We start from the raw sequence: 57,180 nt of genomic DNA on the forward strand, positions 1-57,180 counted from the left end.
GTTACGGCGGTCATGGCGGAGGGGAAACGCCCGGTTACATTCCGAACCCGGAAGCTAAGCCCTCCAGCGCCGATGGTACTGCACTCGGGAGGGTGTGGGAGAGTAGGACACCGCCGGACAATCTTTCGGTTCAGGGCCACCCCTTGCGGGGTGGCCCTGAACTGCGTCCCGGACCTTTCTGGTGGGCCCATCGACGAAGCCGAGCAGGTTCGCTCGGACGTATGCGGCCGAGGGCTGGGCGGCGAACTGACCACGCGCTGCGGTTCATGGCCGGGCAGCACACCTGGCCGCACGTCGCCGCCCGGGGTACGGCCCCCGACTGATCGGCACGCCGATCACCGGCCCCGTGGCGCGACTGGACCGGCACCGCGCGACGGGAGGACAGCCAGATCACCGGCACGGTGGCGACCGGCGCGGCGGTGGGAGCAGTGGCGGGAGCAGTGGCGATGGAGCGACCAGGTGTGCTGCCCGGCCATCAACCCCGGCCGTGGCGGAGTCGCAGCGGCGGGCCGGCACACGGGTCCGGCCGACGACGTCGACGGTCGCCGTGGCGGGCGGTGCGCGTACGACAGGAGGAAGCCCCGCCGGCGACGGGCCGGCGGGGCTTCCTCCAGGGTGATTCGCGCGGTGGTCAGGACGGCTCGGGGCCGCAGATGAAGCGCGGCTCCGCGGCGTAGCGCCAGGTGAACTTCTCCCGCTTCACGACCTTGCCGTCCTTCTTGAACACCCGGTAGGCATCCTGGGTGAACCCCTGGCTGCCGCCCGCCGGGATGCAGGTCGGGCCGGGCTCCAGGTAGACCGTCTTCGGCTGGGTGATGTTGCGGCGCGGGGTGTACTCGGTCTTCACGCTGTCCCAGATCTTGGTGCTCCAGATCGAGACGGTGATCGAATTCGACGTGTAGGAGGTGTCGATCAGCACGCCGTGCTCGGTGTCGTTGCGGAACTTGAAGTCCAGGTTCGGCCAGAAGATGGTCGACTCGATGACCGCCGGGTAGCGGCTGAACCAGTACGAGTGCGGCTTGTGCTCGACGTCCTCCAGCCCGGCGTAGTACGTGGCGTTGAACAGCGTGGTGGTGAACTGCGAGGTGCCGCCGCCCACCCCGGGGACCAGTTTGCCGTCGAGAATGACCGGGGCGTCCCGGTAGCCCTGGGCGTAGCCGCGCTCGCCGGTGTGCCCGTTGAGGGAGAACGTCTCGCCGGGCAGCACCACCGTGCCGTCCACGTCCTTCGCGATCGTGACGATGTTCTGGCTGCGCGGCGAGGAGAGCCCGCCGGTGAACCGCGTGGTGAAGGTGGAGACCCGCTCCTTGATGCCCAGCCCGGCCAGCTTCGCCGCGGTCAGCTCCGGCTCCGCCGGCCTCAGCTCGCCGGTGACCTTCCGGTCGTCCGCCTTCGGCAGGACGGCGAGCAGGTCGCGGCCGAGGGCCGCGCTGTCGAGCTGCTGCCCGGGCTTGCCCTCGACGACCTTCGGCTTGCCGCCGGAGATGGTCATCCGCGCGTCCTTCGGGGGCACCTCGATCGCGGCCAGGTCGTCGCCGAGCGCGGCGCGCAGCCGCTTCACGTCGACCTGCGGGGTCAACCTGCCGGTCTTGTCGGCGGTGAAGCGCAGGCTGCCCGCGATCGCCTTCGGCGGGATCTGCACCGAGCCCTTGCCGGTGGACAGGGTGACGGGGGCGGCCACTGCCGGCTTCGCCAGCTCGGCGACCAGCCGGTCCACCTCCTCGGCGGTGGTTGCCGGGTGCGTCTCGACCAGCGGCACGGTCACCGGCTGCCCGCTGAGCCAACCCTCCCGCACCACCTGCGCGGAGCGTTCCGGATCCACCGCGAGGCTCGGCTTCGGGTGCACCGCCTTGGGCGTGGTGCCCTTCCAGGTGATCGCCGGCATGGTCATCTTCCGGCCCTGGTCGCCGACGACCTTCTCGAGCTCGGCGTCGAGCCGGGCCGCGTCCACGGTCACCACGGGCTGCACCGCCCGGGACCCCACGAGCCGGTCGACCGCGTGCGCCTCCGCCTCGGCGGCCGCCGCCACCGTGGCGTCGACGTCGATCGCCAGCCCGATGGAGGCCGGGTCGATGGTGGCGCTCCGCTCGCCGACGCGTACCGACAGCGGAGCGTTGAGGGCGGCGGCGCGGCGTACGAGCTCGGCCCGCAACTCCCGGGCGGCGTCCGCGCGGCTCCGGCCGCCGAGCTCCGCGCCGAGCACCGTCGTCCCCCGCGGCACGTCACCGGCGTACGCGTAGGCGCCCGCCCCCGCCACGGAGCCCAGCACCGCCGTGGCGACCCCGGCGGCCAGCAGCAGGCGGACCCGGCGGGACCGTGACCCGCCCGGCCCGGCTGCCGGCGCGACCGGCTCCGGCTCGTCACCGGGCCAGGTCACGGCCTTGACCTGCACGGTCGGCCGGTCGTCGGCGGGTGGGGTCTTCTCGCCGTACAGCGTCACGGTCACCTCGATCGGACGTATTACAACGGGGGAGCACGCCTCCGCCCGGAAGACACCTACGGTAACCGGCGCTCCGGCGGGGCGGCAGCCTCCGTCCGAACCGTCGCGCCACGGCGTGTCGCTGGTGTGTCGGAGACCACAGCCGGTCGCCGGCCGGTCCGGCGGGCATGGCACGGTGGGGGCATGGAAGCGGACGAGGCGGCCCTGGCGTACGGGGGCGGCTGGCTGGACCGGGCGGGGGAGCTGCGTACCGACCCGGAACGGCTCGCCGCGCTGCTGGCGGACCCGGCGAGCACCCTGTTGCCGCTCTGGCGCGACCGCTGCCTCGTCGCGGAGGACGTGCCGGTGCGGCTGGCCGGGGAACGGGCGACCGGGGCGCTCGCCGTCGCTGACGAGACCGTCTTCCTCGGCACGGACGAGGGCTCGGCCGTCTTCGCCGTGGACCTCTCCGGGCTGCCCGAGGCCGCCGCCCTGCAGGTGGCGGGGGCGAGCGCCGCGATGGACGTCCGGGCGCTGGTCGGCCGGCTCGACCCGGCCGGGGCGGCCGTCCAGGCGTACGCGCGGGGACTGCTGCACTGGCACCGGCAGCAGCGCTACTGCGGCACGTGCGGGGCGTCGACCGTGGCCCGGGGCGGCGGACACGTCCGCTCGTGCGCGCGGGCGGACTGCGGCCGGCTCCTCTTCCCCCGGATCGAACCGGCGGTCATCGTGCTCGTCGAGGCGCCCGGTTCCCCCGACCGCTGCCTGCTGGCCCGGCACGCGGGCGCGCCCGAGGGGGCGTACTCGACGCTCGCCGGCTTCGTCGAGGTGGGCGAGAGCCTGGAGGACGCCGTCCGGCGGGAGATGGCCGAGGAGGCCGGCGTGACGGTGACCGACCTGGCGTACGTGGGGTCGCAGGCGTGGCCCTTCCCGGCCGGCCTGATGGTCGGCTTCCGGGCCACCGCCGCCTCCGAGCAGGTGCGGGTGGACGGCGAGGAACTGCTGGAGGCGCGCTGGTTCACCCGGGACGAGCTGCGCGAGCGGGCGGCAGCCGGACGGCCGTTGGGCCGCGCCGACTCGATCGACCACCACCTGCTGCGCTCCTGGCTCGCCGCCGGGGCCTGACCGGGCCAACTCCTCCAGCGCGACACGACCGCCGCCGGTTCCTCAGCGGACGAGCACGGCGACCGGCGCGGACGGCGTACCGGTGTCGACGCCGTCGGTGGCGGCGACCCGGAACTCGTAGCGGTGCCCGCGGACCAGCAGGACGGCGGTCAAATCCGTCCCGCCGACCGGCACCGGATCCGTCCGCCACTCCCCGCCGGAAGTGACGTCCCGCATCTGGACGCGGTAGGCGAGGCCCGGCCCCGCCGGACGCCAGGTCACCCGGGCCTCGCCGTTGCCGGCCGCCGTCGCCGTCAGCCCGGCCGGCGTGGGCAGCCGCAGGACGGCCCGGACGGGCCTGCTCTGCCGCCCGGCGCCGGCCTGGTTGGCGGCGGCGACCACGAACTCGTACTCGTGGCCGTTGCGCAGCTGGCGGATGGTGGCCTCGGTGCCCTGCACGGGCACCTCCTCCTCGGTGAACTCCCGTTCCCCGGCGGTGAGGTCCCGCCGGTAGACGCGGTGCCACCCGCCCGGATTGGTCGACCGCCAGGTCAGCTCCACCTCGCCCAGCCCGATCTTCGTCACCCGCAGACCGGTCGGCACCACCGTCGGCGCGGTGAAGCGCGCCTGCGCCCGCACCGGCGGGGAGAGCGGACCCTCACGGTCGCGGTCCACGGCGCTGACGGCGAACTCGTACTCGTGGCCGTGCTCCAGATGACGGGCGAGGTGGCTCGGCCGGGTCTCGAGTGCGGGGGTGCCGAAACTGCTCCGGCCGGCCGTCACGTCACGTCGGTAGACCCGGTAGGAGACGCCGGGCCCCAGGTCGGCCCAGCCGAGCCCGATGCCGCCGTCCGGCTGGGCCTGGGCGGTCAGCCGGGCCGGCGCGGCCGGCGGGTCGACCGAGGCGGTGGCCCGGACGGGCATCGAGGGCGGGCTGTCCCCGCCGCCGCCGACCGCGACGACGGTGAACTCGTACGTGCGGGCGTGCCACAGTGAGCCGACGGTGGCGCTGGTGCCGGTGAACGTGCCGACGAGGGCCGGTTCCCGCTGCCCCGCCGTGACGTCGCGCCGGTAGAGCCGGAACACCTGGACGAACGGCACCGGCTCCCAGTGCACCGCGACGTCCCCGGTGCGCCCGGCCACGGCCCGCAGCCCGCTGGGCGGTGGTGGCGGCGGCACCGTGGCGGTCATCCGCGCCACCGGCGACGGTGGGCCCTCGCCGCGCCGCCCGACGGCGGTCACCCGGAACTCGTATTCGTGCCCGTTGACCAGGAAGTCGGCCGAGGAGCGGGGCTCGGCGGCCGGCTCGCCGATCCGGACGAAGTGGGTCTGGCCCGCGGTCACGTCGCGGCGGTGCACCAGGTAGCGCAACTCGTCGTCGGTCGGCACGGGACGCCACCGCAGCTCGGCGTTGCCGGCGCCCCGCGCCTCGGCCGTGAGCGCGGCCGGCGCCGGCGGCACGTCAACCCGGTCCGGCCGGGGGCGGGGCCAGTCGACCTCGACGAAGCGTGGCCGGTACAGACCGGCGTCGGCGTACGTGACGGCGTCGTCGACGTTGTTGACGTTGTAGGAGACCAGCAGCTTGCCCGGACGGGCCAGGTCGGGGTGCAGGTCGGCGTCGTAGACGAGGTGCCCGGCGTCGGTCTCGGGCGCGCGGTGCAGGTAGTCCGGCCCGTCGAACGGACCCGTCGGCCCGCCGGCCGAGTAGGCCACCACGTCGGCGCTGAACACCAGGTTGTTCTCGTGGGTCACGAGCACGTAGCGGTCGCCGACCCGCTGCACCCCGTACGACGTGCCGACCCCGCTGAGGACGCGGGCGGACCGGTCCGCCGCGGGTGTCCAGTCGGTGCCCGTCCAGAACTCCCACGGGCCGTTCAGGTCGGTCCCGGCGACCCGGGCGACGTGCGCGAACTTCGTCTCGCCGCTCGCCTCGGTGCCGTAGATCAGCGTGTGCCCGCCGTCGCGCAGCAGGGTGGAGCCCCACGAGATGCGCTCCCCCAGCGGCAGCGGCCTGACCCCGGTGGGCGTCAGGCCGGGCAGCGCGAAGGTCGCCAGCGAGGTGCCCAGCAGGAGGTGGTCCAGCGGGCCGTCACCCGTCCGGCGGTAGCGGTTGACCAGCACCTGGAGGGTCTCGCCCACGACCTGGGCGTCGCCGATCCAGTGGAACTGGTCGGCGGCCGGCGGCGGCACCAGCGAGGCGGGGTCGTCGGCGGTGCCGCCGTGCACCGTCTCGCGCAGCTCGTCGCCCTGCTGCACCACGGCCGAGTTGTTGATGAACGACGCGGTGCGGGGGCGGGAGCCGTCCGGGCCCACGGGGCCGAGGAAGGTGTCGGAGAAGAGCCAGAGGAGCCGGCCGTCGGGGAGCCGGACCGAGGCCGTCCGGTCGGCGCCGTTCCACCGGCCGGAGGTGTCGCCGTAGCGCTCGAAGAGGGCGGTGAGCCGGTCGGCAGACATGCCGCCCTCGGCCCGCGCCCGGCCCGGTACGCCGGCCGTCAGGGTGAACACCAGCGCGGTGGCGTACAACACGAGCAACCAGCGTGCGTGGGCGCGGCCCTTCCCTGGCCCGGATCCGGTCGTGGCCGTGCTGACGCTCACCAGAAACCCCCGTCTCCTGGTTATCCGTCCCGCACTGTGACATGTCCTCCCGCTGGGGTGGTAGTGGCCGTACGGGTGCGTTTCGCCCTGCTGTCCCTTTCGTGGGCCAATGTCAGGAATCCGGTGACGACGGCGGTGACGGCCGCCGTCGCCAGGGCGGCTCCGGCGATCCCGACGACGGTCCGCGGCACGACGGTCGCGACGGCGGCCACGAAGACCGCCGTCGACGTCCACAGCGGAGCGGCAGGCCACCGGGCCGATGCCGCTACCCGGGCGTTGACCAGGATGAACACGATCGCGTACAGGGCGCCGGTGGCGGCGAACAGCGGGGCGTGACGGCCGGCGGCGGCGTAGTCGGGGCCGCCGGCCAGGCGGAAGGCCAGCCCGCCGGCGAGCGCCGAGCCGAGCACCAGCACCGCCCCGACCCCGGCGACCAGGGCCAGCGCGGCGACCAGGGCCCGCCGGTCCCCCTTGGCCAGGCGGGGCAGCGCGATCACCGTCACCACCTGCGGCGCCCACAGGGCCCCCTTCGTCAGCACGGTGCCGACGGCGTAGGTGCCGGAGACGTCCGGCGGCAGGAAGCGGCGGGCGAGCAGCAGATCCGCGTAGGAGACGACCAGCATCGCCAGCGTGGCGCCGCTGGCGGTGAGCACCGTCCGGGTGGCGAGGGAGGGCGCGGCCGGGTCGATGCCGGCGCCCCGGTTGAGGCGTACCAGCAGGGCGAGCACCAGGACCGAGGTGAACGCGCCGGCCAGCAGCGACCCGGTGAGCCCGCCGCCGAGCGCGAGCCCGGCCACCATGCCCCCGTAGCGGCCGGCACCGAGCAGCGCCATGCCGCCGGCGAGCCGCAGGAAACGCTGGTCGCCCTGCAACTCGCCCAGCCAGCGGCCGGCCGCCACGACCGCCACGGTGAGCACGCCGAGCAGCAGCACCGCCGGGGCGGTCAGCCGGAGCCCGACGGCGGCCACCGGCAGCGTCAGGGCGAGCAACGCGGCGGTGACGAGCACCGTCAGCAGGGTCGGTCGGGCGGTGGCGGCGCGACCGTGCCGGGCCCGGTGCACGGCGACCGCGATCTGGAGCCCGGTGCTGGCCACACCGCCGATCGCACCGAGCGCCAGGAGAGTGGCGAGCGCGCTCAGCTGCGCCGGATCGAGGTGCCGCGCGCCGAGGACGGGCACCACGTAGGCCAGCCCGTTGACGAACACGCCGGCCAGCGTCACCGCGATGCCGGCGGTGCCGAGACTCCTCGCCCGGCCGGGCCGCTCCGAACTCGTTGCCATCAACCGTCCCGTGTCGCCGGCACTCCCGGGTGTGCAACGGGCGCGCGTACAGTGGCGCCACGCCGGTGCCACGCCCGGTCAGCGTAGTGAGGAGGTCAACCCTGCGGGAGAGGTCGATGCTCGTCGGACTCGGGCTGGCCGTCACCCTGCTGGTGCTGGCTCCGCTGGCGGCACCCGGATACGTGCTCAGCTACGACATGGTCTTCGTGCCGCACCAGCCGTGGCGTGCCGAACTCGTCGCCCCGTCCGACTCGCTGCCGCGGGCGGTGCCGTTGGACGCCCTGGTGTCGCTGGCGACCCAGGTGGCGCCCGGCTGGCTGGTGCAGCGGCTGGCGCTGGTCGCGGTGCTGCTGCTCGCCACCGTCGGCGCCGGGTCGCTGGTGCCGGCCCGGCACCCGGTCACCCGGCTGGTGTCCGCCGTCGGTTACGCGTGGACGCCCTACCTGGCGGAGCGGCTGCTGATCGGGCACTGGGGGCTGCTCCTGGCGTACGCGTCGCTGCCCTGGCTGGTGCTGGCGGTGATCCGGCTGCGGGCCGGTGGCCGACGGGCGCTGCCGCTGCTGCTGCTGGCCGCCGCCCTGGCCGCGGTGACCCCGACCGGCGGCCTCATCGCGCTGGCCGCCACCGTCGTGCTGGTGCCGCGGCGCGGCGGGGGCCGGGTCGGCGCGGTCGCGATCGCAGCGGTGCTGCTGCTGAACGCGCCCTGGCTGGTGGCGGCGGCCCTGACCCGGGCGGACGCCCGGACCGATCCCGACGGGGTGGCGGCGTTCGCGGCCCGGGCGGAGAACTGGAGCGGAGCGCTCGGCGCGCTGGCCGGCACCGGCGGGATCTGGAACGCGCAGACCATGCCGGTGAGCCGGTCGTCCCCGCTGGCGCCGCTGGCCACCGTCGTCGTGCTGGCTGTGGCGGTCCTCGGCTACCGGGCGCTGCGCCGCCGGTGGCCGGGCGGGATCGGCGACCGGCTAACCGTGTTGGCGGCCGGCGGGTTCCTGCTCGCCGCCCTGGGCGTGCTGCCCGGCCTGGGCGCGTCGCTGGAGTGGCTGGTGGCCACGGTGCCGGGAGCCGGGGTGCTGCGCGACGGGCAGAAGTTCCTCGTCCCGTACGCCCTGCTGGTCGCCGTGGGGTTCGCGCTCGGCGCGGAACGGTTGGCCGGGGCGGTGGCCCCGGCGGGGCGGGCCGGCGCGGGCGCGGTGCTGGCCGGGGCGTTGGTGCTGCCGGTGGTGGTCCTGCCGGACCTGGCGTTCGGCGCGGCTGGCCGGCTGCGGCCGGTGACCTACCCGGCGGACTGGGACGCCGTCGCCGCCCGTCTCGACGGCCAGCCGGGCGAGGTGCTGTCGTTGCCGCTGGGCTCCTACCGGGCGTATCCCTGGAACGGCGGCCGGACGGCGCTCGACCCGCTGCCCCGCTACGTCGACGCCGACGTCCTCGTCGACGACACGCTCTGGGTGGGCACGAGCGAGGTGAGCGGGGAGAACCCGCGCGTCGCGCACGTGCGGCGGGTGCTCGACGCCGGTGCTCCGGTGCGGGTCACCGGGGTGCGCTGGGTGGTGGTGCAACGGGTGGCCGGCGGGCAGCGGCCGGATCCGGCGACGCTGGCCGGCCTCCGCGAGGTGTACGCCGGTGAGGACCTGACCCTGTACGAGAACCCGGCCGCGGCGGGCCCCGGTGCGCGGTGAGCTGCCGCCGGTTCGCGCCGCCGGGCCGGTGTCGATCGTCCTCGCGGCCCTCCCCAGCGACGCTACTTGGTGGTAACGTCCCGCGCACGCAGCTCACGAGGAGGAAGTCAGCACCATGCGCAGTGCTCTCTCGTTGGTTCTCGCCGGAGTGATCGCGGTCGCTCTCGGCGTCTTCGGGTCGGTGGCGCTGGCCACCACCCTCACCGGCACCTCGTCGTCCGAGGCCGCCAAGGCCGAGCAGGCCGCGCGGACCAGCTCGGACGGCGGTAGCGGCGGCGCCAACAAGCCGCTGGTCTACGGCACGAGGTAGGACGGCTCCACCGGCTCCAACTGCTCCGCCGGCACCACAGCCCGAACGTTCGCGGCCCTCGTCACGAGGGCCGCGAATTTTTCGCCCGAGACCGGCCAGGTGAAGCGGGCCGCGTGCGCCCGCGCCGCCGCGCCCATCGCGGTACGCCGGCCGTCGTCGGTCAGCAGCAGCCGCACCTTGGCGACGAAGTCGTCGACGCCGTCGGCGAGCAGGCCGGTCCGGCCGTCGACGAGCGCCTCCTCGACCCCGCCGGCGCCACGGAACGCCACCGTCGGCGTGCCGACCGCCCCGGCCTCCACGATGGTCAGCCCCCAGCCCTCCTTGAGCGAGGGGGTGAGCGCGAGCCAGGCGCTGGCCAGCAGCTCCCGCTTCTCGGCGTCGCTGATGAAGCCGGTGAACCGGACCCGGTCGGTGACGCCCAGCTCTTCGGCGAGTTGGCGCAGTTCCGGCTCCCACCAGCCCTGCCCGGCGACCACGAGGGTGAGCCCGGGCAGCTCGTCGGTGAGCCCGGCGACCGCGTGCAGGGCCAGTTCGACCTGCTTGTGCGGCACCAGTCGGCCGAGCACCACCAGGGACGGGTGCGGGGTGCGCGGCACCGGCCCGACCGTCATGTCGGGGGTGCCGTTGTGCACGATCGCGACCCGGGACGGGTCGATGCCGAGGGTGGCCAGCTCCTGCCGGGTGGCCGCGGAGACCGTCACGTACTGGCAGTGGCGGTAGACGCGCGGGGCGAGCCAGGACTCGACCCACCAGCCGAAGCGGGCCAGCCAGCGGCCCAGCACCACCGGCCACTGCTCGCGGTGCACGTGGTGCACCAGCGCGATGACCGGTCGGCGGGCGTACAGGGCGGACAGGAAGGGCAGGCCGTTGCCGACGTCGACGATCACGTCGGGGCGGCCGCCCCGACGTCGGGTCAGTGGCCCGAGGCCCAACGCGCCGGCCAGGTAGACGAGGGCGGCGCGCAGGTAGACGGTGTGCCGGCCGCCGCGCCGCAGCACCCGTACGCCGGCGGCGGTGACCTCCTCGGCGGGGCCGGCGGAGTGGGTGGCGCAGAGCAGCGTGGCCCGGTGGCCCCGGCGCACGAGCTCACCGGCGATCCGCTCGACGTACACCTCCGAACCGCCACCCTCCGGGTTCCGGGTGTCGCGCCAGTTGAGGAAAAGTACGTGCCGGGTGGCGGCAGGCGGTGCTTCCACACTTACTCCTACTGCCGAGTAGTCTTCGCGTCGCGTCACACTATGGGCTTCGTCACGGCCCCCGCAATGCCTGATCGGAGGCGAGATGCAGCAGGCGCCGGCCCGCCCGGAGCTGACCGACCGACCGGACGTCACATCGAGAAGGGTGTGGCGCCTGCGCTTGGTCGCGGTCTGTCTAGGTTTGTCGGCCCTGGCGTTCCTCCAGGACCCGGGCATGATCGTCATCGACACGAAGGTGGACCTGGCGGTCGATCCAGCCGGATGGCTGAGCCGCGCCCTGCACGTCTGGGACCCGGACGGGACCTTCGGCCAGCTTCAGAATCAGGCGTACGGCTACCTCTGGCCGATGGGCCCGTTCTTCCTGCTCGGCGAGGTGCTCGACATCCCGGCCTGGGTGGTGCAGCGGCTCTGGTGGGTGCTGCTCATGACGGTGGCCTGCACCGGCGTGGTCCGGCTGGCCGAACGGCTGCACATCGGCACGCCGGCCGCCCGCCTGCTCGCCGGGGTGGCCTTCGCGCTCTCCCCCCGGCTGGTCACCGAGCTGGGCCCGATCTCGGTGGAGGCGTGGCCGAGCGCCCTCGCGCCCTGGGTGCTGGTGCCCCTGGTGGGCCTGGCCCGGGGCGGCTCCGTACGCCGCGCGGTCACCCTGTCCGCGCTGGTGGTGGCGTGCGCCGGTGGCGTCAACGCGACGGCGGTGCTGGCCGTCGTGCCGCTGGCCGGTCTCTGGCTGGTCGGCCTGCATCCGTTCCGGCTGCGGGTCAGGGCGCTGGTCGCCTGGGGGTTGGCGGTGGGCGCCGCCACCGCCTGGTGGCTGGTGCCCCTGCTGCTGCTGGGCCGGTACAGCCCGCCGTTCCTCGACTACATCGAGACGGCGCCGGTCACCACCGGGCCCACCGACATGACCACCGTGCTGCGCGGCGCCTCGCACTGGCACGCGTACCTCAACGGCACGCACGGGCCACCCTGGTCGGCCGGCTGGCGACTGGCCACCGAGCAGCCGCTGGTGGTCGCCACCCTGGTGGTCGCCGGCCTCGGCCTCGTCGGCCTGGCCCGGCGCGGGATGCCGCACCGGCGTTTCCTGGTCACCGGCCTGCTGGTCGGGCTGGCCCTGGTCGGGCTCGGCCACGTCGGCGCGGTCGACGGGCTCGGCGCCCAGACGCAGCGGGACTTCCTCGACGCGGCCGGCGCTCCGCTGCGCAACGTGCACAAGTTCGACGTGGTGCTGCGGCTGCCGCTCATCCTCGGGCTCGCCCACCTGGTCGGACTGGTCGCGCGGGCGGCCCGCGCGGGCGACCGGCCGGACGTCAACCCGGGCCTGCCCCGCCTGCTCCAGCCGGTACGGCTGCGCGCCACGCTGGTCACCGGCACCGCCCTCGTCGCGGTCGCCGGGGTGGCGGCGCCGGCGCTGGCCGGCGGGCTGCCCGCGCAGGGCAGCTTCCGGGAGGTGCCCGGCTACTGGCACCAGGCGACCTCCTGGCTGGACCGCAACCTCGGCGACGACCGGGTGCTGGTGGTGCCCGCCGCCCGCTTCCCCCGCTACCTGTGGGGCAGCCCCAGCGACGAGGTCACCCAGCCCCTGCTGGAGAGCCCCTGGGCGGTGCGCAGTTCGGTGCCGCTCACCCCGCCGGGCACGATCCGGCTGCTCGACGCCGTCGAGTCGGCGCTGGCCAACGGCGAGGGTTCCGCCGGGCTGGCCGACCTGCTCGCCCGCTCCGGCGTGCGGTACCTGCTGCTCCGCTCCGACCTCGACTACGGGCGTTCGGGGGCCACCCAGCCGGTGGTGGTCCGCCAGGCGCTGCAACGCTCGCCCGGCATCCGCCCGGTGCGGGCCTTCGGGCCGGAGGTCGGCGGCGGCCAGCTGCCCGGCAACTTCGTCGACCACGGGCTGGACGTGAAGGTCCGGGCCCTGGAGGTGTACGAGGTCGCCCAGCCGGTCAGCCCCGTCGTCGCGTACGACGCGAAGGGCCTGACCACCGTGGTGGGTGGGCCGGAGTCGCTGCTGCAGATCGCGGCGGCCGGCCGGCTCTCCGACGCCCCGACGGTGCTCGCCGGCGACCGCCCGACGGGGCTGGCCGACGGCCCGGTGGTGCTCACCGACGGGATGCGCCGGCGCGAGGTGGCGTTCGGGCAGCCGCACGACAACGCCTCGGCGACCATGACGTCCGCCGACGAGGCGAGGCTGCGCGCGCCCGCCCGGGACTACCTGCCGCCGTGGGGCGAGGAGCAGGCCACCACCGTGCGCTACCTGGGCATCGAGTCGGTCACCGCGTCGAGTTCCTGGTCCGACGCCCAGCCGCTGGTCGGCGGCCGGCCGGCGCACCAGCCGTACGCGGCGCTCGACGGCAGCCTCGCCACCGCCTGGCGCTCCGCGCCCGGGACGGTCACCACCGCGCAGTGGCTCCAGGTGGAGCTGACCGAGCCGCAGGTGGTCCGCGAGGTGGGGCTCACCTTCGACACCGGCGCCGACTCCCTGCCCACGAGGATCACCGTCAGCGCCGGCAACCAGCAGACGGTGGTGGAGAACCCGGGTCAGAGCGTGCAGGTCAGCGTGCCCGCCGGCTACCCGACCCGGCGGGTGCGGGTCTCCATCGACCAGGTCTTCGACATCCGGGCCGGGTTCGGCGGCGTCGGCATCGCCGAGATCACCATTCCGGGCGTACGGGCCGAACGCACCCTGGCCGTGCCGGCGCCCCCGGCGACCGCCGCCCCGGCCTCCGTGGTGCTCACCGCCGCCGCCGGCGCCGCGCCCTGCGTCTTCGACGAGGGCCGGCCGATCTGCGACGGCGGGCTCGTGCGGGAGTCCGAGGACGGCGACCGGATCGACCGGACGCTGAGCCTGCCGGTGGCCGCCGGCTACGACGTCGCGCTGCGGGTGCGCCCGCGCCCGGGCGGCGCGCTGAACGCGCTGCTCGACGGCGGCGGCGCGGCGGCCGTCGCGCGCGGCGTCAGCCCGGTGGTCGCCGCCTCCAGCGTCGGCGTCGACCACCCCGCCGCCCGGCCGGGCGCGGTGGTCGACGGCGACCCGGCGACGACCTGGTACGCCGCCGGCTCCGACCGGCAGCCGTGGCTGCGCCTGACCTGGCCGAAGGCCCGCCAGATCGCCGGGCTGAAGGTGACCCTGCCGCCCACGGCGGCGGCGGCCCGCCCGTGGCAGGCGACCGTGATCGGGGACGGCGGCATGCGCGGCGGCGTCTTCGACGAGGGCGGCAGCCTGGTCTTCGACCGGCCGCTGAAGACGGACGAGATCACCGTGCTGATCTCCGACGTGGTGCCGGCCAACACCTTCGACCCGTACCGGCGGTTGTCGCAGAGCCTGCCGGTCGGCGTCGGCGAGCTGACCGTGTTGCCGGACGGCCCGACGCCCCGCAACGACCCGGAGGCTCCCGTCACGCTGCCCTGCGGCAGCGGGCCCACCGTCGAGGTCGGCGACGTGCTGCGCCGTACGGCCCTGGTGGCCAGCCGGCGGGAGTTGGCGGAGCTGCGCGAGGTGGACGCTGTGCTGTGCGGCGCGGGCGCGAAGGTTCCGCTGCCGCTGGCCGGCGGCGAGGTTCGGGTGGTGGCGGTGGCGAGCCGGCTGGCGATGCCCGTCCGGCTCGTCCTCACCCCGCACGCCGTGGTCCCGGGGCCCACCACCGACGGCAGCGCGGCCGGCTCGGCGGGCGTCGCCGGCTCGGCGCAGGTCGCCGACGCGGTGCAGACCCCCGTCCGGGTGGACGGCTGGTCGGCCACCCGGCGGTCGTTGCACCTGGACGGCCACCCGGGCCAGCGGGTGCTGGCCCTGCGGGAGAACGCGAACGCCGGGTGGGAGGCAACCGCGGGCGGCGAGCGGCTCACCCCGTTCGTGGTGGACGGCTGGCAGCAGGGCTGGCTGGTGCCGGCCGGCTTCTCCGGCGAGGTGCGGCTGCGCTTCGCCCCGGACGACGGGTACGTCCTGGCGTTGGGCGCCGGCGTGATCCTGCTCGGCGGGGTCGCGGTGGCCGCCCTGCTTCCGGGCCGGGGCGTTCCGGCGGCGGTGCCGGCGCGGCGCCGCCGGCACCGGCTGCTCGCCCTGGTGTTCGGCGGGGCGGCGCTGCTGCTGGTCGGCGGCCTGGCCGCGGTGGCGGTGGCGCTGCTGGCCGCGGCCGGTGTGGTGGCCGGCCACGCCCTGGAGCCGCACCTGCACCCGCCGGACCGGCGCGGGCTGCGCCGGGCGTACCGGTTGGCCGGGCGCTGGCTGCCGGTGGCCTGCTTCGGGCTGGCCGGCTGGTACGCGGTGACCCGGGGCGGGCACACCGACGCGGCGCCTCAGTTGGCGGCGGTCGCCGCCGTGACGGTGCTCTGGTTCTCCGTGGTGTTCGGGCGTCGGCGCGGCCAGGGGCCGTTCCAGCGTTGGAAGGGCCGCTCGACGGCGTAGTAGCTGACCGCGGCGAGGACCAGCCCACCGGCGACGGTGAGCAGGAAGATCTCGCCCGTGTCGCCGCTGAAGTTCGGCCGGTCGCCGACGATGTAGACCCCCTCCAGCACGAACGGGTGCCAGAGGAACAGCCCGTAGGACACCCGACCGAGCCACCGGCCGGCGGTGCCACCGAGGACGGCCTTGGTGCGGGTGGCCGGCCCGAACGCCACCGGCAGCACCACCATGACCGCCACCAGGGCGTACAGCGCCATCTTCAGCCCGAACTGGGCGGCGGTGGGCTCGGCCAGGTCGCGGGGCCCCACGATCGGCGTGGTGGCGACGGCCAGGGCGGCCAGCGCGACCGACCAGCAGGCCAGCGGCGCGGCGCCGAGGTCGTCCAGCCACCGCCAGCGCTCACCGGTACCGGTGTGCAGCGACACGTGGACGGTCGCCAGCGCCATGCCGGCGCCGAACCAGCCGGCGTACGAGGGCAGCCACATGGTGTGCAGGCCCAGGTCGAGCAGGCCGAGACCCATCAGGGCCACCCAGCCGGCGGTGATCGCCAGGCCCGCCGCGACGATGAGGGCGGTGGACCGGCCGGGACGCCAGCGCCGCCGCAGCAGCAGCGCGGCGAGCAGCGGCAGCAGCAGGTAGAAGGCCGCCTCGGTGGCGAGGCTCCAGGTCTGGCTCAGGCCGTGGCGCAACTGCCGGGGCTCGTAGATCTGGGCCAGCGTCAGGTGCCGCCACCAGTCGCCGGCCGACGCCGGCTGGTTCTGCGGCAGCACCAGCAGGCAGACCACCACGGTCAGCCAGTAGGCGGGCAGGATGCGGGTCGCCCGGCGCCACAGGTAGCGCCGGGCGGAGGGGGACCGCTGCCCGGTGGCCGACGAGTGGGCGTACGGGCGGAAGAGCAGGAAGCCGGAGAGCACGAAGAAGACGGCGACGCCCACGTCGAGGCGGGACAACCAGCTGCCCAGCCCCGTGTCTCCGGTGTTCTCGCCGGTGGCGAACCCGACGTGGTGCCCGACGACGGCCAGCGCGCCGATCACCCGTACGGCGTCCAGCGCGGGCAGTCGGTGGAGGCCGTGATCCGGAGTTGGGGCAGACATCAACCGTCCAGAGGGTCGCGTGATTATGTAACCCGGGAGTAACCTGCGGCCAAGTTTAGGGACAGGACCGCTCGCCGGACACCGGCTGACTGTCTTTGTTGGGAGGATTCAGTGAAGGCTCGTCTGGGCGCCGTGCTGTTCGGGATAGGCGTCTTGTGTCTCGTGCTCGCCGCGGGAGCGGCGCTGTTCGTGGCACCGACGGTGACGAAACTGCCGTACGACCTCAAGCTGTGCAACGCGGAGGGTAAGCCGGAGGGCTGCCTGAAGTCGAGCGTCGCGGTGGCGGAGAACGCCAGGTTCCTGCAGCTCAAGGCGGGTATCCCGCCGACGGTGCAGACCGGCACGCTGGAGGCCACCACCGAGGTGGCGCCGCAGGCCGGCACCACCGAGGCGGAGATGACCGGCGACCTGGAGGGTAAGGCGGTCGTCTGGGGCGCGTACGGCACGGTCAAGTGGATCCAGACCGGCGAGGTGATCAGCCAGTACTCCGCCGAGCTGGCCCTGGACCGGTCGAGCGCCGCGGCGGTCGCCTGGGACAAGCAGTTCCTCCAGACCGACGGCCCGGAGGGGCCGAGCGAGGTCACCTTCGGTGGGCAGACCTACAAGTTCCCGTTCAACACCGAGCGCAAGGACCACGAGTACTTCGACCGTGACCTGCGCAAGGCGTTGCCGATCCGGTTCGACGGCACGGAGAAGATCGACGGCACCGAGGCGTACCGGTTCCAGCAGGTCATCGAGGAGACCGACCTGGGCATGGCGGCCGACCGGGTCGGCGCCCTGCTCGGGGCGCTCGCGCCGGGCGCGACCAGCGGCAAGGTGATGTACAGCAACACCCGCACCATCTGGGTCGAGCCGGTCAGCGGCAACTTCGTCAAGGTCCGGGAGCAGCAGAAGAAGACGCTGGTGCCGGACCAGGGCGCGGCCACCGCGCTGCTGGACGCCGACTTCGTCTACACCGACCAGACCGTCGCGAACAGCGTCGAGTCGGCCGGGAAGAACCGGGACAAGCTGCTGCTGATCGGGCGGACCATCCCGCTCGTGCTGGCGGTCGTCGGTGCTCTGGCGCTGCTCGTCGGGCTCTGGCTGGTGCTGGCCGGACGCCGGGCCACCGCCGCCGCGCGGCACCGCGCGGACAGCGACGTCGACGCCGCCACGGTGCCCGCGCCGAGGACGTCGTCCGAGCAGGTCGTGTCCGGGCGCGACGGAGAGGCCGGGCGCCGGTAGCGGACCGCCGGGCGGCCTCCACCGGGTGGGCGTCGATCACCGGCAGCCAGCGAAGGCAGCCGCCGTCGCTCCCGTACGCGGGGCGACGGCGGTGGCCTTCGTGCGCAGGCAGCCCTCACCCCACCGCCACCCCCGGTGCGGGGCCGCTGTCCCCCGGTCCCGCACCGGCCAGCTCAGAGGCGGGCGAGCGCCTTGCGCAACGGGTCGAGCCCCAGCGAGCCGAGGTCGAGCGCCTGGCGGTGGAACTCCTTGAGGTCGAAGTCGGCGCCCTTGCGGGCCTTCGCCTCGTCGCGGGCCTGGAGCCAGATCCGCTCGCCCACCTTGTAGGAGGGGGCCTGCCCCGGCCAACCGAGGTAGCGGTTCAGCTCGAAGCGCAGGTTCTCGTCGGGCACCCGGCAGTGCGCCCGCATGAACTCCCAGCCCAGCTCCGGCGTCCAGCGCTCGCCCGGGTGGAAGTCGAACGGATTGTCCTTCGGGATCTCCAGCTCCAGGTGCATGCCGATGTCGACGATGACCCGGGCGGCCCGGAACGCCTGGCCGTCGAGCATGCCGAGCTTGTCGCCCGGGTCCTCCAGGTAGCCCAGCTCGTCCATCAGCCGCTCCGCGTAGAGCGCCCAGCCCTCGCCGTGCCCGGAGACCCAGCAGAGCAGCCGCTGCCACCGGTTGAGCAGTTCGGCCCGGACTGCGGTCTGGGCGACCTGGAGGTGGTGGCCCGGCACGCCCTCGTGGAAGACGGTGGTCACCTCGCGCCAGGTGGAGAACTCGGTGACGCCCTGCGGCACCGCCCACCACATCCGGCCGGGGCGGGAGAAGTCCTCGCTCGGGCCGGTGTAGTAGATCGCGCCGTCGCTGGTCGGGGCGAGGCGGCACTCGATGCGGCGGACCTGCTCGGGGATGTCGAAGTGGGTGCCGTGCAGGTCGCCGATGGCCTTGTCGGCGAGGGCCTGCATCCAGTCCCGGAACGCCTCCTTGCCCCGGATCGTCCGGGCCGGGTCGGCGTCCAGCGCCTCGACGGCCTCGTCGATGGTGGCGCCGGGGCCGACGATCCGGCCGGCCACCGCCCGCATGTCGGCCTCCAGCCGGGCCAGCTCCTCGAACCCCCAGGCGTACGTCTCGTCGAGGTCGACCCTGGCGCCGAGGAAGTACTGCGAGGCCAGCTCGTAGCGCTTGCGGCCCGCGGCCTGCTTCTCCCGGCCGAGCGGGGCCAGCTCGGTGCGGAGGAACTGGCCGAACTCGGCCGTCGCCGCGGTCGCCGCCGCCGCGCCCCGCCGCAGCTCGGCGCCGAGGGCGCCGTCCGCGCCCAGCCGCTCGACCAGGCCGTGGAAGAAGTTGTCGCCGTCCGGGTCGACCCAGACGTCGCACTGCTTGGCGACCTCGACGAGTTGCACCCGGGCGCTGACGTGGCCGGCGGCGGCCGCCTCGCGCAGCGTCGCCTTGTAGCCCTCGATGGTGCCCGCGAAGCGGTTGAGCCGGGCCGCCACGTTGGCCTTGGCGTCGTCGCCCTCGGTCGGCATCAGGTCGAAGACCATGCGGACCTCGTGCAGACCGCTGGAGATCACGTTGACCTCGCTGCTCGCCTCTCCGGCGTCGTAGCGGGCGAGGTCGAGGCCGAGTCGTTCCTGCATGGCCTCCTTGGCGGTCCGCTCCGACGCCGACTCCGGCTCGGTCACGTCCAGGTCGGCCAGCGTCCGCCGGATCAGCTCCGCGCGGGCCGTGTAGCCGTCGGGTGACAGGTCGTCGAGCTGGTCGTCGTAGCCGGCGACGCCGACGTAGGTGGCGCCGATCGGGCTCAGCGGCGCCCAGTCGGCCACGTAGCGGTTCGCGAGGTCATCGATTCGTCCCACGCTGCGACCCTACGTGAGGAGACCACCGGGTTGTCGAACGCGTTCTGCGTGTTCAGGGCAGCAGATCGGCGGGGTCGAAGTCGATCGGGAACGGCAGGTCGGCCCGCAGCCGCCGACCGCCGACCGCCCTGGCGACGGTGTCGTAACCGCCGAACTCGCCGAGGGTGAAGAGCTCCGCCTCGGCATGCCCCAGCCGGCGGGAGAGCTCGACCCGCAGGAAGTACGGCACCCGCCCCTCCGCGCACCGCATCGGCTTGTCGACGAAGTCCTGCCGGCGGCTGCCGGGCGAGACGAACTCGACCGCCATCGTGCAGAGGTGGGCCGGGATCCACCGGTCCTCCTCGTCGTCCTTCGGCAGCGCGTGCAGGACGGTGACGTCGGGCTGGATCCAGCGCCGTGGCGAGAAGGTCAGATTCACCTGCCCGAACACGTAGAACCCGTGGGTCTCCGCGGCGGGTGACAGTAAACGGGCGAGCTTTATCTCGCCGTAGCTGTTCGTGCCGACCTCGGCGGGCGTCATGACCAACCTCCCGTCGAGGCACTCGTAGCGCGCATCGGGTAGCCCCGGCAACGGGAGGTATCGGTCCGCGAACTGGGTCGTCCACATGCCGTCGAGGTCGACGAGCGGGTCGAAACGCATCGGCATCGCCACGGCGTGCACCTCCTCGGGGTGGTCAACGCGTCACCAGCGTAGGCGGTTCCTGTGGTGGTCGACACGGCGTCCGAAAGTCGCGGGACTTCGTCGTACGGCTGCGGCAGAGTGTCAGGGGTGACAGTGGATTCCACTCCTGACCGGGCGGCGCTGCGGAGCTGGCTGCCCGGGTTCCTCGCGCTGGCCGCCATCTGGGGCTCCAGCTTCCTGTTCATCAAGATCGGAATCGGGGAGCTGCATCCGCTGCACCTCACCCTCTACCGGGTCGCCGCCGGCGCGGTGACCCTGCTGGTGGTGCTCGCCGCGCTCCGCGACCGGCTGCCCGCCGAGCCCCGGGTCTGGGCGCACCTGGCCGTGGTCGCCGCGTTCGGCGTCGTCGTGCCCTTCACCCTCTTCGGCTACGGCGAGCAGCGCGTCGAGTCGATGCTCGCGGGCATCTGGAACGCCACCACCCCGCTCATCGTGCTGCCGCTGGCCGTGCTGGTGTTCCGCACCGAGCGGCTGACCGTACGCCGGGCGGTCGGCATGACGCTGGGCTTCGCCGGGGTGCTGGTGGTGCTCGGGGTCTGGCAGGGGGTGGGCGGGGCGCACTTCACCGGGCAGCTCATGTGCCTGGGCGCGGCCGCCTGCTACGGCGTCGCCATCCCGTACCAGAAGAGGTTCGTCGCGGGCAGCGCGCACTCGGGGCTCTCGCTCTCGGCGGCGCAGCTGCTGGTCGCGACCGCCCAGCTCGCGGTCGTCGCGCCGCTGGTGGCGGGGGCCCCGCCGGCCCCGACCGGCCTCTCGCCCGAGGTGCTGGCGAGCGTGCTGGCGCTCGGCGCGCTCGGTACCGGTCTCGCCTTCGTCATCCACCTGCGCAACATCCGGGTCGCCGGGGCGAGCACCGCCTCCACCGTGACCTACCTGGTGCCGGTGTTCGCGGTGCTGATCGGCGCCCTGGCCCTCGACGAGCGGCTGACCTGGCACCAGCCGGTGGGCGCGCTCGTCGTGCTGCTCGGCGTCGCCGTCTCGCAGGGCCTGATCGGTCGCCACCGGCCGGCGGTCGGGCCCGCCGAGCCACCCGTGGCGGGTGTCGTCGCCGCGCCGGCTGCCCGCTCCTGACCGCTCCCGGCCGTCGCCACGGCGACCGGCCGGAAGGTACGGCAGCCGGGGGGTCAGCCGGCGGCGTGCTCGCGGGCCCAGCCGACCAGCCGGTCGGCGTCCCACGTGTTGACGACCCGGTCGGCGGGCACCCCGCACAGGGCGGCGCGCTCGCAGCCGAAGCGCTGCCAGTCGAGCTGCCCGGGGGCGTGCGCGTCGGTGTCGATGGCGAAGTCGCAGCCCGCCTCCAGCGCCCGGCGGATCAGCCGCTTCGGCGGGTCCTGCCGCTCCGGCCGCGAGTTGATCTCGACGGCCACCCCGTGCTCGGCGCAGGCGGCGAAGACGGCGTCGGCGTCGAAGTCGCTCTCCGCCCGGGTACGCGGTCGGTGCGCCCGGTCGCCCGGCCCCTTCACCCCGGCGGGCCGGGACGCCACCATCCGCCCCGTGCAGTGGCCGAGGATGTCCAGGTGCGGGTTCGCGATCGCGGTCAGCATCCGCCGCGTCATCCTCGCCCGGTCGTCGTTCAGGCCGCTGTGCACGGAGCCGACCACCACGTCGAGGCGGGCCAGCAGCTCCTCGTCCTGGTCGAGGGACCCGTCGGCGAGGATGTCCACCTCGATGCCGGTGAGGATCCGGAAGCCCTCCGGCAGCGCCTCGTTGACCTTCGCCACGTGGTCGAGCTGCCGGCGCAGCCGGTCGGCGGTCAGGCCCCGGGCCACCTTGAGCCGGGGCGAGTGGTCGGTCAGCACCACGTACTCGTGGCCCAGTTCGACCGCCGCGAGCGCCATCTCCTCGATGGGCGAGCCGCCGTCGGACCAGTCGGAGTGGGTGTGGCAGTCGCCGCGCAGCGCGGTGCGCAACGCGGTGGCCGCCGCGTCCAGGTCCGTGCCCTCCGTGGCGAGCAGCCGGCGCAGGTAGACCGGCTCCTCGCCGGCGAGCGACTCGGCCACGCAGCGGGCGGTGACGTCGCCGACGCCGGACAGCTCGGTGAGCTTGCCCGTGCGGGCCCGCTCGGCCACCTCGCTGCCCGGCAGCGCGGCGAGGGCCGCGGCTGCGGAGCGGAACGCCCGGACCCGGTAGGTCGCCTCGTTCGCCCGTTCCAGGAGGAAGGCGATCCGGCGCAGGTCGGCGATGGGGTCCCGGGCGCTCATGCATGGAAAATACGCCCCCGCGCCGCCAGTCGTCGGACGACCGGCGGCGCGGAGGGTCTCGGGATCAGGAGTGCGGGAGCTTCACCAGCGACCTGTCGCCGATGCCGACGGTGGTCGGGTTGTTGCCGATCGCCGACCAGACCTCCACCCGTACGGTGCCGTTCGACAGGTTGCCGAGGGCGCCGGTGGCGGAGTGCAGGCCGCTCTGCTGGGTGTAGCGCTCGTAGCCGGGAACCGGGTCGGTGGCGAAGTAGCGGTACGTCTCCACCCGCTCCCAACTGCCGTTGCCGGTCAGGTCGTAGGAGACCCGCACCTGCACCCCGTTGCCGACGGCGTTGCCGGCGTCGAGGAACAGGTCGAACGCGGTCTGCCCGCCGGCGTACGCCAGGTCCAGGCCCGTCGCGGTGAACACCTGCGGGTTGGTGGGCGTGCCGTCGCGGTTCGCGCCGCCCGCGCCGGCCACCGTGGCGGTCGCCGGGCCGCCGGCCGCGGCCAGCCCGCCACCGGGCAGCAGGTACCGGTTGGGGAAGTCCGCCGACGGCGGCGGGGTGGTGGGCGGCGGGGTCGTCGGCGGGGTCGTGGTGGGCGGGGTCGTCGTCGGCGGGGTGGTCGTGGGCGGGGTCGTGCCGCTCACCCCGCCGGTCGCGGTGCCGCCGCTCCAGGTGTACGCCCCGCTGGTCGCCGTCTTGCCGGCGGGCACGTTGAGCCGGGTGCCGTCGGAGAACGTGACCGTCAGCGGCGCGGCGGTGATGTTGCTCGCCACGTAGGTGCGGGCGCCGTTGCGCTGGAACACCGCCGCCAGCGGATGGTTGGCGGTGATCGCGGTGTGCACCGTTCCGAGGGCGGCGAGGTTGCGGATCCAGTGGAAGGTGTGCGCCCGGCTCTCGCCCTCCTCGGGCGTGTACCCGGGGTTGGCGCGGAGCTTCGCCAACGCCGCGTCCGGGTCGCCGAGGGCCAGGAACTGCCAGTGGATGTCCTGCCACACCGTCGGTTCGCCGCCGTTGTTGCGCACGAGTTCCTGGTAGTTCGCGCGGTTGGACGCCGGGTACTGGCCGAGGTAGAGGTGCCCGCCGGTGATCGGGAGCATGTTGATGCCCTGGATCATCTCCGGTTCGGCGCTGAACCAGGTGGCGTACGCGCCGCCGTCACCCCAGACCATGCCGACGGTGGAGTGCCCGAAGGCCGCCGGGTAGTTCTCGTTCGTCACGTCGAACCAGTACTCGTGGATCGCCGCGGCCTGCGTGGTGTGGATGAAGATGCCGGCGTCGCGTACGGCGGTGTTGCCGGTGGCCTGCCCCCACTGGATGAGGGCGTTGGCGAAGTTCATCCCCTCGGACGAGGACTCCTGGTTGTTGCCGGCGTTGAACGAGCCGTGCCCGGCGGCCCAGTCGTGCCCGGCGTAGATGTCGAAGTCGCGCAGGTACGGGAAGCGGTTGTCGGCGCGGTCGTAGTTGTTCGCGTCCCGGATCAGCAGGTCGATCATGCCGCCGTACTGGTCCTGCCGGGCCCAGGCCGGGTCGAACTTGGCCAGGGTGGCGGCGGCGGCGATGTAGTAGCCGTAGTGGAAGTGGTGGTCGTTGAGCTCCTGGTCGGAGCCGTATGACGCGGGGTAGCCGATCAGGGTTCCCCAGTTGCGGTCGTAGTGGAAGAGCTTCGCGGTCTCCCCGGGCGTGGCGGTGAGCCAGTCGGTGAGCGTGCTCCGGATCGCGTTCAGCGCGGCGGTCCGGGTCTCGGCGTCGCCGACCTGGTCGGCGATCTCGGCGATCCGGGCGGCCCGGCCCAGCCCCTTGCCCGTCCAGTAGGTGTCGTTGCCGCGCTGGTCCATCGGGTTGCCCCGGACGGCCGCCAGGTGGCTGCGCAGCGTGGTCAGGTCCGCGCCGTTGCCGGTCGCGACGGCGGGGACCTCCGGCAGCACCCCGTTGAACTTCATCGAGGTGCGGAACGCGTCCACGCCGGTGAGCACCTTCATCCGGCCGCGCGCCGACGGGTAGGTGAGCGCCAGCGGGGTGGCGCCGGTCAGCGACCGCCACTGGTGCGGGTAGAGGCTGACGACCGTCCGGTTCGCCGTGCCCTCGCGGGCGGTCGTGGTGAACGCGTACGTGGTGTTGACGGTGCTGGTCGCCTGGTCGTACGCGTACGAGACCCGGGTGCCGGTCACGTGGGCGTGGGCGTACCGGCCGTAGGTGGTGGCCAGTTCGGCGCGGGACGCGGCGTCGGTGCCCGGCGTGGTGGGCAGCAGGGCGACCGAGAAGTAGCCCTTCCCGGCGAGGTTGGAGGTGATCCGGCCGCCGTTGACGGACCAGGTGGCGCCGGTGGGCGCGTACGCGACGTAGTCGTGCCCCCGGACGGTGAAGCCGATCGTGGCGCCGCTGTTCGACCAGACCGTGGCGCTGCCGCCGGTGGCGTTGATCAGCGCGTCGCCGCCGCTGGTGCGGAAGTACGCGAACGGCAGGCCGTGGCCGATGGTGGCGCGCATGGTCCGGGCGCCGTCGTTCCAGTACGGGGTGACGGTCCAGTCGGTCCAGCCGTCGACCTTGACGACCGGGGCGCCGAGCGCGGCGATGCCGACCCGGATGTCCTCGGCGTACGTGTACTTGAACTCGCCGACGCCGGTCGCGGTGCCGCTGATCGTCGGGGTGGAGGTCGCCGACAGGCCGAGGCCGTCGCCGAAGGGCTGGTAGGAGACCGGGTGGGCGTGCAGCGGCTCGCTGTAGGAGCAGTTGGTCCGCTTCCACAGCAGGGACGACCACCAGTCGTTGGTGGGGATCGGCCCGGCGGGCGCGGCGGCGGTGGCGAACTGCCGGGGGTTGGTGGTCATGTCTCCGCAGCCGGTGGGCAGGGGGCCCACGCGGTCGGTGGTGTAGCTGCCGGCGCCGACGGTGGCGGCCTGGGCGGGGGTGGTGGTCACGACGGCGAGGCCGCCGAGGGCGAGGGCCAGGGCGGAGGTGGCCGCCACGACCCAGGTGCGGCGTGTCGCAGGAGGTGTCACAGTGCCTCCGGTCGGGGAGCGCCGGTCGGGGACGGGCGCGTTCTGCGGGCGAATTGTGTGGAAAGACTCTCTCAGAGAGCGCTCTCTTGCTGCGGGACGCTAGCCCAGGGCCGAGACTCCCGTCAATGTTTCCGGCCGGTGAAGCGCTGATGGCGACAAACCGGAGCGCTCCGTCAGCCGGCGGGTGGCGCCTTCGGGCAGCCGTGCCGGCGGTGCCAGGCGGCCACCTCGGCGGCCGGTTCCTTGTTGCCCTTGCGCCGCCACGAGTCCAGGTACGGCGCCGGCCAGACCACGCCCCGGCGGATCCACCAGCCGTCCCGCCCGGTGCACGGCGGGGAGATGCCGAAGTGCAGGTGACAGACGTTGTTCGCGTTCCCGGTCCGGCCCACCTCACCGAGCCGCTGCCCGGCGCGCACCCGCACGCCGGCGTCGATCCCGTCGGCGACGCGGCGCAGGTGCGAGCCGTAGTAGCGCACCCCGTCGTCGCCGAGCAGCGACACCGACAGCCCGCCGTTGTGCGGCCCGCGCGGCCCCCGCCTGTCGAACCGGTCGACCCGGCTGACCTCCAGCAGCACACCGTCGGTCACCGCCACGACCTCCTCGCCGCAGTCGGCGAAGATGTCCGTTCCCGGGTAGGCCGAGTGGGTCGGGTGGTAGGCGACGTCCGTCGCGCGTACCGGAAAGACGTGCGGCAGCCCGGCGCGGGTCGGCGCGACCGACGGGCCGGTCGGGGCGGCGGCGGTGCGGGTGCCGGCGCCCGTCGGGCCGGCGGTCGGCGACGCCGGCTGCCCGGCCGTCGCCGGCAGGCTCGGGCGCGGGGCGCCGGGCGTCGTCCCGGGCCGGGTCGTCGCGCAGCCGGCGGCCAGGACCGGCACGAGCAGCAGCAGGACCGGGTACGCCGGGCGCGCGCGGCGCCCGATCGTCGGCGAGGGCATCCGGTCATCCTGGCAGAGTCGGTACGGTGGGACGAGCGTCCACGGCGGAGGGGAGGGGTCGGTGACGACCGGAGGGTACGCCTTCCCGCCCGAGCCGGAAGCCCGGTTCCGGCCGGCGCCACGGGTCCCCTCGGGGCTCTTCCCGTCCGGGCCGCCGGCCCAGCCCACCTACCGCGAACCGCACCCGGTCACCGGCGCGGGCGTCGCGTGCGGCGCCGCCGTGGCGACCGTGTGGCTGGTCCTGTTCGGCCTGCTCGGCCGCGGCGTCTCCGGGTACGCCTGGTGGACGCTGCTGGCCGGCGGGCTGGCCTGGCTGGTCGCGCTGCTGCTGGTCCGCGCGGGCGACCGGGGCGTGGCCACCGGCGTCGCGATCGTCACCGCCGGCGGGTGGAGCATCGCCGCCGCCATCGTGGCGGTGGGGTGGGCGTCGAGTGGCGACTGGCCGCTCTGGTGAGCCCCGGTCCGGCCCGTCCGTGACCGGCTGCCCGCCCGCGTCGACCCCGGCTCCGGCGGTCCGTGGCTGCGCTGCGTCGCGGGCCGGCTGCGCAGCGAATCCCGTCTTGACGTGGCCGCCGGAACTCGGCACCCTCGGCGTCATGGCCTGGACCACTCCGCGGCTCGATCCCGAGCGCAGCCGCCGTCGCCAGCAGCTCCTCGCCGAGTTGGCGGGTGCCCGGGCGGTACGCCAGCGCGTACGGCCGCAGCGGGTGCGCACCGAGCGACTGCGGGAGCTGATCGCCACCCGCCGCCGGTGCGCCGGCTGACGACCGGCAGACTTTCCCCGGGATTGACCGGCCCTTCGGGGCGTTGACCGGTCGCCTGCCGATCCGACCGGCTAACGTGCACGCGTAACGGGTCGGCCTGCCGAGGCTCTTTTTGGGGGAACCGTGTCGTACTTCGCTGCGGCCGTCGTACGTGACGACAGCGGTTGGACGGCCGCCGAGGTGAACCTGCGGGGCGCCACCGACATCGAGGACGTCGCCGACCGGCTGCGCGACGCCGACTCCGACGCCGACCTGTCGTTGCTCTTCGTCGAGGCCGACGACGCGTACCTGGTGATCATGCGCCTGGACGAGGGGGAGGACCTGCGGGTCTTCGGCTCCGACTCGGCCTACGCCGAGGAGTCCCGGCTGGGCGCCCTGCTGGTCGGGGACCTGAAGACCTCGGTGACCGGGCTGGACGACACCGAGGAGCCACGCCCGTCCGGCCGCGGCGACGAGGACACCGAACAGCCCGCCGTCGACCCCGAGGCCGACCCGGTCGGCGAGGCCGACCTCCTGGCCGACCTGGGCGTCTCCGCGCAGAAGCTGCTCAACCTCTGCGCGCGGGAGGGCATGATGCCGGCCGACGTCACCGCCGAGGTGTGCCAGGTGCTCGGCTGCGCCGACGAGGTCGAGGAGCTGCGTGAGGTCTGAGCCGACCGGGCCGGGGCGGGCCGGCGCGGGCGGCGGCGAGCCGGCCGACGCCACCGATCCGGCGCTGGGCACCGTACGACCGGGGCAGCCGACCCCGGGCGCGACGGGCCGGGTCGGGCCCGGCGCCCACGAGGGGCTGGCCGATCCGGACGGCACCGGCCGGCGGCAGCGGCACGAGCTGTGGATGCGCCGGGCCCTGGCGGTCGCCGTGACCGGCCCGGACGTCCCCGTCCGCGCGGCCCCCGCCGCCGACATCCCGGTCGGGGCGAGCCCGGAGGCCGCCGACGACATGGCAGTCGGGTCGGGCCCGGAGGCCCCCGCCGCCGACGACATTCCGGTCGGGGCCGTGCTCTACGGGCCGGACGGCACCGAGCTGGCGATCGGGCGCAACGAGCGGGAACTGACCGGCGACCCGACCGCGCACGCCGAGGTGCTGGCGCTGCGCCGGGCCGCCGAACGGCTGGGCCGCTGGCGGCTCGACGGCTGCACCCTGGTCGTCACCCTGGAACCCTGCACGATGTGCGCGGGCGCGCTGGTGCTGGCCCGGGTGTCCACGGTGGTCTTCGGCGCCTGGGAGCCCAAGACCGGGGCGGCCGGATCGCTGTGGGACGTGCTGCGCGACCGCCGGCTCAACCACCGGCCGGAGGTCTACGGCGGCATCCTGGAGGCGGAGAGCGCGGCGATCCTGCGCGCCTTCTTCCGCTGACGCGCCCGTTCCGCCGGGCGTCCGTTCTCCGGCGTCGGCCGCGCGGCCCGGGGCTCCGGCTTTCGGCGGCCGGGCCCACGAGACCGCGACGCCGCCCGGCCATCCGGTGATGACGGGCGGCGTCGAAGCCGACGAGGATCAGGCGACGATCGTGTCCAGGGCGATCTCGACCATCTGGCTGAAGGTCTGCTCACGCTCCTCGGAGGTGGTCTTCTCACCGGTCTTGATATGGTCGCTGACGGTCAGCAGGGTCAGGGCGCGGGCCTTGAACCGGGCGGCGATCGTGTAGAGCGCCGCCGACTCCATCTCCACCGCCAGCACGCCGTAGTCGGCGAGGGCGTCGTAGAGGTCCGGGCGGTCGGTGTAGAAGGCGTCCGCCGCCAGGATCGGCCCGACCCGCATCGCGATGCCGCGCCGCTCGGCCACCTCCACCGACGTACGCAGCAGCCCGAAGTCGGCCACCGGGGCGTAGTCGATCAGCCCGTCGAAGCGCATCCGGTTCATGTTCGAGTCGGTCGACGAGCCGATCGCGGCGATCACGTCGCGCAGCCGCAGGTCCTCGGTCAGGGCCCCGCAGGAGCCGACCCGGATCAGACTCTTCACGCCGTACTCGTTGACCAGCTCGTGGGCGTAGATGGAGGCGGAGGGCATGCCCATGCCGGAGCCCTGGACGGAGACCTCGACGCCGTTGTGGCGGCCGGTGAAGCCCAGCATGCCCCGGACCGTCGAGTAGCACCGCGCGCCCTCGAGGTAGGTCTCCGCGATCCACTTGGCCCGCAGCGGGTCGCCCGGCATCAGGACCCGCTCGGCGATCTCTCCCGGCTTCGCGCCGATGTGCGTACTCATGGCAAGGATCCTGCCAGGCCGCCCCGCGGCATACCGGTTCGGCGTCCGAACCCGGGGTCATGTACCCTTCTCGGCGGTGGCGTGTCCGAGTGGCCTAAGGAGCACGCCTCGAAAGCGTGTGAGGGTTTACGCCCTCCGCGGGTTCAAATCCCGCCGCCACCGCTCGTGAAGTGCAGAAACGCCCGGATGGTCCCGACGGACCGTCCGGGCGTTCTCGCTTGGGAGGGTGGGGGACTCAGCGGCGGGTCAGTTCCTTCTCCAGGCGGCTGATCAGGGTCTTGCGGGACTTGCCGTCGCGTTCTCGGCGCAGGGCCGACTTCAGTTGGCCCTTGTCGAGGTCGCGGATCAGCTTGGCCGCCTCGGCGACCGGCAGCTCCGACAACTGCTCGGCAGACGTGGCGTTGCGGCGCGCGCGTCTGGCCGGTCCGGTGTTGGCGACGTACTGCCTGCCGGACTTCGACTCCTTCCGCTTCTTGGCGTCGGTCGCCCGCCTCTCCTTCTCGGAGAGCTCCTTCCATGCCTGCTCGGGCAGGTAGCGACTCGTCTCGTCGCCGCGCCGCGCCCGGGTGTCGCCCTCCTTGGTCTGCCAGTGCTCGCCGCCCCAGCGCTGGAGGGACTTCTGCCGCTCGTCCTTCGGGCCGACGAAGCCCCCGCCGCGCTTCTTGTACTCCTGGGTGACCAGCTGCGACTTGCGCGCCGACCACTGCCCCGGCCGGCCGCCCTTGTCGGAGGCCCTGATCTCTTCCTTGACCTGTTCCCTGAGTTCGGGCTTCGTGTACCGCGCCATGCCCGGCGGTTACCCGGCAGGGCGGGCCTCATGCTTCCGACGCCGTTGCGGGGCTCAGCAGGGGCTGTGGCCCTCGTGGAAGAGGCGCTGGGCCCAGTCGGCGTACCCGGCGATGATCTTCTTCACCGCCCGCCCGTCGTGCAGGAAGAGGTACGCCCGGTCGCCCTGCCGGGCGAGCAGCCCGTCGAGCCGGTGCATCCCCTGTGGAGCGTCCAGCTCCCGGGCGGACGGGTAGCGGGTGCGGACCTTGTCGAGCGGCATGCCGGCGGTGACTCCCTGCGGGGTGCGCGTCGCCTCGCCGAGCCAGAGCAGCACCAGCCGGTCGTCGACGAAGATGGGGCTGGCCGTGTCGTAACCGGCGAGGGCCGGGCCGCAGGCGTCGACGTCGGAGCGCAGGATGCCGCGCCGGGTCAGCTCGTCCTCGGTGTCGCCGAACTCGACGTCGCGCAGGCCGTTGAGGTCGACCACCTCGACGGCCCCGACGGGCCGGCCGTCCAGCTTCCGCGCCGGCGGGTGCGCGCCGCTGCCCGAAACCCAGGCAGCCGTCATCAGCGCGGCGATAAAGCCAAATTGTCGCAATTTCATGGAATCCCCCAGTCCCCAACGGGACCGGGGCGCTCAGGTTGCTGCCCGACCGCAGATTGCCGGCTTTCCCATTCCTCGGCCAGCTCGTCCCAGTAGTCGGCGCTCAGCCGCCGGCGCCCGTGCGCCAGCCAGCCGGCGGTGCTCCGTTCGACGTGCAGGCCCAGCTCGGCGAACGGGTCGATCCACGCGCCGGGCTCCGCCCCGAGCCGGGTGAGCGCCGCGTTGAGCGGCCACTCGGCGCGCGGACCGTCGAAGAGGTGGTCGAAGGCCGGGCCCCAGCTCACCCGGCCGCCGAGCCAGACCACCGCCGACTGGTAGCCGGCGCCGCCGAAGAACTCCGCCTCCGCGTACGCCACCGGGCCCGACCGCGACCACAGCGCGAGAACCTCGGCGAGGGGCGCCGAGAGCGTCAGGTGGAAGGGTTCCTCCGGCGACCGTTCCGCCACGGAGAAGTCGGGCAGCGCGCCGGTCAGCTCCTCGACCAGTTGCCCGGTGACCGGCAGCAGCGCGAAGTCCTGGCGCAGCTCGCCGAGGACCGCGTGGTCGAGGTCGGCGGTGTGCTCGCGGAGCAGCCCGGCGTCCGCGACGACCGCGCTGAGCTGGTAAGCCATCGGAGCCCTCCGCCGTCCACAGCCTGTGGATGGAACATGTGTACGACGGATCCGGCCTCCGTCGCCCTCCCGCACCGTACCGAATCGTCCCCTGTCGGCACCGCCCCGCGATTTCGCGCTGTCGGCCCCGTTTCCAGGCACGCTGCGGCCTTCGCCCGGAGGGCGCCACGCCGGGGAGGGCGGAAGAGTCGGGAAGGCCCCGGGCTCGGGACCGGTTGGTCAGGGGCGCTCGGCGACGGCGTCGACGAACGCGCGCCACGCCGCCGGTGGGAAGGCGAGCGCTGCGCCGGCCGGGTCCTTCGAGTCGCGCACCGCGACGACGCCGGGCAGGTTGTCGGCGACCTCGACGCAGTTGCCGCCGTTGCCGCTGCTGCGGCTGCTCTTGCGCCACCGCGCGCCGTTCAGCTCCATGTCTCCGCCACTTCCGTGATGAGATCGACCGACTGCCAGTGGGCCAGCGCCTCGCCGCGCACGTTCTCCCACGCAGCCATCATGGCCGCGATGTCCGCGGGATCGCTAACCAGTTGGCCCTGGAGTTGGTTGTCGAGATAGCCGGCGATGCGGTGGTCGTGGCTGCTGGCGATCACGAACGGCCCGTTCAGGCCGGCGTAGGCGCCGACCGACGAGGGCACGACGTGCACCCGCACGTGCGGTTCGGCGCAGGCGGCGACGACGGCCCCGAGCTGCTCGCGCATGGTGGCCCGGCCGCCGACCGGGCGACGCAGCACCGCCTCGTCGATCACGGCCGTGAACTGCGGCGGTTCGTCCTGCCGCAGGATGCCCTGGCGGGCGAGCCGGGCCGCCAGGTGCCGCTCGACGTCGCCCCGGGGGAACAGGCCGCCGTCGGTCAGCACGGCCCGCGCGTACGCCTCGGTCTGGAGCAGGCCCGGCAACACCACCGATTCGTACGACCGCAGCGACACCGCCTCGCGCTCGATCTCCTGCCACGGACGGAACCAGATGGGGTCACGACGTCTCGAAGTGTCCGGCCAGATGTCCGACACGTCCCGGCGGAGGGCCTCCGCCGCCGTCAACCGGTGCCTGGCGTGCGGGATGCGGTCCTCGGTCAGCCATCGCCCGACCGTCTTCGGATCGACACCGACGGTTTCGGCGAGCGATTCGATCGTGTACCCGGTGTCGCTGAGCGCCACCCGGAGCGCGTCGTTCACGGGCCCCTCCCATCGGATGTCCCAGATATCTGGCGACCATAGTGCTACGGGGTGTATCTGTCTGCACACGCGCGGCAAGTTGGGGTGACGAGACGGCGCGGCCGGTGGAGGCGAGTGAGCCCGGCGGTCGGCGTCAGTCGCGGGGCCGCCCCGGCGGGGAGGGCGGGGCGGCCCCCTCCAACCCTTCGTCCCACCAGGACGAGCCGTTCCGCCCTCGTCAGGACAAGTCCTGCCGAGCCCCGCAAGGAGGTCCCGCCCGTGCGAACCCGCCGCGCCCCAGCCCCCGAGCATCGGGGCGAGTCCCGCCGCCCGGCCGACCGCGACGATCCGCTCCCCGCCCCCGCCCGGGGCCGGCCGACGCCTTGGCCTCCCGGTACGACCATCCGCGTCCCCGACGACTCCTACCGGTTCGGCGAGGGCCCGCTGACGCTGCGGATCACCGAGGTGCTGAGCGTCGGCCCGTTCGAGGGCCGGCTCTGGGCCGAGGTACGCGGCCACCAGGTGGACGCCGACGGCACCGTCCGCCCCCGGGAGCGCTTCGCCTCGATCCGCGTCGACCGGGCCCGGGTGGGGACGGCGGGGCCGGTGACGCAGTGAGTCGCCGCCGCCGGGACCACGTCGCGACCCGACCCACGTGGCGGTGCCGGGCGTGCGGCATCGCCTGGCCCTGCTCGGCGGCGAAGCTGCGGCTGCTCGGCGAGTACCGCCACGACCGCGCCGCGCTCACCGTCCATCTGGCGACCCTCCAGGCCGAGGCCGCCGCACAGCTCGCCACGTTCGACCCGGCCGTGAGCCCGGCCCAGCTCGCCGACCGCTTCCTCTCCTGGGCCCGCCCGCGCGGCTGAGCGCACTCTGGTCAGAGCAGCAGGTTGACCAGGGCGGCCAGCCCGACGACCACGATCGTGGCGCGCAGCGCCACCGGCGGGAGCCGGCGTCCCCACCGGCCGCCGATCAGGCCACCCACCACGGAACCCGCCGCGATCAGCAGCGCCGGCTGCCACGCCACGTTTCCCACGACCACGAACAGGATCGCCGCCACCCCGTTCACGAGGCCGGCGAGCACGTTCTTCACCCCGTTGACCCAGCGCAGGTCGGTGGAGAGCAGCACGCCGAGCAGCCCCAGCAGCAGCACCCCCTGGGCGGCACCGAAATAGCCGCCGTACACGCCGGTGCCGAAGACGCCGAGCAGCAGCAGCGGCCCCGCGTGCCGTACCGCCCGACCGCCGGCCGACGACGTGCCCGCGTCGTCGGCGACCGGCCGCCGGCGGGCCAACGCCCGCGCCAGTCGCGGCTGCACCACCACGAGCACCAGGGCCAGGACGATCAGCGCCGGCACGATGGCCCGGAACGCGCCGGGCGGCAGGAGCAGCAGCAGTACGCCGCCGGTGACCCCGCCGAGCACGGCGGCGACGCCCAGGCGGGCCAGCAGCCGTCCGTGCCCGGCCAGTTCCTTGCGATAGGCGTACGCGGCGGAGAAGGATCCGGGCACCAGCCCCACGGTGTTGGACACGTTCGCCACCACGGGCGGATAGCCGAGGGAGAGCAGGACCGGGAAGGTCACCAGCGTCCCCGAGCCCACCACTGCGTTGATGGCGCCCGCCGCGACCCCGGCGGCCAGCACCGCCAGCCCTTCGGCGACGTTCAACGTTGCGTCCACTTGTGCCCGCGCTCTCCCCGGGCCGGTCGTCGCCCGCAGGTCGCCGCCGCCCGGTTGTCTCGCTGTCGAATGCGGCTGTCAGCGTAGGACGCGGGCGGTGTCTCTTGATCGACGTGCGGCAGGGATCACGCCGTGACCAGTAGCTTCGTCGCCGCGTTCACCTCCGCAGCCGGCGCGGTCGCCGGGGCCCGGCGTGGTGGATACGAGACCTTGGCTGGTTCGGCTCCAACGGCACCTACACCGGAAACTGGCCCAACCGGCAGAACGGCAACACTGGGGGCTACTGGGCCGAGCTCTGCTGGTCCGGTGGCTGCACCCCCGATCTCACCCCCCAGACGAACGTCACCCTGACCGGGCCAGTCACCGGAATCTCCGTCAAGATCTCGGGTCGGATCAGCTGAACCTCCGCACCCCGTTGACGGGCATCCACGCCGCTTGAGGGCCGCATGGAGGTTGTCATTGACTCCGGGTCGGGCAACGTCCTAGCGGTGCGCTGCCGAGACGACAACTGAGACGAGACCGACCGTAGAGACGATCGAGGGCCGGCCCCTGGTGGGGCCGACCCCTGTCGTTCGTGCTGCTCAGCGAGCGGAGGATACGAGATTCGAACTCGTGAGGGTGTTAACCCAACACGCTTTCCAAGCGTGCGCCCTAGGCCTCTAGGCGAATCCTCCGCAGACGAGGATACAGGTCTCCGGCGGGTGGGCCACCCCACCACCCCCTGAAGATCGACGGGGCGTCGGGTAGGGTTGGCGGTACCTCCCGTGCGGCGGTATCTCGTGAACCTCCCCAGGGCCGGAAGGCAGCAAGGATAAGCGGGCTCTGCCGGGTGCACGGGAGGCCTTTTTGTCTCCGGGGCCCGGTAACGTCCCTGCGGGTCAGGTCACGGGGTGGTGGGTGGTCACCCGCGCCCGACCGGCGCAGAATGGCTCGGTCGAGAGGAGGCGGGACGAGTGGCACTGGCGCTCTACCGCAAGTACCGGCCACGCACCTTCGCCGAGGTCATCGGGCAGGAGCACGTCACCGAGCCGCTGTCGCAGGCGCTGCGCAGCGGGCGGCTCAACCACGCCTACCTGTTCTCCGGCCCACGTGGCTGCGGCAAGACCTCCAGCGCCCGGATCCTGGCCCGCTCGCTGAACTGCGAGCAGGGCCCCACCCCGGAGCCGTGCGGGCAGTGCGACTCGTGCCGCGAACTGGCCACCGACGGCGGCTCGATCGACGTTCTGGAGATCGACGCGGCCAGCCACGGCGGCGTCGACGACGCCCGCGAGCTGCGCGAGAAGGCGATCTTCGCGCCGGCCAAGAGCCGCTTCAAGATCTATGTCATCGACGAGGCGCACATGGTCTCGTCGGCCGGCTTCAACGCCCTGCTCAAGCTGGTCGAGGAGCCGCCCGAGTACGTCAAGTTCATCTTTGCGACCACCGAGCCGGAGAAGGTCCTCGGCACGATCAAGTCGCGGACCCACCACTACCCGTTCCGGCTGATCCCGCCGAAGGTGCTCCGGCCCTACCTGGAGCAGCTCTGCGAGGCCGAGGGCGTCGCCGTCGAGCCGGCGGTCTTTCCACTGGTGGTGCGCGCCGGCGGCGGCAGCGCCCGGGACAGCCTCTCCGTGCTCGACCAGCTCATCGCCGGGGCCGGGCCAGAGGGCGTCACCTACTCCCGGGCCGCCGCCCTGCTCGGCGTGACCGACGCCGCCCTCATCGACGAGATGTGCGACGCGCTGGCCGCCGGGGACGGCGCGACGGCGTACGCGACCGTCGACCGGGTCGCCGAGGCGGGGCACGACGCGCGCCGGTTCGCCTCCGACCTGCTGGAGCGGCTGCGCGACCTGATCGTGCTCCAGCAGGTGCCCGACGCCGCCGCCAAGGGCCTGATCGACGGCCCGGCCGACCAGATCGAGCGGATGGCCGCCCAGGCCCAGCGGCTCGGCCCGGCGACGCTGTCCCGCTGCGCCGACATCGTGCACAACGGCCTGGTGGAGATGCGCGGCACCACCGCCCCCCGGCTGCTGCTGGAGCTGATCTGCGCCCGGATGCTGCTGCCCGGCGCCGACGACAGCACCGGCGGCCTGCTCCAGCGCCTCGAACGCATGGAGCGCCGGCTCACCCTCGCCGGCACCGACGCGCCGTCGGCCGCCGCCGGCCCCGCGCCGATCGCCGCTCCCCCTCCCGTACGCCCCGACACTCCCGCCCCGACCGCGGCTGCCGCCGCGTCCGACCCGGTGCCCGCCGGCCCGCCGGCGGCTGCCGGGGCTCCGTCCGGCGCCGCGGCCGCCCGCGCCGCGGCTCTGGCCGCCACCGGTTCCCGGGCGGCGCACCTAGCCCCGGGTGCCGTGGAACCGGTGGGGGCGCCCACCGGCGGCTTGCCCGCGGACGCTCCCGTCCGCCGGCAGGTGCCGCCCTCGGCGGTGATGCCCGACCCGGCCACCCCCGCCCCGCCCCGTCCCGGCGCGACTCCGGCGGGCACCCTGGACGCCGTCGCGGTGCGCCGGGTCTGGCCGGACATCGTCGCGAAGGTCAACCGGATCAAGAAGCCGGCCGCCGCGCTGATGCGCGACGCGGTGGTCCGCGACGTGGACGGCGACACCCTGGTGCTGACGGTCAAGTCGCCGGTGCTCGCGCAGATGATGGGCAACCACACCTCGGTGCTGGCCGAGGTGCTCTACGAGGAGTTCGGCAGCCGCTGGCAGATCCGCTGCGAGGTGGCCGGCGAGCGGGGTGGCGCGTCACTCGGTGGCGCGTCCCGTCCCGCCGCCCGCCCGGCGTCTCCGCCGCCGGCAGCCCCCGCCCACCAGGACCCGAACGGCCCGACCGGCGCTGGCCCGAGCGGTGGTGGTCCTGACGGTCGGGGCGGCCCGGCCGGCGGTCCGAGTGGCGGGCTACCCGTTGGCGGTCCGGGTGGCACGGCCGGTGGCGCTCCGTACGGCGGGTCGCCCAGCGGCGCTCCGGGCACGGGCGGCTTCAACGGCAGCGGCCCGAACGGCGGTGTGCCCGGCGGGTCCGGTGGCGCCGAGGACTGGCCCGAGGCCGCCCGCCCGGGTGGTGCCGCGCCCAGCGGCGGCGGCGAGGACGACTGGCCCGAGCCGGCCCGACCGGGCGGCGTGTCGGGCACCGGAGCGTCGACCAGCAGCACGGCAGCGGCTGCCCCGACGGCGACCGGAATGCCGGGCGCAGCGCCGACCGTCAGGCCGGCGAGCGCCGCCCCGGCGTCGGCAACCGCCGCGCCCGCCGTACCGAAGCCGGCCGTTGCCTCGGCGGCTCCGCAGCAGGCCGCGCCCGCCGGTCCCCCGGTGAGCAGCGCGATCGCGGCGGCGCGGGCGGCTGCGGCGGGACGCGGTCCGCGTACCGGGCAGGCGGCCCGGAAGACCGCGGACGCCGACTGGGCCGGCGAGCCGCCGTACGACCCGGACTTCGACGGCCCGGTGCGCGGCGGCGCGGGACGCCCCGGCGGCGCCGGGCCGGCGGCGCCGAACTTCGAGGGCTTCGACCCGGGCGACGAGCCGCTGGACGAGGTCATCGACGAGCAGACCGCGCGTGAGTCCAGCGAGGAGCAGGCGGTACGGCTGCTCCGCGAGGCGTTCGGCGCCGAGAAGATCGACGAGGTGGACGCCCGCTAGTCCTCCCCGCCCGCCCCGACCCGACCCGCCCCGGCGAGCGCGGCAGATCTTGGTACGAAGCGGCCCCTCAAGGGGCGCTCCGTTGCCAAGATCTCCAACGGGGGCGCGGCGGGCGTAGTGCGGGGGCGCGGCGGGCGTAGTGCGGGGGCGCGGCGGGCGCAGTGCGAGGGAGTAGCGGGGCGGCGCGGACGCAGCGGCGGCGGGCGGGCGGCCAAGAGGTTGGCCTGCCAGGCGGGGGCAATCCGGTCAGGCGGGCCAGGCGGGCAGGCCGTGGGGGTGTGCCTCGGCGAGCAGGTGTTCCGGCCCGGTGCCGAGTCGGGCGCGGAGTTGGAAGTCGTCCCGGGCTTCCCGCGGGTGCGGCTCGAAGGACAGGTGGGCGACCGGCGCGTCGGCGCTGCCGGCGGCGGCCAGCCGGTCCAGCTCGGCGGTGACCCGCGCCCACTCCTCGGCCGGCACGTACTGCCGCATCACCGAGTGCCACACCACGGTCAGCGTGCCGGGCCGCGGGGTGATCCCGGCGAGGAAGTCGGCCGCCCCCGCCGCGACGACGCGGGCCGGCAGCCGTCGGGCCAGCTCCAGCGCGCCGGCCAGCCGGGCCGCGCGGGCGGTGTGCTGCGGCCAGACGTACGCCCGCAGCGCCAGCGCGTCGTCGGGGTCGCCCGGGTCGAGTGGGGTGAGGTCGCAGCCGAGCCGCTCCACGACGGCCAGCTCGGGGTGCGTGCCGGCCGCCTCCCGCAGCCAGTCGGGCGCCCCGCCCCGCCAGGCGTCGGGCAGCCGCACCGGGGAGTCGGCCGGGCCCCAGGCGAAGTCGGCGGCCTCGACGCGGAACCGGTCGGCGCGCAGGTTCAGTCCGCCGCTGGCGCCCAGCTCGACCAGGCGTACCGGCAGCCCGCCCGTCTCCCGGAGGGTGTGCAGCAGGCCGGCCAGCAGCAGGTTCGCCCGGCCGACCTCGTTGGTCTGGGGCGGGCGGCGCAGCCAGCCGCGCAACGTGTCGTGCTCGGCTTCGACGACGGTGCGGAACGCGGCCCAGCAGGCGGGGGCGTCGGCCGCCCGGTACGCCCCGCCGGCGCTGGGATAGAACCGGGCCAGTTCCGGCGCCCGGCCGGAGAGCACCAGCGCGTGTACGCCGCCGAGCAGGCGCAGCGACACGACGTCGTCGGCGGGGGCGTCCTCGTACCCCGTGATGACGGTGGCGCACGGGCCACCGGCCCGGATGTCCCCCGCGGTGCGGGTCAGCAGGTCGGCGTAGAGGCCGGCGGCCATGTGTGCGCAGGCCCGCGCCTGTCGTTCCGCGGCCTTCGCGGCCTGTTCCCGGGACATCCGCCACCTCCGTCCGGTCGGTCCCGTGATCGTGCGCCCGGAGCCGCCGCGAGGGAAGCACCGGGCGGGGCGAGGCTGCTCACAGCCGATAGGCTGACCGGCGGCCGAGCAGACGAGTGCGAGAAGGAGCCATCCGTGCGCCCAGGTGGACAGCCGAACATGCAGCAGATGCTGAAGCAGGCGCAGAAGATGCAGCAGCAGATCGCCACGGCGCAGGCCGAGCTGGCCGAGGCGGAGCTGACCGGCACCGCGGGCGGTGGCCTGGTGACCGCGACCGTCGCCGGCACCGGCGAGCTGAAGTCGATCAAGATCGATCCGAAGGCGGTCGACCCGGAGGACGTGGAGACCCTGGAGGACCTGGTGGTCGCGGCCATGCACAACGCGGCCGAGGCGGCGCGGCAGTTGACCGAGCAGAAGATGGGTCCGGTCACCGGCGGCATGGGCGGCCTCGGCCTGCCCGGTTTCTGAGCGGCAGATGTACGAGGGCGCCATCCAGGACCTGATCGACGAGTTGGGGCGGCTGCCGGGCGTGGGCCCGAAGAGCGCCCAGCGGATCGCGTTCCACGTCCTGTCCGCCGACCCGGCCGACGTCAACCGGCTGGCCGGGGCGTTGCGCAAGGTCAAGGAGCTGGTGCGGTTCTGCACCAGTTGCTACAACGTGGCCGAGTCGGACCGGTGCCGGATCTGCCGCGACCCGCGTCGCACGGACGAGGTGCTCTGCGTGGTCGAGGAGCCGAAGGACGTGGTGGCGATCGAGCGGACCGGTGAGTTCCGGGGCCGCTACCACGTGCTCGGCGGGGCGATCAATCCGCTGGAGGGCATCGGGCCGGACAATCTGCGTATCCGCGAGCTGATGACCCGGCTCAGCGACGGCACGGTGCGGGAGCTGATCCTGGCCACGGACCCGAACACCGAGGGCGAGGCGACCGCGACGTACCTGGCGCTGATGGTCAAGCCGATGGGCATCTCGGTGACCCGGTTGGCGAGCGGCCTGCCGGTCGGTGGCGACCTGGAGTACGCCGACGAGATCACTCTCGGCCGGGCCTTCGAGGGCCGTCGCGCCGTCTGAGTTCCCCGTTGGCCGGCACCGGATTCCGGTGCCGGCCATCGTCGTACGGGTACTTTCCCGTCCACTGTGGGTTCTGACATTCCCGCGATGCTGGTGACAATCGATGTAACAAATCGGCATCGCTCAAACCAGGCATAGTGCCCCTTAGTTGGCGGTCCCGAACGGCCTCTCAGGCGGGGTGCATCGGTTAAGACACGATCCGGTACCAACCGGTTCCTCGTAGGTTTCCCGCCGGTCCGAACGGCGGCTAAGGTCACGGCGATCGGTGACCCCTGTCACCACGATTGTCCGTAACCCCAAGGACGAGGTGAAGCACCCATGCGTGCATCCAGGCCGAAGGTCGCGATCGCGGCCGTCGCGGTCGCGGCCCTCGCGGTAGCAGGCTGCGCCGAGAGCGACCGCGATGACAGTTCCGGCGGTAGCAAGAAGGACACCCTCGTCTTCGGCGTAGCCGGAGACCCGAAGGTGCTCGACCCCAGCTTCGCCAGCGACGGTGAGTCGCTGCGCGTGGCGCGTCAGGTCTTCGAGACGCTGGTCCGCCCGGAGGAGGGTGGCACCAAGGTCACCCCCGGCCTGGCCGAGTCCTGGACCCCGGACGCCGCGGGCACCACGTGGACCTTCAAGCTCCGCTCCGGCGTCAAGTTCCACGACGGCACCGAGTTCAACGCCGAGGCGGTCTGCAAGAACTTCGACCGCTGGTACAACGCCAAGGGCCTCATGCAGAGCCCGGACGTGACCGCCTACTGGCAGGACGTCATGGGCGGTTTCGCCAAGAACGAGAGCGCGGACCTGCCGCCGAGCCTCTTCAAGTCCTGCACCGCCAAGGACGCCACCACGGTCGACCTGGCCTTCACCCGGGTCTCCAGCAAGATCCCGGCCGCGCTGATGCTGCCGTCGTTCTCGATGCACAGCCCGACCGCGCTGGAGAAGTACGACGCCAGCAACGTGGGCGGCACCGCCGAGGACATCAAGTACCCGGAGTACGCCACGGCGCACCCGACCGGCACCGGCCCGTTCAAGTTCAAGACCTGGGACGTCGCCAACAAGACGCTCACCATCGAGCGCAACGACGACTACCACGGCAACAAGGCCAAGCTGAAGACCCTCATCTTCAAGACCATCTCGGACGAGAACGCGCGCAAGCAGGCGCTGCGCTCCGGCGACATCCAGGGCTACGACCTGGTCGGCCCGGCCGACGTCGAGCCGCTGAAGGGCGAGGGCTTCAACGTCCTCACCCGCCCGGCGTTCAACATCCTCTACCTGGCGATGAACCAGAAGGGGAACCCGAAGCTCGCCGACATCAAGGTCCGCCAGGCCATCGCGCACGCGCTGAACCGGCAGGCCCTGGTCGACTCGAAGCTGCCCCCGGGCGCCAAGGTCGCCGAGAACTTCATGCCGGACACCGTCGAGGGCTGGAACGGCGACGTCACCAAGTACGACTACAACCCGGAGAAGGCCAAGACGCTGCTGGCCGAGGCCGGCGCGACGAACCTGACCCTGCGGTTCCACTACCCGACCGAGGTCACCCGGCCGTACATGCCGAACCCGAAGGACCTCTTCGAGCTGCTCTCGGCGGACCTCAAGGCGGTCGGCATCAACGTCCAGGCCATCCCGCTCAAGTGGAGCCCGGACTACCTGAACGCCACCACCTCGGGTGCCAAGCACGACCTGCACTTCCTCGGCTGGACCGGTGACTACGGCGACGCCTACAACTTCATCGGCACGTTCTTCGACCGGCAGAAGGACGAGTGGGGCTTCAACAACGCGGCCCTGTTCGCCCAGTTCAAGGACGCCGACACCACCGCCGACGCGGCGGCCCGGACCGAGAAGTACAAGGCCCTGAACAAGGCCATCATGGACTTCCTGCCCGGTGTCCCGGTGTCGCACTCGCCGCCGGCGATCGTGTTCGGCAAGGACGTGACCGGGGTCAAGGCGAGCCCGCTCACCGACGAGCGCTTCGCCACCGCCGAGTTCAAGTCCTGATCTGACGCTCCGACCGCGGGCGGGCGCTGTTTCGGCAGCGCCCGCCCGCGACCCTCCGTACCCCTTACGAGGCCGCCGTGTTCCGGTTCATCGTCAGACGCCTGCTCCAGCTGATACCCACGCTGTTCGGGCTCTCCCTCCTGCTCTTCATCTGGCTCCGCCGACTGCCCGGCGGTCCCGAGACCGCCATCCTCGGTGAGCGCGGGACGCCCGAGATGCGCGCCGCCATCCGGCGCAACATGGGCCTCGACGAGCCGATCCTGGTGCAGTACGGCCGGTTCGTGCGGCGGCTGATCCGCCTGGACCTGGGCACGTCGACCTCCACCAAGCGGACCGTCGTCACCGAGTTCGTCGAACGCTTCCCCGGCACGGTGGAGCTGTCTATTTCGGCGATGCTGATCGCGATCGGCCTCGGCATCCCGCTGGGCTACCTGGCGGCCCGGCGCCGCGGCCGGATGCTGGACCACCTCTCGGTCGGCGGCTCGCTGATCGGCATCTGCATCCCGGTCTTCTTCCTCGCGTACGTGCTCAAGGCGATCTTCGCCGAGAACCTCGGCTGGTTCCCGGCGAGCGGCCGGCAGGACCCGACGCTCGGGGCGACGCGAATCACCAACTTCTTCGTCCTCGACGGGATCATGACCCGCGAGTGGGACGCCGCCGCCGACGCGCTCTGGCACCTCGTGCTGCCGGCCGTCGCGCTGGCCAGCATCCCGCTGGCGATCATCGTCCGGATCACCCGGGCCAGCGTGCTCGAGGTGCTCAACGAGGACTTCGTCCGTACCGCCGAGGCGAAGGGACTGACCGAGAGTACGGTCCGGCGCCGGCACGTGCTGCGCAACTCCATGCTGCCGGTGGTCACCTCGATCGGCCTGCTCACCGGCGGCCTGCTCTCCGGCGCGGTGCTGACCGAGACCGTCTTCGCCTTCAGCGGCATCGGAGCCTTCATCTACGAGGCGATCAGCCAGCGTGACTATCCGGTGCTGATGGGCTTCATCCTGATCATCGCGGTGGTGTACGTGTTGGTGAACCTCCTGGTCGACCTCTCCTACAGCCTGATCGACCCGAGGGTGAGGGTCCGATGACGATCACCGGCGGCAAGAAGAAGGAAAAGATCGACCGGCTCTCCGAGCTGGCGGCCCGGGAGGACGAGCGCGGCGTCAGCCTCTGGAAGGAGGCGTTCCGCCGGCTGCGGCGCAACCCGGCGGCGATCGTCGGCGCGGTGATCCTGAGCCTGTTCCTGCTGGTCGCTCTCCTGGGCCCGTTCTTCGTCCCGCACCCCCCGGACGCCCAGCTCTGGAAGGGCGAGATCCGCCTCGGCGACTTCCCCGGCTTCCGGAGCGAGAACTGGTTCGGCGTCGACCACATCGGACGCGACGAGTTCAGCCGCATGATCGTCGGGGCCCGGCAGACCCTGCTGGTCGGCGTGGTCTCCACCCTGATCGGCCTCGCCGTCGGCTCGCTGATCGGCGGGGTCGCCGGTGCCGCCGCCGGCCTCGGCGGCCGGTGGGGACGGGCGGTCGACAACGTGCTGATGCGGTTCGTCGACATGCTGCTGGCCATGCCGAGCCTGCTGCTGGCGATCAGCATCGCCGCCCTGCTCGGCGCCGGGCTGACCACGGTCATGATCGCCGTCGGCGTGGTGTCGGTGCCGGTCTTCGCCCGGCTGCTGCGCGGCTCGATGATCTCCCAGGCGAACAGCGACTACGTCCTGGCGGCCGTCTCGCTGGGCGTCAAGAAGCCGAAGATCGCGCTGACCCACGTGGTGCCGAACTCGCTGGCCCCGGTCATCGTGCAGGCCACCCTCACCCTGGCCACCGCGATCATCGAGGCCGCGGCGCTCTCCTTCCTCGGCCTCGGCAACAACGACGCCTCCATCCCCGAGTGGGGTGTGATGCTCGCCGACGCGCAGCAGTACCTCGACTCCGCGCCCCGGCTGGCGATCCTGCCCGCGCTCGCCATCATCGTCACCGCGCTGGGCTTCACCCTGCTCGGCGAGGCGATGCGCGAGGCACTCGACCCGAAGCTGCGGAAGTAGGACCGGTGAGCGCGAGGAGTGAGCTTGCGAGCCCCGCAGTCGCGAACGAAAGGCGGGCCCGACATGGCTCTGCTTGATGTCGAAGATCTCTCCGTCACCTTCGCCCGGCGCGGTCAGCGCACCGTGCACGCCGTCGACGGGGTCTCCTTCTCCGTCGACGCGGGCGAGGTGGTCGGCCTGGTCGGCGAGTCCGGCTGCGGCAAGAGCGTCACCTCGCTGGCGATCATGGGTCTGCTGCCCAAGCAGCCGGGCCTGCGCGTCGGCGGCAAGGCCGTCTTCGACGGCACGGACCTGCTCCAGCTCGACGACCGGTCCCGGCGGGACATCCGTGGCCGGGACGTCGCGATGATCTTCCAGGACCCGCTGTCGTCCCTGAACCCGGTGATCCCGATCGGGTTGCAGGTCACCGAGGTGCTCACGCGGCACCGGGGGATGAAGGGCGCGGCGGCCGAGAAGGAGGCGGCGGAGCTGCTCGACCGGGTCGGCATCCCCGACCCGAAGCGGCGGCTCAAGGAGTACCCGCACCAGCTCTCCGGCGGCATGCGGCAGCGCGCCCTGATCGCGATGGCGGTGGCCTGCCAGCCTCGGCTGCTGATCGCCGACGAGCCCACCACGGCACTGGACGTCACCATCCAGGCGCAGATCCTGGAGCTGCTCAAGGAGCTGGTCCGGGACTCCGGCACCGCCCTGGTGATGATCACGCACGACCTGGGCGTGGTCGCCGGCATGTGCGACACCGTCAACGTGCTGTACGGCGGCCGGGTGGTGGAGACGGCCCGCCGTCGCCCGCTGTTCCGCGAGCCCCGGCATCCGTACACCGTGGGGCTGCTCGCTTCGGTGCCGCGCCTGGACGCCGGGCGCGGCGAGCGGTTGAACCCGATTCCCGGCTCGGTCCGCGACCTGCTGCCCTGGGCGGACGGCTGCGCCTTCGCGCCGCGCTGCGCGCGGCGGGTCGACGAGTGCGTGGGGGAGCCGCCCGCGCTGGTGCTCGCCCACGACGGGCGCAGCTACCGTTGCGTCAACCCGGCGCCGCTGCCCGGCACCCTGCCCCCGCCGGCCGCTGCCGGCGCCGCCCCGGCGGCCGAGGCGCCGGCCGGCACCGCCAAGGCGGCGGAGGCGACCGCGGGCCCGGTGCCCGCACCGCGCGAGGAGGAGAAGCCGTGACCGAGAGCGAGTTCCTCGTCGAGGTCCGCGACCTCAAGGTGCACTTCCCGATCCGGCGGGGGGTGATCTTCGACCGTACGGTCGGCCACGTGAAGGCCGTCGACGGCGTCGACCTGAGCATCCCGCGGGGCAAGACGTACGGCCTGGTCGGCGAGTCCGGTTGCGGCAAGTCGACGTTGGGCCGGGCGCTGCTCCAGCTCAACCCGCCCACCGGCGGCGAGGTCAGGTTCGACGGTGTCGAGCTGACGACGCTGCCGGCGGGCAAGCTGCGGTCGATGCGCCGCCGGATGCAGATGATCTTCCAGGACCCGATGTCGAGCCTGGACCCCCGGCAGAACGTCGAGTCGATCCTCACCGAGGGCCTACAGGCCCACGGCATCGGCGGCGACCGGGACGAGCGGCGGCGGATCATCGGCGAGACGCTGGACGCGGTGGGCCTGCCCCGCTGGGCGCTCTCCCGCTACCCGCACGAGTTCTCGGGCGGCCAGCGGCAGCGCATCGGCATCGCCCGGGCGCTGGTGCTCGGGCCCGAGCTGATCGTCGCCGACGAGCCGGTCTCCGCGCTCGACGTGTCGATCCAGGCCCAGGTGGTGAACCTCCTGGACGAACTCCAGGACAGCCTCGGCCTGACCTACCTGGTGATCGCGCACGACCTCGCGGTGGTGCGGCACATCTCCGACATCGTCGGCGTGATGTACCTGGGCGCGCTGGTCGAGGAGGCGCCGAGCGACCGGCTCTACACCGAGCCGATCCACCCGTACACGCGGGCGCTGATGTCGGCGGTGCCGGTGCCGGACCCGGACGTGGAGGACCGCCGGGAGCGCATCCTGCTCGCCGGCGACCTGCCCTCGCCGGCCAACCCACCGACGGGCTGCCGGTTCCACACCCGTTGCCCGTGGGCGCAACCGACCCGCTGCGCCGACGAGCGGCCGGCGCTGCGGCAGATCGGCGGCAGCCGGGTCGCCTGCCACTTCGCCGAGCGAATCGCCAGCGGGGAGCTACGCCCGCACAAGGTCGGCGTGCAGCTCACCCGGCCTCTCGGCGAGGGCGAGGAGCCGCACACCGTCTCCGCCCCCACCGAGCCCGGCTCGTACGTCTGACCGGTGTCGCGGACGCGGCCCTCGACCGGGGGCCGCGTCCGGGCGGTCGGTGGGTCAGCCCTCGGGGCGGTGCAGCAGCGCCACCGCGATGCCGTGCACCGCGTCCAGCCCGGCCGGGTCGGCCAGCGCGACCCTGCCGCCGGTGACCGTGTACCACTCGTCGGCGTCCTTGTACTGCACCGTCAGCGTCACCTGACCGTCGGCGTACCCCGTGCGCAGGGTCAGCTCGCCGGTGACCACGCCGACCTCGTCGGTCATCACCCCGCCCGGGCCGGGCACGACGTCGGCCGTACGCTCCCGCGCGGTGGTCGACGTGCCCTCGGCGTCGGCGGCCATGCCGGCCCCCGGCACCCCGGTGGTCGTGCCGGCCGCGCCGTCCGCCGTCATGCCGGCCGTGGCCGCACCGGCCGGGGCGCTGCCGGTGGCCGCCGCCGCGTCCTCCCCGGTGGCGTCCGGCCTCTGCCCCGGGGAGGGGGTCGCCCCGGCTCCGGTCACGGCTTGCTCGCCCATGTGCAGCCTCCCAGCATGTCGGTCAGGGCGGCCTTCTCGGCACTGGTCACCGTGAGCCGCCAGTGGTGCTTGACCGTCACCCAGTCCTCGGCGTACTGGCACCAGAACGACCGGTTCGCCGGCTTCCACTGGGACGGGTCCTGGTCACCCTTTGCCCGGTTGGAGGACGCGGAAACCGCGATGAGCTGCGGCCGGTCCAGGTCGTTGGCGAACTCGCCCCGCTTCGTGTCGTCCCACTCGTCGGCACCCGAGCGCCACGCGTTCGCCAGCGGCACCATGTGGTCGACGTCCACGTCGGACGGGTCGGTGAAGGCGCGGCCGTCGTACACGCTCTCCCAGCGGCCGTCGACCACGTTGCAACCGGAGAGCTTGATGTCCTCCCCGTCGCGTTTCAGCACGCTGTCGCGTACGTCGCAGTTCTTGCCGGTGTCCCGCCAGTGCGGGAAGCGGCTGCGGCTGTAGCCCTTCATCGACCCGGCGGAGGCCACGGTGAGCTGGGCCAGCTTCTGCGCGGCGTTGCCGCCGCCCCCACCGCTGCTCGGCGCGACGTCCGGGTCCTCGACGGCGACACAACCGGCCGCGCCGAGCGCCAGCGCCGCCGCGAGCGCGGCCGTCACCGCGGCGCGCGGTCCTGATCTGGTACGCACAGACGACACCTCTCCAGCTTGCGGGCTTCCGGCGATCCCGCACAGTACCCGGGACGGGTTTCGGCGATTCGTGGCGTCTGGCATATCGCGCGGGGCAGATTGGACGCCATGGCCGAAACCACGCCCGCGCTCCGGCTCGGCACCGCTCGCGGGCGGGGCACCCTGCTCGCCGCCGTCCTCGCCTCCGGCATGGTCTTCCTGGACACCACCGTGGTCAACGTGGCATTGCCCCGCCTCGGTGCGGACCTCGACGCCACCGTCGCGGGTCTCCAGTGGACGATCAACGGCTACCTGCTGACGCTCGCCGCCTTCGTCCTGCTCGGCGGCGCGCTCGGGGACCAGTTCGGGCGGCGGCGGGTCTTCCTGCTCGGAGTGCTCTGGTTCACCCTCGCGTCGCTGCTCTGCGGCCTGGCCCAGGGCACCGGGTGGCTGATCGCGGCCCGGTTCCTCCAGGGCGCCGGGGGCGCGCTGCTGACCCCCGGCTCGCTGTCGGTGCTCCAGGCCAGCTTCCACCCGGACGACCGGGGCCGCGCCATCGGCGCGTGGTCGGGGCTGTCCGGCGTCTCCACCGCCCTCGGCCCGTTCCTCGGCGGCTGGCTGATCGACGCGCTCTCCTGGCGGTGGATCTTCTTCCTCAACCTGCCGCTGGCGGTGCTCGTGCTGCTGGCGGCGTTGCGCTGGGTGCCGGAGAGCCGGGACGAGGCCGCGTCCCGCACCGGGGAGGCGGGGCGTGGTCGCCGCCGGTTCGACGTGGCCGGCGCCCTGCTGGGCGCGCTCGCCCTGGCCGGCGTCACGTACGCGCTGATCGACGCACCCGTGCGGGGCTTCGACTCGGTGCCGGTGCTCGTCGCCGCGCTGGTGGGCGTGGCCGGCGCGGCGGCCTTCGTGCTGGTCGAGCGGCGCCGGGGGGACGCCGCGATGCTGCCCACCGGCCTGTTCGGCAGCCGGCTCTTCTCCGTGCTGAACGTCTTCACCGTGCTCGTCTACGCGGCGCTCGGCGGCTTCACCTTCTTCCTCGCCGTCTACCTGCAGAACGTGGTCGGCTGGTCGGCGCTGCTCACCGGCGTCGCGCTGCTGCCGATGACGGTGCTGCTGCTGGTCGGCTCGCCCCGGGCCGGCGCGCTGTCGGCGCGGATCGGGCCGCGGCTGCCGTTGACCGTCGGGCCGGTGGTCGCCGCCGCCGGGCTGGTGCTGCTGCGTGGCGTCGACCCCGACGCGTCGTACTGGCGGGACGTGCTGCCCGGCGTGACGCTCTTCGGCATCGGGCTGACGCTGGTGGTGGCGCCACTGACCGCCTCCGTGCTGGCCGCGGTCGACAGCCGGTTCGCCGGCGTGGCGAGCGGCTTCAACAACGCCGCGTCCCGGGCGGGCGGCCTGCTGGCGGTGGCCGCGTTGCCGCTGCTGGTCGGGCTCTCCGGCTCCGGCTACGCGCAGCCGGCCGCGCTCACCGACGCGTACCGGGGCGCCATGCTCTGGTGCGCGGGCCTGCTGCTGGCCGGGGCGGCGATGGCCGCCCTGCTCATCCACCGCCCAAGACGTTAGGAAGGGCCCCCTGCTATGCACCATGCGTTAACAAGGGGCCCTTCCTTGCACGTCAGGCGCGGGCGCGGTTGACGGCGCTCGTCACGGCCTTCACGGAGGCGGTGACGATGTTCGCGTCGGTGCCGACGCCCCAGACCGTACGACCGTCGACCTCGCACTCCACGTAGGCGGCGGCCTGCGCGTCCCCGCCCGAGGAGAGCGCGTGCTCGTGGTAGTCGAGTACCCGTACCGCCACGCCCACCGACTGGAGCGCGTTGACGTACGCGTCGATGGGGCCGTTGCCGACGGCGGTCAGCGAGCGGGATCCGCCGCCCAGGCCGACGCGGGCCTCGATCTCGACCTTGCCCTCGGCGGTGCCGATGGCGTAGCCGTCCAGGGCGAGCGCCGGGTCGACCTGGTGGTCGAGCAGGTAGTGCGTGGCGAAGATCTCCCACATGGTGCCCGGGTCGACCTCGCCGCCGTCGTGGTCGGTCACCTGCTGGACCACGCCGGAGAACTCGATCTGGAGCCGGCGCGGCAGGTCGAGCTGGTGCTCGCTCTTCATGATGTACGCGACGCCGCCCTTGCCGGACTGCGAGTTGACCCGGATGACCGCCTCGTAGGTGCGGCCCAGGTCCTTCGGGTCGATCGGCAGGTAGGGCACCGCCCAGGTGTGCTCGTCGATCGGCACCCCGGCCGCCGCCGCGTCCTTGGCGAGCGCGTCGAAGCCCTTCTTGATCGCGTCCTGGTGGGAGCCGGAGAAGGCGGTGTAGACGAGATCGCCCGCGTACGGGTGGCGCTCGTGCACCGGAAGCTGGTTGCAGTACTCGACGGCGCGTCGCACCTCGTCGATGTTCGAGAAGTCGATCATCGGGTCGACGCCCTGGGAGAAGAGGTTGAGTCCCAGCGTCACCAGGTCGACGTTGCCGGTGCGCTCGCCGTTGCCGAACAGGCAGCCCTCGACCCGGTCCGCGCCGGCCAGCAGGCCCAGCTCGGCGGCGGCCACCCCGGTGCCCCGGTCGTTGTGCGGGTGCAGGCTCAGCACCAGGCTGCCCCGTCGGGGCAGGTGCCGGTGCATCCACTCGATCGAGTCGGCGTAGACGTTCGGCATGGCCATCTCGATGGTGGCCGGCAGGTTGACGATCAGCTTGCGGTCCGGGGTCGGGTCGACCACCTCGATGACCTTGGCGCAGACCTCCAGCGCGTACTCCAGCTCCGTGCCCGTGTAGGACTCGGGCGAGTACTCGTAGTGGATGTCCGTGTCCGGGGTGTGGATCTCGGCGTACTTGCGGCAGAGCCGCGCGCCCTGGGTGGCGATGTCGGCGATGCCGTCGCGGTCCAGCCCGAAGACCACCCGACGCTGGAGCGTGGAGGTCGAGTTGTAGAAGTGCACGATCGCCCGCCGCGCGCCGCGCAGCGACTCGAAGGTCCGGTCGATCAGGTGCTCCCGGCACTGGGTGAGCACCTGGATCGTGACGTCGGAGGGGATCAGGTCCTGCTCGATGAGCTGCCGCACGAAGTCGTAGTCCGTCTGGCTGGCCGAGGGGAAGCCGACCTCGATCTCCTTGTAGCCCATCTGCACGAGCAGCTGGAACATCCGGCGCTTGCGCTCCGGCGACATCGGGTCGATCAGCGCCTGGTTGCCGTCGCGCAGGTCCACCGCGCACCAGCGCGGCGCGGCCTCGACGTGCCGGGTCGGCCAGGTGCGGTCGGGCAGGTCGATCCGGAACTGCTGCCGGTAGGGCTGGTAGCGGTGGTACGGCATCCGGCTGGGGCGCTGCCGGGCGATCGGATCGGTGTCAGCGTCGGTGACGGGTTGAGCCATGACGGAGTGCTCCCTGGAACATGTGGCGTCAGCAATCGGAAGGTGTCGGTCGGGTGCCGGGCGACGGTGCCCGGGCGGTTGCCGATGGGAAGTTCGGATGTGCTGGACGGCGCGGTTCGACTCCGCGACGAGGTGCCGGCCTTCAGGCCTCGTCGCGGCGACCAAGGAGGAGGTGCGCCTGCCACATGACCAGGTAACCCTACGTGGCCAGCCGGGGCGCGGGAAGGCGAGTCCGGACTATGGGAAGAACTTCCCAACCCGGCCGGTCAGCAGCAGGTCGGCCAGCGGGAGGCGGCGGCGCAGGCCGGTCTCCGACCGCAGCAGGTCGGCGGGAAGGCTGAGCGGGTCGCCGAGCTGCCCGACGGCCGCCACCACGTGCGGTCGTACGTCGGCGGGCAGGTCGAGGTCGGCGGCGAGGCCGGCGTGATCGAGTTCGTGCAGTTGGCGTACGTGCAGGCCGAGCGCCGTGGCCTGCACGGTGAGGTGGGCGACCGCCTGGCCCAGGTCGTACGCGTGCCCGGCGGAGCCGGTGCGGTGCGCGCCGAGCAGCAGGGCGGCGGCGCGCTGCGCCCAGCGCTGGTCGGGCGGCGGCAGGTTGACCAGGATCCGCTTGAACGTCTCGTCGTCGCGGTGCCCGAGCGCGAACCGCCACGGTTGGGCGTTGCCGGCCGACGGCGCCCAGCGGGCCGCCTCCAGCAGTGCGGACGCGTCCTGGCGGGACAGCTCCGCCACCGGATCGAAGGACCGGGGGCTCCAGCGGTACGCGAGCAGCGGGGTGAGGTCGGCCATGGGATCGAGTGTCCCGTAAGGGCGATTAAGTACTTAAGAGCGGGATGTCCGAATGTGGCGAACGGCACCCGTAACGCCTCCGGCCGTCAGGGCGTTCCCGCGGTCGGCTCCGCGGTCGGCTCCGGCGCCGCCGTGCCGAGGGGCTCGGCGTCGACCACCGGCCCGGCGAGCTGCACGGTCGGCGGGGCCGGCGCGGGCGTGCCGACGAGGATCAGCGTGCCGAACGCGGTGCGTACCGCCGTGGGCGTGCCGTCGGGGTCGTAGCAGTAGATCCCCACGTCGAGGGGCGCGTTGATCGACGCCGAGGTGGTCTCGACCGAGTAGCAGGCGCCGGACGCGCCGGGCGGCGGCTGCGCCGGCGACACGGCGAGCGGGGCCCGCCGGTCGGTCAGCACGTCCAGCCAGTCCGTGAACGGGTGCTGCACCCGGGGGTCGAGCCGGCGGGGCACGGCCTCGTCCGGGTCGCCGAGGCGTACGCAGGTCGCCGGCTCGGGTCGGGCGGCGGACGGCAGGGCGCACTGGAACAACCCGTCGGCGGTGGCGGCGAACGAGACGTCCACACTCCCGCCCAGCGCCCCGCCCGGCACGTCGACCCGCCAGCTTCCGTCGTTCGCGCTGGTCACCAGGACCGTCCGGTCCGGGGACTCCGGGGCGCGCAGGGTGTAGCTCGCGATGAGGTGCCGGTCCTGCGCGGCGGCCGCCAGCGCGGCCAACTCGTCGCGTGCCGCGTCCAGGCCCGCCGGCGCGGGTGTCGTCGTGGGCGTGGGCCGGGTGGTCGGCAGATCGGCGGTGCAGGCGACGAGCAGCGCGGGCAGGGCGAGCGCGAGCGCGAGCGGGGCGGCGTGGCGTCGGGCCGGACGCGCCGGGGTGCGCGCGGGGTTCGCGGCGGGGCGGGCCGGACGGAGATGGGCGTGCACGGGGCCATTCTGCGGCCCGGGAACGGCGCCCGTGCGCCCTGCCGCGTACAGCGTCCCGGCGTGTCGCGTGCCACCCTGCCCGGTCGGCCGGGCCGGATCGTGGGATCACCTGATCCGGGCGGGTCGGGCGACCGATACCCTGGGTGCGTCTGACCCGCGCCGCCGGCTGAGATCCGGCGGCGTCGGCACGCTCAGGGCCGTCGCTGGGAGGGAGCGCACCGTCGTGGCACTCGTGGTGCAGAAGTACGGCGGGTCCTCCGTCGCCAACGCGGAGCGGATCAAGCGGGTGGCCGAGCGCATCGTCGCCGCCCGCAAGGCCGGCGACGACGTCGTCGTGGTGGTCTCCGCGATGGGGGACACGACCGACGAGCTGCTCGACCTGGCCAACCAGGTCAGCCCGCTGCCGCCGGGCCGCGAGCTGGACATGCTGCTCACCGCCGGGGAACGGATCTCCATGGCGCTGCTCGCCATGGCCATCCACAACCTGGGATACGAGGCCCGTTCGTTCACCGGTTCGCAGGCGGGTGTGATCACCACGTCGGTGCACGGCCGGGCGCGGATCATCGACGTCACGCCGGGGCGGCTCAAGGGCGCGCTCGACGAGGGCGCGGTGGTCATCGTCGCCGGCTTCCAGGGCGTCTCGCAGGACACCAAGGACGTCACCACGCTGGGCCGGGGCGGTTCCGACACCACCGCCGTGGCGCTCGCCGCCGCGCTGCACGCGGACGTCTGCGAGATCTACACCGACGTGGACGGCGTCTTCAGCGCCGACCCGCGGATCGTCCCGAACGCGCGGCACATCACCCAGATCACCTACGAGGAGATGCTGGAGCTGGCCGCCTGCGGCGCCAAGATCCTGCACCTGCGCAGCGTGGAGTACGCCCGCCGGGCGGGCTTGCCGATCCACGTCCGTTCGTCATACTCGACCAACACCGGCACGATGGTCACCGGATCGATGGAGGACCTTCCTGTGGAGCAAGCACTGATCACCGGGGTCGCCCACGACCGCAGCGAAGCCAAGATCACGATCGTGGGGGTGCCCGACGAGCCGGGCGCCGCCGCGCGGATCTTCGACACCGTGGCCGGCGCCGAGATCAACCTCGACATGATCGTGCAGAACGTGTCCACCGAGGGCACCGGGCGCACGGACATCTCCTTCACGCTGCCCAAGGCCGACGGCCCGACGGCCATGGCCGCCCTGAGCAAGATCCAGGAGTCGGTCACGTTCAAGGGCCTGCTCTACGACGACCACGTCGGCAAGGTCTCGCTGATCGGGGCCGGCATGCGCTCGCACCCCGGCGTCGCGGCCGGCTTCTTCGCCGCCCTCGGCGCGGCCGGGGTGAACATCGAGATGATCTCCACTTCCGAGATCCGGGTCTCCGTGGTCTGCCGCGACACCGACCTGGACGCCGCCGTACGCGCCATCCACGAGGCCTTCGACCTCGGCGGCGACACCGAGGCCGTCGTCTACGCGGGGACGGGACGGTAGCCACCGTGTCGCCGCTGCCCACCCTGGCCGTGGTCGGGGCGACCGGTGCCGTAGGCACGGTGATGTGCGAGCTGCTCAGCGGTCGCAAGAACGTCTGGGGCGAGATCCGGCTGCTCGCCTCCGAGCGCTCCGTCGGGCGGCGGCTGCGCTGCCGGGGCGAGGAGCTGACCGTCCAGGCGCTGACCCTGGAGGCGTTCGACGGCGTCGACGTGGCCATGTTCGACGTCCCGGACGAGGTCTCCGCCCGGTGGGCGCCGATCGCCGTCGGCCGCGGGGCCGTCGCGGTCGACAACTCCGGCGCCTTCCGGATGGACCACGACGTCCCGCTGGTGGTGCCGGAGATCAACCCCGAGCAGGTACGCAACCGGCCGAAGGGCATCATCGCCAACGCCAACTGCACCACCCTGGCCATGATCATCGCGATCTCCCCGCTGCACCGCGAGTACGGGCTGCGCGAACTGGTGCTCGCCTCCTACCAGGCGGCCTCCGGCGCCGGCCAGAGTGGCGTGGACACCCTGCACGCCCAGCTCACCAAGGTCGCCGGGGACCGGGTGCTCGGCTCCCGCCCCGGCGACGTACGCCAGGCGGTCGGCGACGACGTGGGGCCGTTCCCCGCGCCCCTGGCGCTCAACGTGGTGCCCTGGGCCGGTTCGCTGGCCGACGCGGGGTGGTCGTCCGAGGAGATGAAGCTGCGCAACGAGTCGCGCAAGATCCTCGGGCTGCCCGACCTGAAGGTCTCCGCCACCTGCGTACGGGTGCCGGTGGTGACCGGCCACTCCGTCGCGGTGCACGCGGTCTTCGCCACCGAGGTGGACGCCGAGGGCGCCCGCGAGGTGCTGCGGAACGCGCCCGGGGTGATCCTGGTCGACGATCCGGGCGCGGGCGAGTTCCCGATGCCCATCGACGCTGTCGGCACCGACCCCTCCTGGGTGGGCCGGATCCGCCGCGCCGTCGACGACCCCCGCGCCCTGGACTTCTTCGTCACCGGCGACAACCTCCGCAAGGGCGCCGCCCTCAACACGGCCCAGATAGCCGAACTCCTGGCCAAGGAACTGACCTCCCGCTGACCCCACCCTCTCGTGTCGACCGTGGCTGCGCGGGACGTCAACGGCCGGGCGGTGTTAATCCGCCGGCTCGATACCACACAGGTATTTCGTATGCCGCAGAGGTATCAGCCGTCCGATGGTGGTTCCGTCGACCGGCACACCTAGGCCGGGGCCAGGCGGACGGCGTCGCGGCCCTGGCGTTTCACCACGTAGAGGGCCTGGTCGGCGCGGCGCAGCGTGGCTTCGGGGGGCTCGCCGGGGCGGGGGAGGGCCACCCCGACGCTGATCGTGCGACCGATGCGCCGCGCCGCCTCGGTCAGGCGCTCGCCGATCCGTACCGCCTCCTCCGGGCGGCTCACCTCGATCACCGCCACGAACTCGTCGCCGCCGATCCGGTAGAGCTCGTCGCCGTGCCGCAGCGCCCCCTCCAGAGCCCGGGCCAGCCGGACGAGCACGCGGTCGCCGGCCTGGTGGCCGTACGTGTCGTTGACGGTCTTGAAGCCGTCCACGTCGATGGCCAGCAGGGCCGTACGCCCCGGGGTGGCCACCGCGATCCGCTGGCCGAAGGGTCCCGTGTGTCGTAGCCCGGTCAGGGGATCGGAGCTGGCCTGCTCGCGCAGTCGGGCCAGGGTACGCAGGCGGTCGCGGCAGCTCCACGCCTGGCCGGCGAGCAGCTCCAACAGGTTGACCGTGGTCGGGTCGGGGCGCAGCAGCCGTTCGTCGGCGACCAGCAGCACCCCGCCGTCGTCGGGCCGGCCGACCGGCACCGCGACCAGGGTGCGCACCCCGGCCCGGGTCAGCGGCCGGTGGTCGGGGATGGGCGGGTGTCCCGCCTCGCCGAGCGTGTAGCCCACGCCGTGGCGGTGGGCGCGGGTGACCAACCGGCCCAGCGCCTCCGGGCCCGCCTCGGTCAGCTCCGCCCGGATCCGGTCCTCCAACTCGCCCGGGGTGGCCGGCGGCGTACCCAGCCGGGGCCCGTCCGGGCCGGCGAGCACCAGCACCGCCGCGGAGAGCGTGGAGACGTCCCGGGCCGCGGCGATCGCGGCGGCGAACAGGTCCCACTCCGTCGACGCGGAGGTCAGCGCGGCGGCGTGGCGCAGGAGCTTCTCGCTGCGGCTCTCCGCCGGCGGCCCACCCAGCGCCACGATCCGGGCGCCGAGCCGGGCCGCCAGCCGCTCGGCGGTGTCGCGCCACGGCCCGAGGTCGACCGGGCCGCACCACTGGAGGTCCAGCACCCCGATGGGCCGCCCCGCCGGGTCCAGCACCGGTACGCACACCTCGGCGGTGACATCGGGGCGTACCGGGATGTAGTCGGGGTCGTCGGCGACGTCGGGTACGACGGCGGTCGTGCCGGAGGCGTACACCCGGCCCACGATCCCGGTCTTCGGCGGCATGGTGGAGAAGACCTGCCAGGACCCGGTGGCCGCGACGCAGCGCAGCCGGTCGTGCACGTGCAGCAGGACGGAGATGGTGGCCGGCGCGTGGCGGGCGAGCGCCGTGACGGTCCACCGGCACGCCTCGACGACGGTCGACGCCATGGGGAGGCGGACCGTGACGTCACGGATGACTCGATCGTGATCCACTCGGCACGTCGTTCCAGGTAGGGAGGGCTGCGACCGGCGGGCCGGCCCGCGATCAAGCGTACTCAGCGAGGCGCCGGACCGCCCCGGGTCAAGATCGTCCGCGCCGTTCGTACACATGTGCCATTCACAGGTTGTGGACAGGGCCTGTGGGTACGGGCGGGCCGCGCGCCGGGGGTTCGCGGCGATAGCGTGGGGGTCCCGGTCGAGTGGAGGCACCGATGCTCATCGCCCAGCTCAGTGATCCGCACCTGACCACCGGCGTGCTCGCCGCCGATCCGGCCGCCGGCCTGCACCTCGCCCTGGGCCGGGTGCTGGCGCTGGCCCCCCGGCCCGACTGCGTGGTCGTCACCGGCGACCTGGTCGACCGTGGCCGCCCCGACGAGTACGCGGCGCTGCGCGAGATCATCGGCCGGTTCCCGCTGCCGGTGCACCTGGTCGCCGGCAACCACGACGACCGCGAGTCGCTGCTGGACGCGTTCGGCGGCACGCTGTGGCTCGGCGGCGGCTTCTCGACGTACTACCACGTGGACCACCCGGAGGCCACCGTCGTGGTGCTGGACTCCCTGATGCCGGGTGGGGACGGCGCCGGCTGTCTCGGCGAGGAGCAGCTCGGCTGGCTGGACGGGGTACTGGCCGGCCGCCCCGAGGTGCCGGCCGTGGTCTGCCTGCACCACCCGCCGGCACCGGTCGGCATCCCGTTCCTCGACGACATCCGGCTGACCGACGGCGACGGGCTGGCCGAGGTGGTCGCCCGGCACCCGCACGTCGTCCGGGTGATCGCCGGGCACGTCCACCGCCCGGTCACGGTGACCTTCGCCGGCACGGTGCTCACCACCGCGCCGAGCACCTG

The 57,180-nt window shown here is 73.6% G+C and carries 47 protein-coding genes, 2 tRNA genes, 1 rRNA gene, 1 other RNA gene and 1 pseudogene (1 of these 52 only partly in view); 27 read left to right on the forward strand and 25 right to left on the reverse strand.

What is annotated here, in order from left to right:
• Nucleotides 1-2: 2 nt before the first annotated feature.
• Nucleotides 3-119, forward strand: a 5S ribosomal RNA gene (gene rrf, locus KBX06_RS25335).
• Nucleotides 120-631: 512 nt separating this feature from the next.
• Here the strand turns inward: rrf and KBX06_RS25340 are convergent.
• Complete coding sequence (locus KBX06_RS25340) at nt 632-2,446, reverse strand: VanW family protein (protein WP_210839373.1); 1,815 nt, start codon at nt 2,444-2,446, stop codon at nt 632-634.
• Between the two features lie 177 nt (nt 2,447-2,623).
• On the opposite strand from KBX06_RS25340, the gene nudC reads away from it, so the two are divergent.
• The gene (nudC, locus tag KBX06_RS25345) at nt 2,624-3,544 is read left to right on the forward strand and encodes an NAD(+) diphosphatase (protein ID WP_210839375.1); all 921 of its coding nucleotides are present in this window, start codon (nt 2,624-2,626) and stop codon (nt 3,542-3,544) included.
• 42 nt (nt 3,545-3,586) lie between these two features.
• On the opposite strand, the gene KBX06_RS25350 is transcribed toward nudC, so the two are convergent.
• Together KBX06_RS25350 and KBX06_RS25355 are read right to left on the reverse strand one after the other, a co-directional pair.
• Complete coding sequence (locus KBX06_RS25350; RefSeq protein ID WP_210839377.1) at nt 3,587-6,049, reverse strand: fibronectin type III domain-containing protein; 2,463 nt, start codon at nt 6,047-6,049, stop codon at nt 3,587-3,589.
• A gap of 89 nt (nt 6,050-6,138) precedes the next feature.
• A complete protein-coding gene (locus KBX06_RS25355) occupies nt 6,139-7,398 on the reverse strand; it encodes a polysaccharide biosynthesis protein (RefSeq protein WP_210839379.1) in 1,260 nt (419 codons plus the stop codon).
• A gap of 116 nt (nt 7,399-7,514) precedes the next feature.
• On the opposite strand from KBX06_RS25355, the pseudogene KBX06_RS25360 reads away from it, so the two are divergent.
• Nucleotides 7,515-9,050, forward strand: a pseudogene (locus tag KBX06_RS25360) (hypothetical protein); the annotation flags it as partial.
• 139 nt (nt 9,051-9,189) lie between these two features.
• Nucleotides 9,190-9,384, forward strand: a complete 195-nt coding sequence (locus KBX06_RS25365; protein ID WP_210839381.1) for a hypothetical protein — start codon at nt 9,190-9,192, stop codon at nt 9,382-9,384.
• On the opposite strand, the gene KBX06_RS25370 is transcribed toward KBX06_RS25365, so the two are convergent.
• A complete protein-coding gene (locus KBX06_RS25370) occupies nt 9,369-10,580 on the reverse strand; it encodes a glycosyltransferase family 4 protein (RefSeq protein WP_307854748.1) in 1,212 nt (403 codons plus the stop codon). The genes KBX06_RS25365 and KBX06_RS25370 overlap by 16 nt on opposite strands.
• An 85-nt stretch (nt 10,581-10,665) precedes the next feature.
• Between KBX06_RS25370 and KBX06_RS25375 the strand changes: the two genes are divergently transcribed.
• Complete coding sequence (locus KBX06_RS25375; RefSeq protein WP_247686665.1) at nt 10,666-14,973, forward strand: alpha-(1->3)-arabinofuranosyltransferase; 4,308 nt, start codon at nt 10,666-10,668, stop codon at nt 14,971-14,973.
• Here KBX06_RS25375 and KBX06_RS25380 read toward each other — a convergent pair.
• Entirely contained in the window at nt 14,865-16,064 is a 1,200-nt protein-coding gene (locus tag KBX06_RS25380; RefSeq protein WP_210839383.1) for an acyltransferase, read from the reverse strand. The genes KBX06_RS25375 and KBX06_RS25380 overlap by 109 nt on opposite strands.
• A 111-nt stretch (nt 16,065-16,175) precedes the next feature.
• On the opposite strand from KBX06_RS25380, the gene KBX06_RS25385 reads away from it, so the two are divergent.
• Nucleotides 16,176-17,288 (forward strand): DUF3068 domain-containing protein, encoded by a 1,113-nt coding sequence (locus KBX06_RS25385; protein ID WP_210839384.1) that lies wholly within the window; start codon nt 16,176-16,178, stop codon nt 17,286-17,288.
• Nucleotides 17,289-17,461: 173 nt separating this feature from the next.
• Here KBX06_RS25385 and KBX06_RS25390 read toward each other — a convergent pair whose 3' ends face one another.
• Both KBX06_RS25390 and KBX06_RS25395 read right to left on the reverse strand, forming a co-directional pair.
• Nucleotides 17,462-19,132, reverse strand: a complete 1,671-nt coding sequence (locus tag KBX06_RS25390; protein WP_210839386.1) for a DUF885 domain-containing protein — start codon at nt 19,130-19,132, stop codon at nt 17,462-17,464.
• Between the two features lie 52 nt (nt 19,133-19,184).
• The gene (locus KBX06_RS25395) at nt 19,185-19,778 is read right to left on the reverse strand and encodes a Uma2 family endonuclease (protein ID WP_247686673.1); all 594 of its coding nucleotides are present in this window, start codon (nt 19,776-19,778) and stop codon (nt 19,185-19,187) included.
• A 123-nt stretch (nt 19,779-19,901) separates the two neighbouring features.
• On the opposite strand from KBX06_RS25395, the gene KBX06_RS25400 reads away from it, so the two are divergent.
• Nucleotides 19,902-20,885: a DMT family transporter gene (locus KBX06_RS25400; protein ID WP_210839390.1), complete on the forward strand. Its 984-nt coding sequence runs from the start codon at nt 19,902-19,904 to the stop codon at nt 20,883-20,885.
• A gap of 53 nt (nt 20,886-20,938) precedes the next feature.
• On the opposite strand, the gene KBX06_RS25405 is transcribed toward KBX06_RS25400, so the two are convergent.
• The 3 genes from KBX06_RS25405 to KBX06_RS25415 all read right to left on the reverse strand — a co-directional run bounded on the left by KBX06_RS25405 (nt 20,939) and on the right by KBX06_RS25415 (nt 25,939).
• The gene (locus KBX06_RS25405; protein ID WP_210839392.1) at nt 20,939-22,015 is read right to left on the reverse strand and encodes a PHP domain-containing protein; all 1,077 of its coding nucleotides are present in this window, start codon (nt 22,013-22,015) and stop codon (nt 20,939-20,941) included.
• A gap of 64 nt (nt 22,016-22,079) precedes the next feature.
• Nucleotides 22,080-25,004: a glycosyl hydrolase gene (locus KBX06_RS25410; protein ID WP_307854749.1), complete on the reverse strand. Its 2,925-nt coding sequence runs from the start codon at nt 25,002-25,004 to the stop codon at nt 22,080-22,082.
• A gap of 173 nt (nt 25,005-25,177) precedes the next feature.
• Entirely contained in the window at nt 25,178-25,939 is a 762-nt protein-coding gene (locus KBX06_RS25415; protein WP_210839394.1) for a M23 family metallopeptidase, read from the reverse strand.
• 61 nt (nt 25,940-26,000) lie between these two features.
• Between KBX06_RS25415 and KBX06_RS25420 the strand changes: the two genes are divergently transcribed.
• The 4 genes from KBX06_RS25420 to KBX06_RS25435 all read left to right on the forward strand — a co-directional run bounded on the left by KBX06_RS25420 (nt 26,001) and on the right by KBX06_RS25435 (nt 28,060).
• The gene (locus KBX06_RS25420; RefSeq protein WP_210839396.1) at nt 26,001-26,393 is read left to right on the forward strand and encodes a hypothetical protein; all 393 of its coding nucleotides are present in this window, start codon (nt 26,001-26,003) and stop codon (nt 26,391-26,393) included.
• A 142-nt stretch (nt 26,394-26,535) separates the two neighbouring features.
• Nucleotides 26,536-26,703 carry a hypothetical protein gene (locus tag KBX06_RS25425; RefSeq protein WP_210839398.1) on the forward strand — a complete coding sequence of 56 codons (168 nt, stop codon included), beginning with the start codon at nt 26,536-26,538 and terminating at the stop codon, nt 26,701-26,703.
• 123 nt (nt 26,704-26,826) lie between these two features.
• Nucleotides 26,827-27,354: a tRNA adenosine deaminase-associated protein gene (locus KBX06_RS25430; RefSeq protein WP_210839400.1), complete on the forward strand. Its 528-nt coding sequence runs from the start codon at nt 26,827-26,829 to the stop codon at nt 27,352-27,354.
• A gap of 184 nt (nt 27,355-27,538) precedes the next feature.
• Nucleotides 27,539-28,060, forward strand: a complete 522-nt coding sequence (locus KBX06_RS25435) for a nucleoside deaminase (protein WP_210839457.1) — start codon at nt 27,539-27,541, stop codon at nt 28,058-28,060.
• Between the two features lie 138 nt (nt 28,061-28,198).
• On the opposite strand, the gene deoD is transcribed toward KBX06_RS25435, so the two are convergent.
• Nucleotides 28,199-28,906 (reverse strand): purine-nucleoside phosphorylase, encoded by a 708-nt coding sequence (gene deoD / locus KBX06_RS25440; protein WP_210839402.1) that lies wholly within the window; start codon nt 28,904-28,906, stop codon nt 28,199-28,201.
• 75 nt (nt 28,907-28,981) lie between these two features.
• Here deoD and KBX06_RS25445 point away from each other — a divergent pair.
• Nucleotides 28,982-29,068, forward strand: a tRNA-Ser gene (locus KBX06_RS25445).
• Between the two features lie 73 nt (nt 29,069-29,141).
• Here KBX06_RS25445 and KBX06_RS25450 read toward each other — a convergent pair.
• From KBX06_RS25450 to KBX06_RS25470, 5 genes are all read right to left on the reverse strand, one after another.
• Nucleotides 29,142-29,693 (reverse strand): DUF5872 domain-containing protein, encoded by a 552-nt coding sequence (locus KBX06_RS25450; protein ID WP_210839404.1) that lies wholly within the window; start codon nt 29,691-29,693, stop codon nt 29,142-29,144.
• A gap of 54 nt (nt 29,694-29,747) precedes the next feature.
• A complete protein-coding gene (locus KBX06_RS25455; RefSeq protein ID WP_210839405.1) occupies nt 29,748-30,242 on the reverse strand; it encodes a hypothetical protein in 495 nt (164 codons plus the stop codon).
• A gap of 32 nt (nt 30,243-30,274) precedes the next feature.
• Complete coding sequence (locus KBX06_RS25460) at nt 30,275-30,889, reverse strand: hypothetical protein (RefSeq protein WP_210839406.1); 615 nt, start codon at nt 30,887-30,889, stop codon at nt 30,275-30,277.
• Between the two features lie 219 nt (nt 30,890-31,108).
• A complete protein-coding gene (locus KBX06_RS25465; protein WP_210839407.1) occupies nt 31,109-31,300 on the reverse strand; it encodes a DUF397 domain-containing protein in 192 nt (63 codons plus the stop codon).
• A complete protein-coding gene (locus tag KBX06_RS25470) occupies nt 31,291-32,058 on the reverse strand; it encodes a helix-turn-helix transcriptional regulator (protein ID WP_210839408.1) in 768 nt (255 codons plus the stop codon). Before KBX06_RS25470 ends, KBX06_RS25465 begins: the two co-directional genes overlap by 10 nt.
• A gap of 258 nt (nt 32,059-32,316) precedes the next feature.
• On the opposite strand from KBX06_RS25470, the gene KBX06_RS25475 reads away from it, so the two are divergent.
• Entirely contained in the window at nt 32,317-32,655 is a 339-nt protein-coding gene (locus KBX06_RS25475) for a hypothetical protein (protein WP_210839409.1), read from the forward strand.
• Entirely contained in the window at nt 32,652-32,903 is a 252-nt protein-coding gene (locus tag KBX06_RS25480; protein WP_210839410.1) for a flavin reductase, read from the forward strand. The genes KBX06_RS25475 and KBX06_RS25480 overlap by 4 nt, the downstream gene beginning before the upstream one ends.
• Nucleotides 32,904-32,914: 11 nt before the next feature.
• Here the strand turns inward: KBX06_RS25480 and KBX06_RS25485 are convergent, their stop codons facing one another.
• The gene (locus KBX06_RS25485) at nt 32,915-33,715 is read right to left on the reverse strand and encodes a sulfite exporter TauE/SafE family protein (protein WP_307854750.1); all 801 of its coding nucleotides are present in this window, start codon (nt 33,713-33,715) and stop codon (nt 32,915-32,917) included.
• A gap of 589 nt (nt 33,716-34,304) precedes the next feature.
• A tRNA-Ser gene (locus KBX06_RS25490) sits at nt 34,305-34,389 on the reverse strand.
• An 82-nt stretch (nt 34,390-34,471) separates the two neighbouring features.
• On the opposite strand from KBX06_RS25490, the gene ffs reads away from it, so the two are divergent.
• Nucleotides 34,472-34,561, forward strand: an RNA gene (ffs, locus tag KBX06_RS25495) — signal recognition particle sRNA small type.
• A gap of 107 nt (nt 34,562-34,668) precedes the next feature.
• The gene (locus KBX06_RS25500; RefSeq protein ID WP_210839411.1) at nt 34,669-37,332 is read left to right on the forward strand and encodes a DNA polymerase III subunit gamma and tau; all 2,664 of its coding nucleotides are present in this window, start codon (nt 34,669-34,671) and stop codon (nt 37,330-37,332) included.
• Between the two features lie 246 nt (nt 37,333-37,578).
• Here KBX06_RS25500 and KBX06_RS25505 read toward each other — a convergent pair whose 3' ends face one another.
• On the reverse strand, nt 37,579-38,652 hold the full coding sequence (locus KBX06_RS25505; protein ID WP_210839413.1) for a DUF2332 domain-containing protein: 1,074 nt from the start codon (nt 38,650-38,652) through the stop codon (nt 37,579-37,581).
• 159 nt (nt 38,653-38,811) lie between these two features.
• Between KBX06_RS25505 and KBX06_RS25510 the strand changes: the two genes are divergently transcribed.
• The 7 genes from KBX06_RS25510 to KBX06_RS25540 all read left to right on the forward strand — a co-directional run bounded on the left by KBX06_RS25510 (nt 38,812) and on the right by KBX06_RS25540 (nt 46,003).
• Entirely contained in the window at nt 38,812-39,120 is a 309-nt protein-coding gene (locus tag KBX06_RS25510; RefSeq protein ID WP_247686680.1) for a YbaB/EbfC family nucleoid-associated protein, read from the forward strand.
• A gap of 7 nt (nt 39,121-39,127) precedes the next feature.
• Nucleotides 39,128-39,721: a recombination mediator RecR gene (recR, locus tag KBX06_RS25515; RefSeq protein ID WP_151453559.1), complete on the forward strand. Its 594-nt coding sequence runs from the start codon at nt 39,128-39,130 to the stop codon at nt 39,719-39,721.
• A gap of 318 nt (nt 39,722-40,039) precedes the next feature.
• Nucleotides 40,040-41,704, forward strand: coding sequence for an ABC transporter substrate-binding protein (locus KBX06_RS25520; protein WP_210839417.1), 1,665 nt, complete (start codon nt 40,040-40,042; stop codon nt 41,702-41,704).
• Between the two features lie 77 nt (nt 41,705-41,781).
• Nucleotides 41,782-42,786 (forward strand): ABC transporter permease, encoded by a 1,005-nt coding sequence (locus KBX06_RS25525; protein WP_210839419.1) that lies wholly within the window; start codon nt 41,782-41,784, stop codon nt 42,784-42,786.
• The gene (locus KBX06_RS25530; protein ID WP_210839421.1) at nt 42,783-43,739 is read left to right on the forward strand and encodes an ABC transporter permease; all 957 of its coding nucleotides are present in this window, start codon (nt 42,783-42,785) and stop codon (nt 43,737-43,739) included. Before KBX06_RS25525 ends, KBX06_RS25530 begins: the two co-directional genes overlap by 4 nt.
• A 63-nt stretch (nt 43,740-43,802) precedes the next feature.
• Nucleotides 43,803-44,903, forward strand: coding sequence for an ABC transporter ATP-binding protein (locus KBX06_RS25535; protein ID WP_210839423.1), 1,101 nt, complete (start codon nt 43,803-43,805; stop codon nt 44,901-44,903).
• Nucleotides 44,900-46,003 (forward strand): ABC transporter ATP-binding protein, encoded by a 1,104-nt coding sequence (locus tag KBX06_RS25540; protein ID WP_210839425.1) that lies wholly within the window; start codon nt 44,900-44,902, stop codon nt 46,001-46,003. Before KBX06_RS25535 ends, KBX06_RS25540 begins: the two co-directional genes overlap by 4 nt.
• Nucleotides 46,004-46,057: 54 nt before the next feature.
• Here KBX06_RS25540 and KBX06_RS25545 read toward each other — a convergent pair whose 3' ends face one another.
• Together KBX06_RS25545 and KBX06_RS25550 are read right to left on the reverse strand one after the other, a co-directional pair.
• On the reverse strand, nt 46,058-46,513 hold the full coding sequence (locus tag KBX06_RS25545; RefSeq protein ID WP_210839426.1) for a hypothetical protein: 456 nt from the start codon (nt 46,511-46,513) through the stop codon (nt 46,058-46,060).
• A complete protein-coding gene (locus KBX06_RS25550; protein WP_307854751.1) occupies nt 46,495-47,160 on the reverse strand; it encodes an HNH endonuclease family protein in 666 nt (221 codons plus the stop codon). Before KBX06_RS25550 ends, KBX06_RS25545 begins: the two co-directional genes overlap by 19 nt.
• 108 nt (nt 47,161-47,268) lie before the next feature.
• Between KBX06_RS25550 and KBX06_RS25555 the strand changes: the two genes are divergently transcribed.
• Complete coding sequence (locus KBX06_RS25555) at nt 47,269-48,702, forward strand: MFS transporter (protein ID WP_210839431.1); 1,434 nt, start codon at nt 47,269-47,271, stop codon at nt 48,700-48,702.
• Nucleotides 48,703-48,754: 52 nt separating this feature from the next.
• Here the strand turns inward: KBX06_RS25555 and leuA are convergent, their stop codons facing one another.
• The 3 genes from leuA to KBX06_RS25570 form a co-directional block, all read right to left on the reverse strand.
• Nucleotides 48,755-50,506 carry a 2-isopropylmalate synthase gene (gene leuA / locus KBX06_RS25560; protein WP_210839433.1) on the reverse strand — a complete coding sequence of 584 codons (1,752 nt, stop codon included), beginning with the start codon at nt 50,504-50,506 and terminating at the stop codon, nt 48,755-48,757.
• Between the two features lie 237 nt (nt 50,507-50,743).
• A complete protein-coding gene (locus KBX06_RS25565; RefSeq protein ID WP_210839434.1) occupies nt 50,744-51,295 on the reverse strand; it encodes a nitroreductase family protein in 552 nt (183 codons plus the stop codon).
• 86 nt (nt 51,296-51,381) lie between these two features.
• Complete coding sequence (locus tag KBX06_RS25570; protein WP_307854752.1) at nt 51,382-52,212, reverse strand: hypothetical protein; 831 nt, start codon at nt 52,210-52,212, stop codon at nt 51,382-51,384.
• Between the two features lie 223 nt (nt 52,213-52,435).
• On the opposite strand from KBX06_RS25570, the gene KBX06_RS25575 reads away from it, so the two are divergent.
• Together KBX06_RS25575 and KBX06_RS25580 are read left to right on the forward strand one after the other, a co-directional pair.
• Complete coding sequence (locus KBX06_RS25575; protein ID WP_210839435.1) at nt 52,436-53,701, forward strand: aspartate kinase; 1,266 nt, start codon at nt 52,436-52,438, stop codon at nt 53,699-53,701.
• 5 nt (nt 53,702-53,706) lie between these two features.
• Entirely contained in the window at nt 53,707-54,768 is a 1,062-nt protein-coding gene (locus KBX06_RS25580; protein ID WP_210839436.1) for an aspartate-semialdehyde dehydrogenase, read from the forward strand.
• Between the two features lie 140 nt (nt 54,769-54,908).
• Here KBX06_RS25580 and KBX06_RS25585 read toward each other — a convergent pair whose 3' ends face one another.
• Nucleotides 54,909-56,330, reverse strand: coding sequence for a diguanylate cyclase (locus tag KBX06_RS25585; protein ID WP_210839437.1), 1,422 nt, complete (start codon nt 56,328-56,330; stop codon nt 54,909-54,911).
• Between the two features lie 218 nt (nt 56,331-56,548).
• On the opposite strand from KBX06_RS25585, the gene KBX06_RS25590 reads away from it, so the two are divergent.
• Nucleotides 56,549-57,180, forward strand: partial view of a phosphodiesterase gene (locus KBX06_RS25590; RefSeq protein ID WP_210839438.1) — the 5' portion only. Its footprint extends 151 nt past the window's final position; 632 of the gene's 783 nt are visible here — the first part of the coding sequence; it begins with the start codon at nt 56,549-56,551; the stop codon falls past the right edge of the window.

The sequence above is a fragment of the Micromonospora sp. C31 genome (assembly GCF_018070575.1).
Lineage (GTDB): Bacteria > Actinomycetota > Actinomycetes > Mycobacteriales > Micromonosporaceae > Micromonospora.

Coding starts and splice junctions, on each gene's coding strand:
- KBX06_RS25415 (WP_210839394.1), bottom strand. CDS start 25,939: ATGCCCTCGCCGACGATCGGGCGCCGCGCGCGCCCGGCGTACCCGGTC.
- KBX06_RS25465 (WP_210839407.1), bottom strand. CDS start 31,300: ATGGAGCTGAACGGCGCGCGGTGGCGCAAGAGCAGCCGCAGCAGCGGC.
- deoD (WP_210839402.1), bottom strand. CDS start 28,906: ATGAGTACGCACATCGGCGCGAAGCCGGGAGAGATCGCCGAGCGGGTC.
- KBX06_RS25505 (WP_210839413.1), bottom strand. CDS start 38,652: ATGTCCCGGGAACAGGCCGCGAAGGCCGCGGAACGACAGGCGCGGGCC.
- KBX06_RS25425 (WP_210839398.1), top strand. CDS start 26,536: ATGGCCTGGACCACTCCGCGGCTCGATCCCGAGCGCAGCCGCCGTCGC.
- nudC (WP_210839375.1), top strand. CDS start 2,624: ATGGAAGCGGACGAGGCGGCCCTGGCGTACGGGGGCGGCTGGCTGGAC.
- KBX06_RS25395 (WP_247686673.1), bottom strand. CDS start 19,778: ATGCCGATGCGTTTCGACCCGCTCGTCGACCTCGACGGCATGTGGACG.
- KBX06_RS25520 (WP_210839417.1), top strand. CDS start 40,040: ATGCGTGCATCCAGGCCGAAGGTCGCGATCGCGGCCGTCGCGGTCGCG.
- KBX06_RS25405 (WP_210839392.1), bottom strand. CDS start 22,015: ATGAGCGCCCGGGACCCCATCGCCGACCTGCGCCGGATCGCCTTCCTC.
- KBX06_RS25375 (WP_247686665.1), top strand. CDS start 10,666: ATGCAGCAGGCGCCGGCCCGCCCGGAGCTGACCGACCGACCGGACGTC.
- KBX06_RS25545 (WP_210839426.1), bottom strand. CDS start 46,513: ATGGGCGAGCAAGCCGTGACCGGAGCCGGGGCGACCCCCTCCCCGGGG.
- KBX06_RS25380 (WP_210839383.1), bottom strand. CDS start 16,064: ATGTCTGCCCCAACTCCGGATCACGGCCTCCACCGACTGCCCGCGCTG.
- KBX06_RS25530 (WP_210839421.1), top strand. CDS start 42,783: ATGACGATCACCGGCGGCAAGAAGAAGGAAAAGATCGACCGGCTCTCC.
- leuA (WP_210839433.1), bottom strand. CDS start 50,506: ATGGCTCAACCCGTCACCGACGCTGACACCGATCCGATCGCCCGGCAG.
- KBX06_RS25565 (WP_210839434.1), bottom strand. CDS start 51,295: ATGGCCGACCTCACCCCGCTGCTCGCGTACCGCTGGAGCCCCCGGTCC.
- KBX06_RS25460 (WP_210839406.1), bottom strand. CDS start 30,889: ATGGCTTACCAGCTCAGCGCGGTCGTCGCGGACGCCGGGCTGCTCCGC.
- KBX06_RS25435 (WP_210839457.1), top strand. CDS start 27,539: ATGCGCCGGGCCCTGGCGGTCGCCGTGACCGGCCCGGACGTCCCCGTC.
- recR (WP_151453559.1), top strand. CDS start 39,128: ATGTACGAGGGCGCCATCCAGGACCTGATCGACGAGTTGGGGCGGCTG.
- KBX06_RS25355 (WP_210839379.1), bottom strand. CDS start 7,398: ATGGCAACGAGTTCGGAGCGGCCCGGCCGGGCGAGGAGTCTCGGCACC.
- KBX06_RS25455 (WP_210839405.1), bottom strand. CDS start 30,242: ATGACGGCTGCCTGGGTTTCGGGCAGCGGCGCGCACCCGCCGGCGCGG.
- KBX06_RS25450 (WP_210839404.1), bottom strand. CDS start 29,693: ATGGCGCGGTACACGAAGCCCGAACTCAGGGAACAGGTCAAGGAAGAG.
- KBX06_RS25555 (WP_210839431.1), top strand. CDS start 47,269: ATGGCCGAAACCACGCCCGCGCTCCGGCTCGGCACCGCTCGCGGGCGG.
- KBX06_RS25510 (WP_247686680.1), top strand. CDS start 38,812: ATGCAGCAGATGCTGAAGCAGGCGCAGAAGATGCAGCAGCAGATCGCC.
- KBX06_RS25535 (WP_210839423.1), top strand. CDS start 43,803: ATGGCTCTGCTTGATGTCGAAGATCTCTCCGTCACCTTCGCCCGGCGC.
- KBX06_RS25365 (WP_210839381.1), top strand. CDS start 9,190: ATGCGCAGTGCTCTCTCGTTGGTTCTCGCCGGAGTGATCGCGGTCGCT.